The sequence below is a fragment of the Candidatus Collinsella stercoripullorum genome, assembly GCF_027669965.1.
Lineage (GTDB): Bacteria > Actinomycetota > Coriobacteriia > Coriobacteriales > Coriobacteriaceae > Collinsella > Collinsella stercoripullorum.
In genome coordinates this window covers 1-40821 of record NZ_JAQECM010000014.1, presented here as the reverse complement: position 1 = coordinate 40821, position 40821 = coordinate 1, and the positions used below count along the sequence as shown (strand labels likewise).

Here is a 40821-nt window from a genome sequence, read left to right as displayed (position 1 = left end):
CAAAGTGCGCAAGAAATTGTACGTTACCCGGTGACGTCAGGGTCTCCGCGCAGCCGTCCCTGACCACCTTGGCGACTTCCCTGAGCTTAGCCTCCTCGAGATCGGCGGCCACCTCGAGCGCCTTGGCCTCCACCACCTCCCGTGACTCCATGGCGTGGACCGCCTAGGCATCGCGACGACGCGGGGCCTCTTGGACTTGGGCACCTTGGCCAGCACGTTCCTGTAGAAGTGAACCGCGCGGCGCTGGTACGCCGCGTCGGGGAACACCTCGGCGGCCGAGCCCACCATGCCTGCCGCCTTGTCACCCGTGAACATGCGGACCCCGCGCAGCCCGCGCGACTTGAGCCACTAGAGGAACTCCCGCCAGCGCTCCGAAGACTCGGTGAACCCACTCGGCGGCGCCCATGGCCTCGCGGTAGCCGTCGTCGTCGGCGCCTATGACGACCATCGCCGCCACGTTCTCGTAGGAGGCTCCCCACAACCTCCTGAGGTATATCCCGTCCACGTAGACGTAGGGGTAGCCCCTCTTGAGCGGGCAGATCCTCCACTCCACGACGGAGGCGATGGCCATGACGCTGAGGTTCGAGACGGTGACGGCGGACACGCTGAATCCCCAGAGCATCTCGCTCACGTCCTCGATCCGCCTGGTCGAGGCGCCGGCGAGGTACATCTCAATCATCGCCTCCCCGTCGCTCGTCTCGCGCCTGCGGTGGCGCTCGATGATCGCGGTGGCGAACCGTACGCCCTTGAGCTTGGGCATGCGGATCTCACCTCCCCGGAGGTCGTCACGAGCTTGCGTTCGTAATGCCCAGCGTGGTACGCCTCGCGTCCGGCGGCGCGCCCGAAGCGCTCGGAGCCGGCGAGCGCGCCGGCCTCCTCCAGCAGGCCGTTCAGGGTGGCCTCGACGATCCTCCTCACGAGCTCGCGCAGGTCGGTCTTCAGGCTCTCCTTGCTCGATGTTACGATGGGCTCGGGCATGGTCTTCCTCAAGTCTGATTGAATCAAAGGCGACTCGAACCATACCGGGGCGGGACGTACCCTCCTTCCTATCCGGACGCTATTTCGCTGTCAAAGTGCGCAAGAAACTGTACGCTACCAAACGTTGAAGCCGGATACGAGTTTTCATCGGAAGCCTATGCGTGCCTAAGGTAGCGGCCGATCTTTCGACCACGTTGCATCAGTTTTGATTATAGTGAGCGGAAGCCCTGCGACAATGCACCGCTCTTGGTTCCATGAGCTTGATATGGTCGATGAAGCGGCGATAATGCTTTCATTGGGAATAGCAGAACCTTTTAAAACGGTTACATTGCTGCAAATCCAGACACGATCGCCGATTACCACGTCCTCATCCTGGTTGATAAGCCTGTCATCAACATAAAGGGAATGCCAGTCGGTATCCATAATCTGAACGCCCCAAGAGATCATGCAATCACGCCCTATCTGAACCAGTCGAGACGACATGATTCGAGACTCTCCCATTATGATTGTGTTGCGCCCAAGCGATATCCTGCTGTTCTCGTCAATCGTGGTGACGCTGCACCCTCCCCCGATGCGAACGCGCCCCTCCACGCGAAGAACCCCGTTGATTTCTAATCGAGTCGGAAGACAACTCGCAGTGCCAGACCCGTCTAGTCCCACTCGGAACATGCCAGGCCTTACGCGGTCTTCAACAATTTCGACTCGCCCTTTGGTGCCAATGAATCTCGTCTTGTCTGAAACAAGAATTGGGAGCCTGATTGCCTGGCGCACTGGAAGATACTTGAAGTTGGCATATACGGATTTTGGAATTCCGAGCAATAGCCGTTTGACGAAAGCGCGGTTCATGCTTGGTACCTTTATCTGCTCGCGATAACTATGTCGGCAATCCGCTTACTAGCACGTCCATCGCCGTAGGGGTTGGACGCACGGGACATGACCGCGTACTCCGCCGGGTCGTCCAGCAGGCGGGAGAACTCGCGGTATATCGTCTCCTCCCCGGTGCCCACGAGGCGCAGCGTGCCCGCCGCCACGCCCTCGGGGCGCTCTGTGGTGTCGCGCATGACGAGCACGGGCTTGCCGAGGGAGGGCGCCTCCTCCTGGATGCCGCCGGAGTCGGTGAGGATCAGGTGCGAGCGCGCCATGAAGTTGTGGAAGTCCACGACCTCGAGCGGGTCGATGATGCGCAGGCGGTCGAAGCCGTCCAGCTCCTCGTGGGCGGCACGGCGCACCTGCGGGTTCATGTGTATGGGGTAGATCGCCCTGGTGTCGGGGCGCTCCTCCATGACCCGCTTGATGGCGCGGAACATGCGGTGCATGGGCTCTCCCAGGTTCTCGCGGCGGTGCGCGGTGACGAGGATGAGGCGGGAGCCCTCCGCCCAGTCGAGCTCGGGGTGGGAGTAATCGTCCCTCACCGTGTGGCGCAGCGCGTCGATGCCCGTGTTGCCGGTGACGAAGATGCGGCCGTCGGGCTTGGCCTCGTCGAGGAGATTCTGCCGTGAGGTCTCCGTGGGCGCGAAGTACCACTCGGAGATGACGTCCACCGCCTGGCGGTTGAACTCCTCCGGCCATGGGGAATAGAGGTCGCGGGTGCGCAGGCCGGCCTCCACGTGCCCCACCGGAATCTGGAGGTAGTAGGCCGCGAGCGCCGCCGCGAAGGAGGTGGTGGTGTCGCCGTGGACGAGGACGACATCCGGGCGCTCCTCCTCAAGCACTGCCTTGATCTTGAGCAGCACATCGCTCGTGATGTCGAACAGCGTCTGCCCCGGCCTCATGATCGCGAGGTCGTGGTCCGGCACCACGCCGAACACGCCGAGCACCTGGTCGAGCATCTCGCGATGCTGCCCGGTGACGCAGACGACCGTGTCGAAGTCTTCGGGGCGCGACTTCAGCTCAAGCACGAGCGGGCACATCTTTATCGCCTCCGGGCGCGTGCCGAAGACCAGCAGGATCTTCTTAAGCATGGCATGCACCTCCTACAGCCACTCTTCGGCCTTTGCAAGGGCCGACTTCACGGTGTCCTGCATGTCGTAATACCGGTACTCGCCAAGCCGCCCGCCAAAGCGAACTTTCGGGCTCTCTTGGGAGAGCTCCAGATACCTTCTGTATTTTTCGACGTTTCCGGCATCCTCCATCGGGTAGTAGGGGTCGTCGCCCGGCTCCCATGCGCTCGGGTACTCACGGGACACGACGGTTGTGGGCTGCGTTCCGAACTCGAAGTGCTTGTGCTCGATGACGCGCGTGTAGGCCGTCTCCGCGTCGGTGTAGTTCATCACCGCGACACCCTGGTAGTTCGGGCAGTCGAGGCGCTCGTGCTCGAAGCGCAGCCCCCGGTACCCGAGCGGCCCGTAGCGGAACCCGAAGTAGGCGTCGATGGGGCCCGTGTACACAACCAGATCGGCCATGGACTCGTATGCCTCCCTGTCGTTCAGAAAGTCGACACCCGTGCGCACCTCCGCCCCCTCGAGCATCTTCTCAATCACGGGCGTGTAACCGCCCTTGGGAATGCCCTGCAGCGGGTCGTTGAAGTAGTTGTTGTCGTAGGTGAAGCGCAGAGGTATCCGCCTCATGATAGACGGCGGGAGCTCAGTGCAGGGAACCCCCCACTGCTTCTCCGTGTATCCCTTCACGAGTTTCTCGTAGATGTCGCGTCCAGCGATATTAAGGATATGCTCCTCCAGATTGGAGGGATCGTCACAGGGTACCCGAGTCGTCTCGATCGTCGCTCGCGCCTCCTCAGGCGTCACAACTCCCCAGAGCTCATGGAACGTGTTCATGTTGAATGGCAGATTGTACAGCTCGCCCCTGAAGTTCGCCACAGGGGAGTTCACGAAGTGATTGAACTCACAGAACTGTTCCATGTAGCGCCAGATGCGCCTGTCGGATGTCCTGAAGATGTGCGCGCCGTAGATGTGCACGTTGATGCCGTCTATACACTCCGTGTAGCAGTTGCCGCCGATGTGGCTGCGCTTCTCGAGAACTAGAACTTTCTTACCTCGATTGACAGCCTCATGGGCGACAACAGCTCCAAAAAGCCCGCTCCCCACAATCAACAAATCGTATTGCATGACAAATTACCTTTCTTCATTCACGAATTTCGACAATCCAAGAAGTCGAAGGTGACGATCCCTTCTAATTAGAAGATATGCAAAGCCAATGCCGACAAAGGAAATGACGCCAGCACCGATTTCGACGCCGAGCAAGACGACGCCCGTAAGACCAGCAAGCGACACTATTTTGATGACCGCGTATTCCGCAATTCCGAATAAGGCAAAAGGAGAAACCTCTCGGAAATATCGCGCAACGGGAATCTTGTCCCTCGCATACCAAACTTGTATTCCTGCCACCACGTATTCGGCGACAACCGTTGCCAAGGCAGCGCCCGCGGCTTCAAGCGAAGGCACAAGGGCAACGCATAATGCAACATTTGTCACAGCCCCCGCAAACACAGATTTTAGGTAAACGGAATCCCGCTCGATGGGAATTAAATATTGATTCCCAATAACACTGCTAATTGAGCAGGCAGGGATGATCAAAGCCAGCATGGGGAGCAGTCTCTCGCACTCCTCGAAACCACTGCCGAAAAAGAGCGGTACAAAGGATTGGGCTACACCGGCGATCCCGCATAGGAGACCTATCGATGCTACCACCGATATCCAGAACGAATCGGCAAGATACGCTTCTGCCCTCCGCTGATCGCCGGATGCAAGTATGTTGCTCATGCGAGGCAGCAGCACAGTGCCGAGCGACTGGATGAACGTTAAAGGTATGGTGATGACTTTGTCGGCATTATCATAAAACGCCACCTGGCTCATGTTCGAGGAAGACCCGAGCAAGAGCTTGTTAAGCTGTGTATAACACGAGACAGCAATAACCGGAGCGAATAGAGCTAAGCTTGAGCGGATATGCGCAACAACTTCACGTAGGCTCACTCGATGCCATCCTATGCGCGTACGCGCCAAGAGCCACAGAATAATGCTATTGAGGGCAAAGGATGCGGCTTGAAGCGCGCAGTATAGCCATAGGTCTTCCGGCCCACTAACGAAGGCAAATATCCCCGCAACAACGCCAATGCGGATTATCACGTTTCTGATGGTTATAATTCGGAATTCTTCCAGCCCATAGAACAGCCAGCTGATATCGGCAACCTCCGCTAAAACCCAGATTGCCCATATCAGCAAACAAGTCTCGATTATTCCGTCCTGAAAAACGGCAAATGCGACATACACGATGAAAACAGCTAGGCCAATCGAAAGCTGGCCGATGTAGATTGACCAAAATGTCCTTGACAGTCTCCGCCGGTCTTCGCGAGCCTTCGCAATCTCCCTATTGCCATACTGATTCAGTCCAAGTAGTACAAAATACGTAAAGTACATCGCGATTGTGTAGGTATAGGAATAGGTCCCCAAGGACTCACTTCCGAGGACGCGAGTCAGATAGGGCGTGGTAATTAGGGGGACGGCAATGCGTACGACTTGGTATGCAGAATTCCAGACGAAATTCGTCTTTACGGAGCTCAATTGTGCCTCCCCGAAAGTATGCGACACAGCGGCCTATACGCTATAAAGGCACTCCCACGCAGAATGCGCACCTTTTTGCTATTCCTTGCCGTGGCTTCGTATACTGGTTGGTGGCACTTTAGGAGGCCGTCAAACTGCTTCAAGCTTGCCTTACGCTCAGCGCTCGGGCGGATGCGCGTTAGGAAGCTGTATACAAGAGTGCATTGCGTGACTATGTAGCGCTGGAAGTACTCGGAACCCGTGTTTTCCTCTTTTTTCGACTCTTGAAGCAGGCGTTCGCAGACTCGAATGAGGTCTTTATAGTGTCTTTCTATTCCTGAAATGCTCACGCTTTGACCTGTGCGCCCTATTCGATAGCGGTAGAGCGGCAGTTTGCTAACGCGCATTGTTTTCACATGGACAAAGGGTATGCAGGCGAACTCGACGTCGGTATAGAAGCAACGCTCAGTCATCTTGAAGTCGATTTCTCTGAGCATGCTTGTTTTGTACGTAAGAGAACATGCAGCAATAATCGGCATGTTTAGAAAAGCGGACTCTGGATATACGCCCTCACCGAACGCGGCAAGGTCGTCTTTCAGATCGGCATCGCCTCCATCTTCGTAAATCCGCACATATGGCGTATAAACTGCTTCTTCATCACTGTCTTCGAGAAGTTCCAGATACTGTTCAAGTATCTCGGTGTTCATCCAATCATCGCCATCGAGAAACCTGAAATACTTGCCCGTTGCCTCCCGTAGAGCAGCGTTAATTGTCGAGCCATATCCCCCATTGGGCTTATCTACAACCTTGAACGTTTGCGGACGACGGAGCTCATAATCCCGAGCAATCTCGAGTGTTCCGTCAGTGCTGCCATCGTTAACAATGATGACTTCGATCTTTTCGAAAGCGTCTTCGCCGAACGAGTCGAGACAGTCGGCGATATACTTTTCAACGTTATAGGCGGCAATGCTTACAGTTAGTATTTTTCTCGTCATGGGCAGCTCCTAAACGTTCAGTGGCTGACATAATGCATAGGGTTTGCAACGCGAACGCCTTTTATGGATGGGGACAGAAGGCCAACGACCCCAATCGAAAACATCAACAGGGCGACGGGATGGAATGTAGTAATAGTGACCACCCACAAGTACACGAAGAGCAAGCCTGCGTTCTTAAGCTTTCCGGCAGTTCGAAGGTATCCAAGCAAGGAAACAACGAACAAGGCCATAAAGACCACGCCACCTCTGACTAAAACATCAAAGAAAGAATTACTAAAACCCAAGTTTTCCGAGCGAAATCCGCTCATGTAGCGTGTAACCGAATTCGTGTCACTCAGTCCGTATCCTACGAGCGGATGTCGAACCCATGCCTGAAATCCCGCGGAGAGGTCATCCAACCGTATGCTTCCTGATCTTGTTGCGAGCTTATCATCGATTAGCAGCATTGCGAGGTCCGCTACGACAAAGAACGCCAAGACAAGCAGCAGCATGATTACCATGCGCAGTCTTGAACCAGACTGATAGACCGAACTCAGGCATTCGAGCGCGCAGAATGCGATGAGGAATATTATTCCGGTTGTTGAAAAAGTCGTTATTACGCACAGTGACAGTAGGCAGATTACGGTAATTCGTGGTCTTTCGGCCAGATACCATTCAAGAAGTATTCCGACGCAAAGAACAAAGGAATACATTGGGGCTTCTGCGAAAATACCGGTGTTGCGCACCGTTGAGAAGCCCAGAATATCTACGCTCTGAACCACATACAGCAAGTGAAAAAATCCTTCTGACCTCAGTTCAACTCCGAGACCATTCCAAGTATTTCGTATGTCGCAATTCGGAGATAGAATTCCGAGAATAGGGCCTAATACCCAAAGGGCCATCGACAATACCGCAAGTAGCGCCAATACGTTAACGAATGCCCTGGCATAGGTATCTATAAGCTTGTTTCTGACGAGCAGGAGGAGCAGCAACGGACAAATCCCAAAGAACAGGAATGCGCTGCCGCCGTACCGCCCATAGCCGTCTCCAGTTATGAATACAATCAAAGAGTATACGCCCGCCACCAAAACGGCCCACGTTACCCATCTCTGCACCGATCGCTTTGGAAGCGGAGTGTCCTTCCACTGAAGCGCCACCACGGATACTGACAGTAACACGAGAATCGGGTAAAAAATCTCTTTCCTGCCCGGAAGGAGACCAGGGAGCGTATTCGCCAGCAATATCATCACGAGAGATATCGCATATGCCCACACTGAAGAATGTGCGACCGACCCAACCGCCGTTCCGGATGTGGCCTTGTGTATCGATGTCTCGGCGGACAGACTCCAAATCATTTCTTCCCCCCTTTGCCGTCCATTGGCCAACGCGGCAGTTTGTTCGCGCATACCAGGCAAACCATCGCTAATTCAAACCTTCCAGAAAGGCAAGAATTCTACTTGCTGCATTGTCGTAGCTCAGCTCTTCGTCAAAATACTCTGCGTAGCTATTGCACATTTCAATGGGCTTGAGATGCAGTGTTTCGAATTCTCGGTAATCCTCGGCGAAGCTTTCGCGTTCGTACCGCAGTCGAACGATATTATGTGCGGATTCAGAGAACGCCTCTATGGTCGGGCTGTATATGGGAATTACACCATTCGCAATATAGGTAGATATCTTTGTTGGAGTCGATACTCTATTTATCGCGCTGTCGTCGCGTATCACAAAGCCATATTTTGCGTGCGAGAGAATTGCCGGGAGTTCGTCCTTGTCAGCGTGATCAACGGACACATTTGTCAGCGCGTGTCGAGCGACGAGCTCTCTCGCTCTTTCTATATCATTCGTCAGAAACATCAGTGAGGCGTTCGGGGTAACCGTCTGAGCCCTTTTGAATGCCTCAAGGGTCTCGTCTATGCACTGGTATTGGGCAAGACTTCCCGCATAAACGAATACCGGTTTTTCATATTTGCCTTCAGCGTAGAACGACTCCTCGTGGAAAGACTCGTTCGAGCAGGCCATTATCAGGCTCTTTTTCCGTAGCCTCAATTGGTACTTTGTCTCAAAATGGCGAAGCTGCGCGTTGGAAACCACGAAGATGCGCTCCGAAACACTCAATGCCATCTTTTCAACCGCATTGCAAGCAAACAGTCTCAACCGGCTGCCATGCTTCATAAAAGACTCTTCCGGCCAAATTCCCTGGCTCCAGAAGACAATCCGTTTTTTCCCCCTCGCCCTGAGCTTGCAGGCCGATACAGCAAGCAGCACAACATAGATATCGGTATTACTTCCGTTCATCTTGACAACATCATCGACATACTCGACCTCGTGCCCCAGCGTTGCGTAAGCTCCACCGATTGCGCGCATATAATCATCAGTGACGACGCCGTTGAATGTTGAGAGCTCAATCCATACTTTAGGCAGCATCATCAACACCTACCGATTCAGGATGGCAGGTCCGCAGTACAGATAACCCGCTGATCCCCTGCGGCTTATTACCTTTGCTGGAACCCCCCCTAGTGCGACATTCGGCTCAGTAAAGTCATGCGTAACGACAGCGTTCGCCCCAATGGCAATATCGCTCGCTATGGTTATGGGTCCGATTACTTTCGCTCCGGGTCCGATATGCACACGCTCGCCAATCGTTGGGGCAGCGTGCGATTCCCCGGCAGACGTGCCGATGATCACGCCAGGGTGTATGCAGCAATAGTCTCCTACAATTGCTCCACTATTGATTGCCACATATCCCCGATGCGCGAGCCTTAGCCCCTTTCCGCAAACGTTGAGCGGTATATCGTATCCGAGCTTGACGCCGAGCCTGTGTCTGATAAGGCGATTGATTGCAAAGGCGATTCTGTTTCCCCCGCAATTTTTGTAATACTCGCACTTCCTCAGTGCGATCTGGAACTTCCATATCTCGTCAGCGAGAAACCTCGGACGTTTCGACTCGATGCCCAAAGCTCTTTTGTCTTCAACCAAGTAATCGGTAAGATCTTGCTTAGAGCGAATCATCTGGCAACACCTCCCAGCAGGGTTCGACGTCGAACTTCTGCCACAGCTTCAATCCAAATCACTGCACGATCACCGCATCCGACTTCTCCGCAAGCTTCTGGGCGACCTTGCCGGCGATGGCACGGATCCTGTTGGCACGCTTGGCGGCATAGCCCTCGAAGCGCTCCGCCTTGTCGGAGAACCGGTCGTCGCCAGTGAGCTCCGCCACGGCGCGCAGCTGCGCGATGTGCAGGGTGTGGTATGCCGGGGAGGAGATCCTGCGCTCCAGGTCGTACAGCGACCAGTAGCCGCTGTCGTAGTCGTCCAAATGGCTCGCGAGCGTTTGGCAGGACAGCGCGAACGGCTCGCAGAACGAATCGTCCGCGAGCGACGCGTCATAGAGCCCGAACAAGCTGAACACCCAGCCGTTCATCACGCTGCGGCGCGGGTCCTGCGGGTACTCTTCGAGGAAGAGTCCGTCGTTCTCGCGAATCGCGGTTCCGCCGTCAGCGAAGTCGACCAGCATGAAGCGCGCGGCCTCGAGCGCCGCCTCCAGGTACCGGTCGTCCGAGAGCGCCCGGTACGCCCGCAGGAGCATCGAGCAGCCCTCGCCCTGCGCCATCGAGGAGACGGTGTACTTCGAACTACCGATGGGGCCGAACGCGTCCCACGAGCCGTCTGCGCGCTGGGAGGCAAGAGCCCAGTCGGCGCACGCTCTCAGCGCGTCGAGGTGTTCCTCGGCATTGTTCGGTTCAATGAGCGACAGATCGTAGCGCCCAAGTGCGTACTGGAACACCGCTATGGGGAAGTTGACCTTCCTCCCGCCCGCTATGACGCTCAGGGGGACGCCGCAATCGTCGAGCAGGGTGTTCGGGGACACCTTGCCCGTGAGGTCGTTCCAGTAGCCGGCGAGCTCCCCGGAGCGGCAGCAGCGGCCGGGGCCCTGCTCGACTGCGACCTCGGTGCCGCCGGCGAGGATCTTCGCCCAGCGCCTGAGCATGGTCGCTTTCTGCGCAAGCTGGCTCATGCGGCATCGCCCCCCTTCAGCAGGCCCACGAGCTGCCGTACGTTCTCGGCCGCCCTGAAGCGCTCCTCCCAGATGCGGCGGGACGCGCGGCGCATGCGAAGCGCGTCTTCCTTGGGCATGTCCATGAATCTGGCGATCGCGGATGCGATCGCGCCCGTATCCGGGTCCGCAGGGAGCAGCCTCCCGTTGTCGCCGTCGCGGACAATCTCGCCCGTCCCGCCAACGCCTGTGGCGAGCACGGGTGCGCCGACGCCGCACGCCTCCATGATCGAGATAGGAAGCCCCTCGCTCATCGACACGTTGACGAACAGGTCGATGCGGTCCCGGCCGTAGACGCGCAGAAGCTCCGCGTTCGGCACGGAACCCGGGAACTCTGCTGCAACCGACGAGAGTCCCTCGCACCTCTCCTTCACATCGGCGAGCTCCGGGCCGTCGCCGTAGTGTGTCCAGCGCACGCGCCTGCCCTCCGCGTCGAGGGCGGCGAGCGCGTCGGCGATGAGGCCGACGCGCTTGACCGCCACCGCGCGCGAGCAGGAGACGATATGGAACGCCCCGTCGCGAGGTACCTCCGAGAGATCGGGCAGGTCGGCCGTTCCCAGGTAGGAGGTGTGCAGCTTGCCCGAGTGGCCGGGCCAGTTGGCGTCGATGTGGGCCCGCCCGTCCTCGCTGCACGGCAGCACGGTGTCGAGTTCCGCGAGCAAGAGCTCGCGGAACGGCAGATAATCCATACCGGTACGATCTCGGTAGAGATCGTACCGGTGTGCACGCGCTATCGCGCGTGCACACGGGTAGGAGCTGCGCACCCACAGAGCGGCGAGCGCGGTGTCGTAGAGCCAGAAGCTGTAGATGGACGTCGGCTCGAAGCCGCGCCCCCTCAGCTTCAGCATGAGTCTTACGTACTTCTCATGCGCGCGGGCGGCGAAATAGCCTCTGAAAGTGCGCTGCTTCGTTGTGCCCACCGGGTCAGTCGCGATAGCCTCCCGCACCTCGTCGGGCGCAGACGCTGGGTAGAGCGCCCCGCGCAGGGTGAGCCAGGCCTTGTGTGCCTTCGTCGGCGTGCAACCGAGCGCGACCGGCTCGACGTTTTCCGGCAGCGCGCACGTAGGCGCGTCGCCGTCAGACGCCTCGGTGGCGACCGCGAGCACTCGCTCGAAGTTTTCCGAGAGGAAGCTAATCTCCGTCTCTAGATAGGATTCGGCGGCAACCTCGCCGTGGTTGTAGGGGAACCTCCTCGCAAGGAGCAGAAGCCTTTCTCCCAACGTCAGTCCCTCCGGAACAGGTCGCGAGTGTAGACCCTCTCCGATACGTCGGCGAGTTCGTCCGACCAGCGATTGGCTATGATGAGATCGCAGCGAGACTTGAAGGAATCAAGGTCGTGCGTGACCTCGGAGCCGTAGAACTCGGAGGCATCCAGCGTCGGCTCGTACACCACCACCGGCACGCCCTTGGCCTTGACACGCTTCATAATGCCCTGGACGCTGGAGGCGCGGAAGTTGTCCGATCCGCTCTTCATGCTGAGGCGGTAGACGCCCACGACCGGTGCCGCTGTTCCGGAATAGGCGAGCTCGGCGACCCTCTTCAGCACCTCGTCGGCCACGAAGTCCTTCCGGGTACGGTTGGCCTCCACAATCGCTCCGATGAGACTCTGCGGCACGTCTCTGTAGTTGGCGAGCAGCTGTTTGGTGTCCTTGGGAAGGCAATAGCCCCCGTACCCGAAGGAGGGGTTGTTGTAGTGGGTGCCGATGCGGGGCTCCAGGCACACGCCCTCGATGATGCGTCGAGCGTCCAGGCCGCGAGTTGCCGCGTAGGTGTCGAGCTCATTAAAGTAGGCGACCCTCAGCGCAAGATAGGTGTTGGCGAACAGCTTGACCGCCTCGGCCTCGGTGGACTCCATGACGAGCACGGGGATGCCCTGGGAGCCGTCGGCGTTCTCCCTCTCCCGCTCGGTGGGGTCGGCTCCCTCCTCGAGCAGCGACGCGAACCGCTCGGCAGCATCGCGCAGCAGCCCCTGCTCTTGGTGCGTCTTCGGCACGCCCGCCACGATGCGGGAAGGGTGCAGATTGTCGTAGAGGGCATGGCCCTCGCGCAGGAACTCGGGGCTGAACAGGAAGCGGCCCTGCGGGTACCTGGCGCACAGCTCATCGGTGTAGCCGACGGGCACGGTGGACTTAATGACCATGTATGCCTGCGGGTTGGCCTCCAGCACCAGCTCTACGACCTGCTCCACATAGGAGGTGTCGAAGAAGTTACGGTCCGGGTCGTAGTTGGTCGGCGCCGCAATAACCACAAGCTCCGCTTCAGCATAGGCGGAACGGCCATCGAGGGTCGCTTTCAGCGAGAGAGGCAGATCGCCCGACTTCGCCCTCGCGAGGAAGCCCTCAATCTCCTTGTCGCGGATGGGGCTCTCCCAACGAGAGATCATGTCCACCTTCTCGGACACCACATCTACAGCAGTGACGTCGTTATTTTGGGCAAGGAGCACCGCGAGTGAGAGGCCTACGTAACCCATACCGGCTACCGCTATGTTCATCTACTTAACCTTCCTTCCTATCCGTCCGAGGGGAGCGTCACCGCTTGCCTCTAGTGAAGAACTTGAAACCTTCCCGCACGCACGCGGAGGGAGACGCCCGCAGGGCGCGGGCCGCGTACCGCACGGCGTCGGCGCGCCGACCGCCCCGCACGCACGCGAAGGCGAGCGCGGCATTGTGCCGGAACTCCACGTATGAGATTTCCTCCCTGGTGAGCAACGGGTAGTACTCGCGCACCTTCTCGTGCCGAGCTTCCTCTCCATCGATCTTGTTCTGGCCGACGGAGAGCCGTCCGTCTGAGTGCAGGTGCTGCCGCACATGCACCTCGGGCATGTAGCCGATGCTCGCACCTGCTTCGATGCAGCGCAGCATCAGCCACCAGTCTTGACCGGTGGCAACCTCACCAAACCCTTCGGTGCGTTCAAAAAGCGAGCGCTTTAGCATGTAAATTGACGTCGGCGAGATTGGCGTGAGCAGGTGGGCGCGCAGTAGCCCCTCGCGCGAGAAGTCGCGGCAGTGGTCGAGGCGGCGGTGCTCCACGAGCCTGCCGCGCTCGTCGAACCAGGAGACGTCCTGCCAGCTCATGTCCAGGTCCCGTTCCAGCATGAAGGCGAGCTGCGTGGACACCTTGTCGGGCAGGAACTCGTCATCGTCGTCGAGGAATGCGAGGTACTCGCCACGTGCGGCGGCGCAGGCGAGATTGCGCGCGGCGCCGCCACCCGTACCGCCGACGGTATGCACAATGCGAACGCGCGGGTCGGTTGACCCGTAGCGGGCGAGGAGCGCGTCCGTACGCCCGTCCCACTCCGATCCCGGCATGTTGTCGTTGGCGACGACGACCTCGAGGTTACGGTAGTCCTGTGCCAGCACCGAGTCGAGCGCTGCCGGGAGGCGGTCCGCTCGCCTGAAAGTCGGCACGATAACGGAGACGAGGATATCCTCGGGGGCATCGCTCATCGTCCTGACCTCCTCTTGCCGAACATGGCACCGAAGGTGGAGCCGAACACGCTGACGTCCTCGCCGAGGCTCGCGTGCCGCGCGTAGCCGAGCTCAATAGCCTGGCGTTCGCCGTTCTCGAAGGACGCCTCGTTGCGGGGCCCGGCCTGCCAGGCGCCTGTTACGCCCTGAGGGACGGAAAGCAAAAGAGCGACATCGGCACCGTAATGTTCAAGCTCAGCGAAAGTAATCGCACGCGGCCCGATGAGGGACATGTCCCCCTTAAGCACATTCAGGAACTGCGGCAGCTCGTCCAAGCTCGTGCGGCGCAAAACCCTGCCCAACGGGGTGATACGCGGATCGTTCGTGACCTTGCGCTCACGCTTCCACTCCGTCAGCTGCTCGGCATCGAGGTACTTTTCCACGTCATCCGCGTCCGCGACCATGGTGCGGAACTTGAAGATCCGAAAAGGCCGGCCCAGTCTCCCAACACGTTCCTGGGTGTATATCGGACTGCCCTTCGTGTCCGCTGCGATGACAGCAGACAGGACGGCACACGGAACGATACCCACCGCGATGATCACAGCGCTGAACGCGATATCGAACGCGCGCTTCACCGCACGGTAGCCGAGAGATCGGGAATCTAGTTTCCGGCAGAGCGAAGCGAACTCGTCGGTACCGGGAAGCGCAGCGGACGGAGCTTCAGCAGCGGAATCGATTATCAGGCTTCCAGCACGTCCCTCGAGCTCCGCGCTCACCGCGACGCACCGCGCCGGCGGCGCGACCTTTCCCGATTGTCCGTGGAGCGCATCAGTACGCCCCCCCCCGCGAGGTTTTCGCGGGTGCCTGCATACCAGCAGCCATCTCGATTAACTCCCGACCCCGTGATTCCATTGGTTTCCCCTTGCCGCCCCTAGCTCTTGGACGGCACGTCGAGCGGCATCGTCTCCGCGAAGCCCGCTCCCCCGTCGCACACGCGCACGAAGCAGCGCCGCTTATGACGGTCGACCTTGCTCACGCGCGCCTCCTGACCGACGAGCGGACCCATCTGCACGTGCAGGACACCGTCTTGGATCACGCCGACGCTGTTCCTGATCACGTGCTTGCCGTCCATCGCGGCCTCGAGCCAGCCCTGCGCCTCCGGCGCGAGCGGCATCCACGACCGCCCGAACTCCCCAACGAGCTCGGCGGCCGCCGTCGTCCGCGCCAGCGCTTTGGCCAGCCCGAAGACATCGCGCGTCACGGCGAACGCGTAGCCCCGGTACATGCGCACCGTCTCGAGCCCCCACGCGCCCCCGCGCTTGGCCCAGCGCTCCTTCCGGGGCGCGAACGCGTCCTCCAGAAGCTCGCCGGGGATGATTCGTTTGAGCAGGTCGCATACGGACTGCTCGCGCCCCTCCGGAACGCGCAGCAGATACCAGCGCAGGTTCCCCTTGGGAACCCTGCGCCCGCACGGAAGGCCCATCGGCATGACGACATCGGCCATCGTGGCAGCGCTCATGAGCCTCCCTTCCCCGCACCTCATCGCGCTTCAGGGAAGGCCCTCGACCAAAAACCCAACCACTGGCCGAACACCTTGCAGCGCGAAAAGGTACACCTTTTCAACAGGGCGTTTATTACCTGCGTAGACATTTGGATAGGCGCTATGGAGGGTTGGTATGCAGCGCGTTTCGCACAAGGGGGTGTGTATAATGATTGGTCGATATAGGGTTTGAGAAGGTGTACTTTTTTCGGCAAAGCGAAGGGTCGTCACGCGTTTCACAAACGCCCGGAGTCCTCTGCCGGAGCTACCTTGATGCTTCTATAGCGGTGCCCGCGCCACGCGAACCCACGGACTGCCCTATAAGATTCCGAATCAAGAACAAGCGTCGCATATACGACCTGCCCATGCGCACCATGGACGATTGCGTCGCGAATTGACCTGCGAACAGTCGCCCTATGCCATCGACCAGCCGCACGCAGCGGTCCTTCGCCATCGATCGGGCATGCTGAAAAACGCGGAGTTCGATATTGTGTGCATCTTTTCCGACCCGGCGAGTAGAGCACCCGATTCGGTCTTGATTCCGCATCAGTTTCCCAGTTGAGTGCTTTATCTTACTGGAGTGCTTGTCGAGGACTCGGAAAGATGCACACAATATCGAACTTCGCTGATTTGGAGCACCGCAAGGCGGACATCCGCCGCCGATCCGAGGGCCCGGGAGAGGGGCCGTGCTACCGGTTCTCGATGCTCCCGATGTTCTTGAGCTCGATCGAGATCAGCCCGTTCGGCTCGTTCACGAACTGCACGTACTCGGTGTTGCGCAGCATCTCCGCAGGGAAGGTGATCTCGATCCCCGTGTCCGTGCGGATCTTGTGGTTGCGCACCGCCGCGCGCTCCACCTGCGCGCGCTCCACCGGCACGTGCTCGGGCACGCGCTCCTCGCGGGCGCGCGCCTCATAGCGCTCGCGCATGGCCGGCTCGTCCTCGAAGATCTCCTCGGCCAAGTCCCAGGGCGCGAGCTCCTCGTCCTCCTCGACGCGCTCCGCCACGACCTCCTTGGCGCGCGCCAGGGCGACCGCCGTGTTGGCGCCGTGCTCCTCGGCCACCTCCTCGACGATGCGCGTCACCGTCTCGATGACCTCCTTGCCCGACACGCCCGTGGCGCACTGCAGCAGACCCTCCGGCACGATCATGGTGTCCTCGCCCGCGATCTTGCGCTTCTTGTCCTGGTAGAACACCTCCATGGTGCTCGCACGCACGATCGCGTAGCTCGCCACCTTCTGCGAGGGGCTCGGCAGGATGGCGTAATGCCGCGCGATGTCGTTGCGCACCTCACCGCCCTCACGGTCCACCTCGTGCATGAACGCCATGCGGCTCACCATGAGCAGCACCGCGAACCACCGCACGTCATCGTCGTCGTCGAAATCCGCCACCAGGATGTCGGTGGACTCCGCCTTGTCGGCCTTCGCGAGCTCGCCGGCGAAGAACTCGGCGATCTGCTGGGAGAAGTCGATGAACTCCCGGTCGCCGAACAGGAACGCCTTGAGCTCCCCGGCGAAGGCGCTGTCCTCGGAGAACGACGCGCGCTTGTTGTCCGCGCCCGTCCGGGCCCGACGCAGGTGGGAGACCACGAACGACCGCACGGCACGCGAATCCAGGTCGAGCTCCCGCGCGCTCAGGACGTTCACGGAGGACTCGAAGTCCAGGATGTGCAGGATGGCGTGGTTGATCTTCATGCTTGCGGCTCCTTCGCGCGGGGCGCATCGGCGGTTCGGGCCTAGCAAGTATAGGACAAGTCCCCGCCGGCCCGCCGCGCGCCGCGACGCCCCGTGGCAAAACCGCACGAGCACCGGTGCCGACCGCCCCCATGCCGCCGCCGTCGCCGCACGCCGCCGCACCGCGGACGCCCTGCAGTGCCATGCCAGGCCGCACCCCTCGTGCCGGCACCGGGCCGCCCGCACGAGCGCCGGCACCCCGTCCGCAGCGCCCTCCCGCACCACCCGCCCGTTCGGTGACGAAGTCACCGACAACCGGCCCGCCTTGCGCGTATGCTCGGAATCGATACGGAGAAGGACACTGAAAGGATACCCATGAGCCTGCTCGCATCCCTGTTCGGCGGACCGGACATCAACGACGCCGTCGCCGAGGCGCGCGCCACCGACGGCGCCGTCCTCATCGACGTCCGCACCCCCGGCGAGTTCGCCGAGGGCCATATCGAGGGCGCCGTCAACATCCCCCTCGACCGCATCGGACATGCCCTCGTTGCCCCGACGCCCGCCGCCCCGCTGTTCGTCTACTGCGCCTCCGGCGCGCGCAGCGACCGCGCCTGCCGGGAGCTCGCCCGGCGCGGCTACACCGCCGCCCGCAACATCGGGGGCATCGGGCGCTGGCGCGGACCGGTCGTCACCGGGGCGCGCTGAGCACCTGCATCATCCTGATCATCATCCGGAACAGAAAGGAACCGTCATGAAGGTCGTCATCATCGGGGGCGTGGCCGGAGGGGCCACGGCCGCCGCCCGCCTGCGCCGCCTGGACGAGAGCGCGCAGATCGTCGTCCTCGAGCGCACCGGCTACGTGAGCTACGCCAACTGCGGCCTGCCCTACTACGTGGGCGACGTCATCACGGACCGCGCGAAGCTCACCCTCCAGACCCCGGAGAGCTTCCGCGCCCGCTTCGACATCGACGTGCGCGTGCGCCACGAGGCCGTGTCGATCGACCGGGCGGCGCGCACCGTCACCGTGCGCGACATCGGACGCGGCGAGGTCTACACCAAGTCCTACGACAAGCTCATCCTCTCCCCCGGCGCCCGCCCGGTCGTCCCCGACCTGCCGGGCGTCGACGGCAACCGGCTGTTCACCCTGCGCACCGTGGAGGACACCTTCGCCATCCACGACTTCATCGAGCGCACCGGCGCGCGCAGCGCCACCGTGGTGGGCGCGGGATTCATCGGCCTGGAGATGGCCGAGAACCTGCGCGAGCGCGGCATGGACGTCACCTTGATCCAGCGCGGGAGCCATGTGCTGCCCGTCGTCGACGCCGACATGGCCGCCCTGCTCCACAACGCCCTGCGCGACGCGGGTGTGGACCTGCGGCTGAATGCGCACGTCAGCGGCTTCGAGCGGACGCCGGGCGCGATCCGCACGCTCGTGGAGGGCGGCGACGCCGTCGAGTCCGATCTCGTCGTGCTCTCCATCGGCGTCGCCCCCGAGTCCGCCCTCGCCCGCGACGCCGGCCTCGAGCTGGGCGTCCGCGGCTCGATCCTCGTGGACGCGAGCATGCGCACGAGCGACCCGGACATCTACGCCGTGGGGGACGCGGTGCAGGTGGCCCACGGCGTCACCGGCGCGCCGGCCCTCATCGCGCTCGCCGGCCCCGCCAACCGCCAGGGGCGCATCGCCGCGGACGCGATCTGCGGGATCGAGCGGTCCTATCCCGGCTCCCTCGGCTCCTCGGTCCTGAAGCTCTTCGGCACCACGGTGGCGTCGACGGGCCTCACGGAGCGCGCCGCTGCCGCCGCCGGCATCGACGCCGACGCGGTGATCCTGTCCCCCGCCGACCACGCGACCTACTACCCCGGCGCGCGGACCATGGTGCTCAAGGTCGTGTTCGAGCGCGCGGGCGGGCGCATCCTGGGCGCCCAGGCCGTGGGCGCGTCCGGGGTTGACAAGCGCATCGACGTCATCGCCGTCGCCATCCGCGCCGGCATGGACGCGGACGGCCTCGCGGACCTCGACCTCTCCTACGCGCCGCCCTACTCCTCGGCGAAGGACCCGGTCAACATGGCCGGCTTCATGATCCAGAACATCCTGGAGGGCCGCGTGGAGCAGGTCCGCTGGGCGGAGGCGCTCGAGGCCGCGCGGTCGGACGGGGCGGTCCTCGTCGACGTGCGCACCGATGCGGAGTTCGCGCGCGGCCATGTCGAGGGCGCGCTGCACATCCCGGTCGACGAACTCCGCGCGCGCATGGGCGAGCTGCCGCGGGGGCGGCGCCTGCTCGTGAGCTGCCAGAGCGGCCTGCGCAGCTACCTCGCCTGCCGTATCCTCACCCAGCACGGGTACGACTGCGCGAACGTGGCGGGCGGCTTCGGGTTCCTCGAGCAGACCGAGCTCGATCGCCGCGTGGCCACCGAGGGTGTGGGCGGCTGCGGGGTGGCCGTGTAGCGGCCGCGCCGGCCGCGCCCGGGCCGTGGGCGGACCCCGGCAGCGTATAAGGCACGTGACCGCATGCCGGCCGCAGGCGGACCCCGGCAGCGTACGGAGCACGTGACCGCAGGCCCGCCGCAGGCGGGTACCATAGGGGCATACCCGGCGCCCGCAGGGACGCGGCAGACGCGCCGCGCCGCCCGCGCGGGCGCCCGCCCGCCGCGCGAAGGAGCCCCCCGTGACCGCACCCGATACCCGCATCCCCTCAGATGACCAGCTGGCCGACCTGCTCCCGTTCTGGACGGACATCGACCCCGCCGACCGCGACGAGCTCGCCCGCCACGCGCGCGTGCGGCGCTTCGCCGCGGGCGACATGGTCCAGGGATGCGGGTACGGCTGCACCGGCGTGATCTTCCTGCGCTCGGGGTCCCTGCGCGCGTTCATGATGTCCGACCAGGGCAAGGAGATCACGCTGTTCCGCGTGGAGGCAGGAGAGTGCTGCGTGCTCGCCGCCTCCTGCGTGCTGCCGCAGATCACCTTCGACCTCGCCCTCTCCGCCGAGCGGGACAGCGAGCTCATCGCCATCGACCCGGCGTGCTTCGGCCGCCTGGCCGAGCGCGAGGTCCACATCGAGGCGTTCACCTACCGTCAGGCGCTCGAGCGGTTCAGCGACTGCATGTGGGTCATGCAGCAGGTGCTCTTCATGAGCTTCGACCGCAGGCTCGCGGTGTTCCTGCTCGACGAGCTCGCCCGCACCGGCTCGCCGACCCTCGCGATCACCCATGACCAGATAGCCCGCCACCTGGGCAGCGCCCGCGAGGTCGTCACGCGGATGCTGCGCTACTTCGCGTCCGAGGGGCTCATCGCGCTCTCGCGCGGCCGCATCGAGGTCGTGGACCGGGCCGGGCTGCGCGCCCTCGTCTGAGACCCGCGGGACGCCCGCGGCGGCCCCGCCGTCCCGCATGGCGCGGCCGTGCGGAGCCGCGGCGAGCCGCCCCGCCGTTGCGGGAGCCCGCGTCCGCGGCGGCCCCGCCTACTTGAGCACGCGGTCGATGGTCGCCACGCGGGCGAGCGCGCGCAGCACGTCGCCGACGACCGCCCGCTGCTCGTCGGGCAGCTCGTCCACCGCGGCGCGCATGGCGGGCAGGCTCGCGCGCCAGTCCCCGCGGATGTCGGCGAACCGCGACGCGCCCGTCACGCCCAGCACGTCGAACAGGGTGTCCACGAACTGCCCGCGCTCCTCGGGCGTGAACCGGTCCATCCACGCCGCGAGGGTGGAGCCGAAGTAGCGCGAGCTGGCGGACAGGCCGGATGCGCGCACGAACGCGCACCCCTCGACCTCCCACAGGAAGGGGTTGTGCTGCATCACCGAGACGCCCCCGCTCTCCACCACCGTGAACTCGTGCCCCTCGTCCATGATGAGGCCGATGATGGACGATTTGGGGACCGTCTTGTCCACCCGGTCGCGGATGCGCCCGTAGCCCTCGCACGCGAGGAACGACCGGTCGAACCCCGGGCCGTCGTGGGAGAAGACCCGCACGATGCGCCCCTGCACCTCGGGCTCGCACAGCGCCGCGGCGTACACGGCGAGGTTGCCGCCCTTGGAGTGCCCGCCGACATACAGCGGGCCGGGCACCGCCCGCGCGGCGCGGTCCAGGTAGGCGCGCGCCTCGGCCTGGGAGGGGACCGGCAGCTGGGACGCCATGTTGAAGTCCTCGCGCCACCCCACGAGCGTCGAGTCCGTGCCGCGGAAGGCCACGTACGCGCCGCCCCCGGGCAGAAGGAAGGTCATGGCCGCGAACTGCTCGGAGGTCGCGCGGTCGGTCTTGAAGGCGAGGCCCGCCACGCGCACGGCGCGGAAGCGCGGGCTCGCGCAGACGGCGAACAGCAGCTCCCGGCTGCCGTCGGGGTCCCAGCTCGTCCCGAACATGGGGCCGAAGTCCTCGGCGCGCAGCAGCTCGTGCATGGCGGCGCCCTCCCAGCCGCGCGCGGCGCGCAGGTCCCCGCTCAGCCGGAAGTAGGACAGCCAGGAGAAGACGAGGCTGTCGACGGCGCACAGCGGGCGGTCCGAGAACGGGTCGAGGCGGGACTGCGCGTAGGTGAGGAAGGTGCCCGTCCGCCGCGGGGAGGGCGCGGGGGCCGAGCCGGACTCGTGCGGCGCGGCGCCGTCCCCGGGCCCCGCATCCGCCGCGGAGTCACCGGGTGCCTTGAGCCGCGGGCGCGGGATTCGCGCCGCGAGCGTGCCCAGCACCCCGTCGGCCTGATCGCGCCGCACCTCGTCATCAGCCATGGTCCGCCCCCGTCCGTCTCGTCCGACCCACGCGTCCATACTACTCGAACGCGGGCCGCGCCCTCAAACGACATCCGGGACGCGGCGCGGACGGGAGCCTCCCGGCGCAGCGGCCGTGCGGGCCCGCGGAACGCGGCGCGCCCCATCGCAGGGGCCCCGGCCGGGGCGATGGGGCGAAATGCCCCGCCGCCCGGCCGTCTGCGCGGCCGCGCGTCAGCGGAGGACCCAGGCGCAGGCATCCTGCGGCAGCGCCCCGTCGACCGGATCGACGGAGGCCAGGACGACCTCGCCGGCGGGCAGCGGCACCGGGCGGGCGCCGAAGTTCGCGATGCACGCGAGCGCGCGCCCGTCCGCCGCGGCCCCCTCGAAGCCCACCACCTGGTCGGGCTCCGGGCCGAGCTCGGAGGCGGGCATCCAGGAAAGCGAGGTGTCCCCGGTCGCGGTCAGGAGCTCGGCGCGCGCGGCGATGGCGCGGCGGTAGAGCGCGAGCATGGACGAGGGGTCGGCCGCCTCGGCGTCCGCGGCGAACCCGGCGAACCACAGCGGCTGCGGCAGGTGGGGTGCGGCGGCGGCACGCGCGGGCACCCCGTCGGCGGACCCGTCGCCCGCAGGCGCGAGCGGCGCGGAGAACCCGAAGGAGCCCGTGGCCCCGTCGCCGAAGGACGCCGACCACGCGGCGGGCGCGGGCGCGTCGGCGGCCTCCCACGGCAGCGGCACGCGGCAGCCGTCGCGCCCCTTGATGGCGTCGCCGTGGAGGGTGCGGCGCGCCTGCGGGTCCTCGAGCATGTCCCACGGGATGTCGGCCACCTCGAACAGGCCGAGCTCCTCGCCCTGGTAGATGTAGACCGAACCCGGCAGCGCGAGCTCCATGAGCACGGCCGCGCGGGCGCGGCGCGTCCCGAGCGCGCGGTCCTCGTAGTAGGTCGAGCCGTCGCGCAGCAGCCAGTCGTTCGCGATCTGGTGGTAGACGCGCGACCTCACCTGCGGAAGGCCGTAGCGCGTGGCATGGCGCGGCACATCGTGGTTGGACAGCACCCACGTGCTCGTGGAACCGGAGTCCGCGGCGGCCGCGAGGCCGTCGGCGATGGCGCGGCGGAACTCGTCGGCGAACCAGCCCGCCTTGGCGAACTGGAAGTTGAACACCTGGCCGAGCTCGTCGGGCGAGGCGTAGTAGCGCTGGTGCTCCGGCGCCACCCACGCCTCGGCCACCGCGAAGCGCGGCGGCTCGTACTCGTTGAACACCCGGCGCCATGCGCGGTAGATCTCGTGGACCTCGGGCCGGTCCCACAGGGGGTTGTCCGGAGAGCCGGCGCCCTGGGCGGGGTCCTGGTCGAGCTCGTCGAGCGGCCGGCTGTCGAGGTCCTTGGCGAGCGCGTGCGCCACGTCGATGCGGAAGCCGTCGACGCCGCGGTCGGACCAGAAGCGCAGGGTCCGCTCGAAGTCGGCGCGGACGTCGGGGTGCTTCCAGTTGAGGTCGGGCTGCTCGCGCGCGAACAGGTGCAGGTACCAGCTGCCGTCGGCTACGCGCTCCCACGCCGACCCGCCGAAGACCGACTTCCAGCCGTTCGGCGGCAGCTCCCCGTGCTCCCCGCGTCCGGGGCGGAAGATGTAGCGCTCGCGCGCCGGGGAGCCGGGCCCCGCCGCGAGCGCCTCCTGGAACCAGGGATGGTGGTCGGACGTATGGTTGGGGACGATGTCCACGACCACCTTCATGCCGCGCGCGTGCGCCGCGGCCACGAGGTCGTCGAAGTCCGCCAGCGTTCCGAGCCGCGGGTCGACGTCGCGGTAGTCGATGACGTCGTACCCGCCGTCGGCAAGGTTCGAGGGGTAGAACGGCGACAGCCAGAGGGCGTCGACGCCGAGCTCGTCCAGATAGCCGATCTGGGAGACGACGCCGCGGATATCCCCGAGCCCGTCCCCGTCCGTGTCGCGGAAGCTCCGCGGATACACCTGGTAGACGACCGCCTGCTTCCACCAATCGGCATCGTTGCGCGCCATGGCCGCTCCTCTCGCATCGCCGTCCGCCCGTCGGCGGGTTGTGCCCATTGTAAGCCCCCTGCCTTGTACGTACAAGACAGAGGGCACGATGCGCAGGGCCGCCGGGCGATGCGGGCGAGGGGCGCCGCCCGCCTACACCTGCTGCAGGACGCCCTTCAGCCGGTCGGCGGAGCTCCGGAGCTCCTCGAGCTCCGCCTCGTCGAGCGAGATGGGCACGCGGCACTCGATCCCCTGCCTGCCCACGATCGTCGGCATGGAGATGGCCACGTCCGACAGGCCGTACTCGCCCACCATGAGCGCGGACACCGGCAGGACGCTCTTCTCGTCGCGCATGATCGCCTGGCACAGCCGCCTCACCGACATCGCGATGCCGTAGTACGTCGCGCGCTTGCGGCGGATGATCTCGTAGGCGGCGCTCCTGACCTCCTCGGCGATGCGCGCCTCGGCCTCCTCGTGGTCGAAGTGCCCCCGCATCTCGCAGAAGTCCTTGAGCGGCACGCCCGCGACGTCCGCGCTCGACCACACCGCGAGCTCCGAGTCGCCGTGCTCCCCGATGATATAGGCCTCGACGTCGCGCGGGTCGACCCCGAGGTGCGCGCCGAGCGCCTCCTGGAGGCGCGCCGTATCGAGCACCGTGCCCGAGCCGACCACCCGGCTCTCCGGCAGGCCGGAGAGCTTGACGGCGGCGTAGGTGAGCACGTCGACCGGGTTGGAGACGATGAGCAGGATGCCGTCGAAGCCCGTCTCGCGGATGCGCGGGACGATCTCGCGGAAGATGGCGACGTTCTTCTGGGCTAGGTCGAGCCGCGTCTCCCCCGGCTTCTGCGCCGCGCCCGCCGTGATGACGATGATCGCCGCGTCGGCGGCGTCGGCGTAATCGCCGGCGTAGATGCGCATGGGGGCCGCGAACGGCGACCCGTGGCTGATGTCGAGCGCCTCGCCCTCGGCCCGGGCGCGGTCGACGTCGATGAGCACCATCTCCGAGAACAGGCCGCTCTGCATGAGGGCGAACGCGGAGGACGACCCCACGAACCCGCAGCCGACGATGGCGACCTTCCTGTCGTTGACCGCAACCTTGCTGTCGTTGTTCGCGGCCTTTCTGTCGATGACCGCGACATCCTTGTCGTTGACCATGATGAATCCTTCCTCGCGGCGTCGGTCGCCCGACGCGGACGACGCCGGGGCGCGAACGGCACCCGGCCCCTGCGCCCCTTATCTCCCCGATTCCGGATCGCTATCACGGGATCGCTGTATTCCTAGTGTTCTGCTATGTTTTTACACAGGATGCCCCGGCGGCGCGCTAGCGGATGCCGGAGGCCTCGATGGCGGCGACGGCGGCGCGCCAGCGGATGCCAGAGGCCTCGATGGACGCCCCGGCGCGCCGTTCCGTACCCGTCGAGATGAACCTGTGTGTTTGCACCAGACGACCCCAGCGGCGGCGCAGCTTGGTGCCCGTTGAGACGGATATTGATGTAACAGTTATGGTATCACCCGGCCGAAAGACACGGAATTTTCTCCGATTCCGTGTCTTTCGGCCGGGTGATACTGAGACAGTTACAGGCTAGGGCTAGGGCCGCCGCGGCGCCGTAAGCTCAAACGGCGCGCCAACCGCGAGGCAGCCGCGGCGGCTGCGAAACCGGAGCGGAATCACCGCGCCCGGTCCCGGCGCGCGCTGGCGGATGCCGGAGATCCCGATCTCGGCGCCAGGATGCGGCGCGCTAGCGGATGCCGGAGATCCCGATCTCGGCGCCAGGATGCGGCGCGCTAGCGGATGCCGGAGGCCTCGATGGCGGCGACGGCGGCGCGCAGCCCCTCGGGCGGGAGCACGAGCGCCATGCGCACGTAGCCCTCCCCGTGCGGCCCGAAGCTCGCCCCGGGCGTCACGATCACGCCCGCGCGCTCCATGAGCTCCTCACAGAACGCCAGCGAGTCGGTCCGGCCGCCCGGCAGCTTCGCCCACACGAACATCGAGCCGTGGGCGTTCGGGCGCTCCCAGCCTATGCCCTCCAGGCCGTCGCACAGCGCGTCGCGGCGCTCCTGGTACCTGAGCCGCTGCTCCTCCACCCGGTCCAGCGGGCCGGTCAGCGCGGCGATCGCGGCCTTCTGGATCGGGAAGAACATGCCGAAGTCGATCTGCCCGCGCAGCTTGGCGAAGGCCGCCACGACGTCGGCGCGGCCCACCAGAAAGCCGATGCGGGCGCCCGTCACGTTGAAGGACTTCGACAGCGAGAAGAACTCGACGCCCACCTCGAGGGCGCCGGGGTGCGCGAGGAAGCTGCCCCCGCGCGGGCCGTCGTAGACGATGTCCGAATAGGCGTTGTCGTGCACGATCAGCAGGTCGTGCTCGCGCGCGAAGGCGATGATCTCCTCATAGAGCTCCGGCGTCCCCACGCTGCCGACGGGGTTCGCGGGCAGCGAGACGATCATGTACTTGGCCCGGTCCGCCACATCCGGGTCGATGCCCGCGACGTAGGGCAGGAAGCCGTGCTCGGCGTTGAGCGGGTAGTAGGCGAGCTCGCCGTCGGCGATCTTCACGCCCGCCTCGAACACGGGGTAGCACGGGTCGGGCACGAGCACGGTATCGCCCGGGTCGAGCAGCGCGAGGCCCAGGTGCCCCACGCCCTCCTGCGTCCCGTTGCAGCTGGCGACCATGTCGGGGGTGATGCCCGCGACGCCGAAGCGGCGCTCGTAGTAGTCGCACACCGCCTGCTTGAGCTCGGGCAGGTCGCCCAGGCTGTACTTCCACTGCACGGGGTCCGCCGTCGCCTCGCGCAGGGCGGCGACCACATGGTCGTACGGGGCGAAGTCGGGGGTGCCCACGGAGAGGTTGTAGATGGTGCGGCCTTCGGCCTCGAGCTTGAGCCTGCGCTGGTTGAGGGAGGCGAACACCTCGTCGCCGAACCGGTCGAGCCGCTGGGAGAACTGCATGCGGGGACACCCCTTCTGCGCCCCGCGCGGGGTGCGATCGAGAATCATCGGATAGGACACCAGTGTAGCGCTGCGAGCGACCCCCTCGCTCGGGCATCTTCCGCGCGGGGCGCCGGGCACCTGCCGCGGCCCGCCGTCGGAGGAGGCGGCATGCGGCGGGCGGCGCGGCCCGCGACGGGGCCGCACCGGACGGCGAGGGACCGCGGGGCCCGCTCTCAGCGCTCGGGCTCGAGCGCATCCACCTCGTCGAGCCACAGGCGGGCGGAGGCGTCACTCGGCATGCGCCAGTCCCCGCGCGGGGACAGCGTCACCGAGCCGACCTTCGGCCCGTCCGGGAGGCAGCTGCGCTTGAACTGCTGGGCGAAGAACCGCCGGTAGAAGACGCGCAGCCAGCTCCACACCGTATGGGCGTCGTAGGAGCCCGCGAACGACCGGCACGCCATGCGGAAGATCTTGCCCGGCGCGAACCCGAAGCGCAGCAGGTGGTAGAGGAAGAAATCGTGCAGCTCGTAGGGCCCCACGAGGTCCTCGGTGCGCTGGGCGATCTGCCCGTCGCCGGTGGGGGGCAGAAGCTCCGGGGAGACCGGGGTGTCCAGGATGTCGAGCAGCGTCCGCTCGATCGCACCGCCGTAGAGCCCCGCGGCGTAGCGCACCAGATGGCGCACGAGGGTCTTGGGGACGCTCGCGTTGACGGCGTACATGCTCATGTGGTCGCCGTTGTAGGTGGCCCACCCGAGCGCCAGCTCCGACAGGTCGCCGGTGCCGATGACCATGCCACCCGCCTGGTTGGCGAGGTCCATGAGGATCTGGGTGCGCTCGCGCGCCTGGCTGTTCTCGTAGGTGACGTCGGTCACCGCGGGGTCGTGGCCGATATCCTCGAAATGCTGGCGGACCGCCTCGTGGATCGAGACCTCGCGGAAGTCGGCGCCCAGGGCGGAGGCGAGCGTCTCCGCGTTGCCCCGGGTGCGGGCCGTGGTGCCGAACCCGGGCATGGACACCGCGTGGATGCCCGAGCGCGGGAGGCCGAGCGCGTCGAAGGCGCGCACCGTCACGAGCAGGGCGAGTGTGGAGTCCAGGCCGCCCGACAGGCCGATGACGGCATGCCGGCTCCCCGTGTGCGCGAGGCGCGTCTTGAGCCCCGCGGCCTGCAGGCCGAAGATCGTCTCGCAGCGCTCGGCCACCTCGCCCCGGTCGGCGGGGACGAAGGGCGTCCGCGGGAAGACGCGGTCGACCTCGAGCGCGGAGCGCATGAGGGGGGCGCCGGAGCCCTCCCGCTCGCCCGCGCCGCGGCCGTCCTCCCCCGCCGCCGCGCCGTCGCGGGCGGCCCCGGGCCGATACGAGAAGCCCACGCCGGCGGTCCCCCCGCTCGGGAAGGCGGGCCCGGCCCAGGTGGTGGAGCGGCGGCGCTCGGCGAGCAGGCGGTCGAGGTCCACGTCGGCCGTCGCCATCTCGCAGCTGAACAGGGGCGTGCGGGCCAGCAGCGACCCGTTCTCCGCGATCAGGTTCTCGCCGGCGAACACGAGGTCGGTGGTCGACTCGCCCTCGCCCGCGTCCGCGTACGCGTAGGCGCAGTACAGCCGCGCCGATTGCTGGGACACGAGCTGGCGGCGGTACTCGGCCTTGCCGATCACCTCGTCGGAGGCGGAGGGGTTCAGGATGACGGTCGCCCCCTGCTCGAGCGCCATGGCGACCGAGGGCGGCTGGGGGACCCACAGGTCCTCGCAGATCTCGACGCCGACCGCGACGGCGTCCATCCCGGGGTCGGTGCAGCGGAACACCAGGCCTGCGCCGAAGGGGACCGGCCCCTGCCCCGCGAAGGGAACGGCGCCCGACAGGTGCAGGGGCGCCGGGGCGAACCAGCGCCGCTCGTAGAACTCGCCGTAGTTCGGCAGATGGCGCTTCGCGGAGAGGCCGAGCAGCCGGCCCGCGCAGCACACCGCGGCGCAGTTGTAGACGGCCTCGCCGTGCGCCACGGGCAGCCCGACGGTGAACAGGACGGGCAGCTCCGCGGTCTCGGCGAGCAGGCGCGCGAGCGCGTCCTCGCAGGCGCGCAGCAGCGCGCGGTCCAGGAAGAGGTCCGCGCAGGTGTAGCCGGTGAGGCACAGCTCGGGCAGCGCGAGCGCGCCGACGCCCGCGGCGGCGGCGGAGCGCACGCAGGCGAGGATCGACGCCGCGTTGCCCTCGACGTCGGCCACGCGGATCTTCGGCGTGGCCGCCGCGATCCGGAAGAACCCGTCGCCGGCGCCCGCGCCCGCTCCCAAACCGGTGAAGAACAGCTCGTCCATGTGGTGCTCCTTGTCCGCACGTTTGCTCGACGCTATTGTAACGGCTCGCGCCGCGGCGGAGGGCGGCAGAGGGATGGAGCACGGTGCCGCACGACGATGCAGGCGGGGGCGACCGGCGCGGTGCCGGCGCGGTCCGGCCCGACGGCGCGGGGCGCGCGGCGCGCACGGGGCGCGCCTGCCGCCGCCGTCGCGCATGGAGCCCGCGTGCCCCCAGATGCGCGCATGTTCTGTAGAGCGCCCGCCTGGGCCTATAATGGGAGCGCCTGCGGGGGTCCCCGCGGCGTTCTCATGGCATCGAGAGGAAGGCGGCAGGGACCGTGAGCGAGACCCGCACCGCAACGGCGGAACCCGATACCACCACCCGCGGCGCGGCCGGCGGGGGGCGCATCCCCCGGCTCGCCCTCGTCGTCGTCACCTTCAAGCGCCAGGAGCTCCTCTCCACGCTGTTCGACTCCTTCCTGGAGCTCACGCAGGCGCCCTGGCGCATCGTCATCGTCGACAACGAGGGCTCCGAGCGCACGCGCGACATGGTCGCCGAGCTCGGCCGCCGCACGGACGAGCTGTGGGGCGTCGAGAGCGGCGAGCCCGACGCGGAGGGCGGCGTCTCCCGCGTCGTCTACGCGCCGCAGGCCGACAACCTCGGCGGCGCCGGCGGCTTCTCGGCCGGCGTCAAGCGCGCCTGGGAGCTCGGGGCGGAGTGGTTCTGGGTCATGGACGACGACGTCCGCGTGCTGCCCGAGGCCCTCGACCGCCTCGCGCCCTGGACGGCCACGCACCGCGTGATCCAGGGCTCGCGCCTGGACTACGACGGGGGCCCGTTCTACTGGCAGTACCACTTCATCGTGTCGCTCGGTATCCCCAACCCCATCGCCCCGGCGGCCTTCGGCCCCGAGGGCTACCGCGTCATGAACACGCTGTGCTTCGAGGGGGGCCTGTTCCACCGCTCGATCGTCGACGAGGTGGGCCTGCCCGACCCGCGCTTCTTCATCTACTGGGACGACACGGTCTACGGCTACCTCGCCTCCAAGGCCACCGAGGCCATCGTGGTGTCCGACCTCATCCTGCAGCGCACGCGCGATATCGCCAACTGGGACATCGCCGGCATGCGCCAGCTCAACGGGACCTCGGACATGAACCGCTACCACATCATGCGCAACCGCGGGTACATGATGCAGTACTTCCGCGCGCACGGGGACTACCGGCGCCTCGTGTTCGGCCTGGGCACCGCGGCGACCTTCGCCAAGGAGGTCATCCGCCTGGTCATGGTCAACCGGGACTCCTTCAAGACCGGCATCCCCGCGCTGTTCCGCGGCATGCGCGACGCCCGCCGCATCTACCGCGACCGCACCTGGAAGCCCATGCCGCCGATGGGCGGCGCGGACGCCGGCGGACGCGATTAGGGACGCACCCGGCTCGGGCGGCTCGGTCGCCGACGGAGTCCGGCGCGGCAGGAAGCGCCCGGGGGCGCGTGCGCGGCTGGGCCTTCTCCACAAGACCTCCCCGTGTGTCACCTCTTTTTGTTGATGCGCGATGAGGGGTTCGAAACCGCCGTCGAGGGTACACAATCTACGATGCGAACGAACCGATCCGCGACCGGACGCCCTCTCGGGGACGCCCGGTCGCTCATGTATGCGCAACCCCGGCCATGAGTGGGAGGACCGAACATGGCAGCCTATACCGATGACTACACCGACCGCAGACGCACCCGCATCTACCAGCGACCGACCGACCGCACCCAGGCGGGCAAGGACGACCTCATAGGCCAGACCCAGGCCATCGCCGTGAAGCCGCGCCTGTTCGACGGCATCTCCATCGCGCAGGTCGTCGCCGGCGCCGCGGCCGCCGCGACCTCCGTGGCGCTGTCGAGCTACATCGGCGTCGCGGGCTCGATCATCGGCGCCGCCGTGAGCTCGGTGGTCACGGTCATCTCCTCGCAGCTCTACCGGCGCTTCCTGGACGCGAGCGCCCGCAAGATCAAGGACGCGGGCGAGCAGGTCGTCTCCAAGGCCTCCCGCTCCGACGGCGAGGCCGTGGCGGAGGGCTCCCCGCTGCCCGAGGGGGTGCGCGGGGCGCGGATCGCCCCCTCGAAGCTGCGCGCCCGCGCCGCGGCGCAGCGCGCGGCGACCCAGCGCAAGGTGGTGGCCTTCTCCGCCGTCGCAGCCGTCGCGGCCGTCGCCCTCTGCGCGGCGGCGATCTGGCTCGGCACATCCGGCCAGGGCATCGGCGAGCAGACCTCGGTGCTGAGCGTCGCCGCCCCCTCCTCCAACGAGGCGGACGTCGATTCGACCGCAACCGGCGCCACGGGCGCCGACGCCGGGACCGACCAGGGCGCCGGGACCGCGGCGCAGGGCACCGCCGGCGACACGGCGAGCGGGACGGGCGCCGGGAACGCGACCCCGGGCACCGGGACCGGCGCGCAGGACCAGACGGATACCGACGGCGGGACCTCGTCGGGGACGGGGTCGGATGCCGGCGCGGACGCGGGCACCGGCTCCGCATCCGACGGCTCCGGGGACGCGGGCACCGGAGGCTCCGGCACCGGTGACGCCGGCCAGTCCGCCGGCGGCGACACCTCGACCGGAAACGGGACCTCGTCGGGCGAGGACGCCTCGACGTCGTCCACCGGCGCGGGCACGGGGCGCTAGCTCGGCGCCGCCGCGACACTCGACCCGGGCACGCGGGAGCTCCACCCCGCGCCGCGCCCCGTCCCCTGAGGGGGTGGGACGCGGCGCGATGGTAAGATGGCATGAAACGCAGTCAAGAAGGAGCACCATGGATACCCGCGCACAGAAGCCGACCCTCTCCGTCGGCAACCAGATCTACCTCTACCGCCTGCTCTCCGAGTCGATCGGATGCGGCAGGCAGACCATCATGGGCAAGGTCGAGGAGGCGCTCGCCGCCGACCGCATGGGCGCCGAGGACCTCGGGTTCGAGAGCACGCGCGCGCTGCTCGAGGCGCTCGACACCTTCGTCGCGCTCACGGTGTTCAAGGGGGGACGCATCTACGCCACGGTGACCGCGCAGCCCGCCTGGGACGAGGCGCTCGCGGCGCCGGAGAAGCAGGCCGCCCCCGCCGGCAAGTCGTGGAAGCGCAAGAAGGCCGACAAATCGCTCAAGCCCGTCCGGCCGCGCCGCGTCAAGCGCGCCGTCGAGGCGGAACCCGAGGCCGAGGCCGAGGCCCCCGATCGCGACGGGGCCGCCGGGGCCGCCGGGGCCGCAGACGCCGGGGACGCCGCGAAGGACACGCCGGGCGGCGCGGCAGGCGGCTCCCCCACCCCGACGGAAGCCGCCCCGGATAAAGCCGTTCCGGCGGCGGAAGGCCCGTCGCAGCCCCGCGCCGCAGAAGCCGCGGCCTCCCCGTCCGAACCCGCCGAAGAGAGGGGGCCGGCGCATGACGAGGCGACCGGCGGTGCCGAGCCCGCCGCGCAGCAGGCGGACTCCCCCGAGGCGGCCTCGCCCGCCCGAGACGAGAAAACCGCGCAGGCAGACGGAGCCGGATCCGCGGCGGACGGCGAGGCCCTCTCCCCGCAGGACGCCGCCTCCCCCGCCGAGCCCGCCCGCGAGCCCGCCGCCCAGCCGGCGATCAGCCTGACGGTGGTCTACGACCCCGAGAACGCGAACGCCGGCATCACCACGCTGGAGTCCACCCCGGACGCCGGCGGCCGCGCCGCCGCCTCCGAGGCCGCCTTGCCCGATACAGGCACGACCGAAGCCGCTTCGCCCGAGGCCGCCTCGCACGATGCCGATGCGACCGACGTCACCTCGCCCGAAGCCGGCACGCCCGAAGCCGGCTCCCCCGCCCGCACGCAGGCGTCCCCGTCCCCCGCAGGCGCGGACGGTGCGAAGCCGCGCGCGCCGCGACCCTCGCGCGCGCCGCGGAACCGAGCGGATCGCACGGGCGCCCGTACGGGGCGGAGCGCCGCAGACGACGCCGACTCCCGCATCCGCGGGGATCGGGGCACCGCGCCCGCGCCGTCTGAGCCCCGCCCGCTCCCCGAGGGGTACCCCGCGGACCTCACCCGCGACGTCTACTGCCCCGGGCCCGTCCTGCACGAGCTCGCGCTCCTGCTGCCCCTGGGGGCCGACGCCCTGGGCATCCTGGATGCGTACTACCGCATCGCCCAGCTGCTCGGAACCCTGGAGGCCGGCCGCAACCGCGCCTCCTTCCCCCTGGGCTACCTGCGAGACGGCGAGCGCCTGACCGCGACCGTCCGCCTGCGCCGCAAGCGCGGCGACGCGGGTGCGGCCTGGGTCGTCGACGCCGTGGAGGCCCCGACGGGCAGCGCCGCGGACGGACGGTAGCGCGGACCCCGGCACCGAAGCGCCGCCTCGGCCGTCGCCCCGCCCGCCCCCATGTCAACGAGAGCCGGCCCCGGAACCCCGATCGCTCGGGGCGCCGGGGCCGGCTGCCGTATGCGGGAGGCCGCGGGACCGGACCGGCGCGCAAGACGGCGCACCGGTCCGTCGCGGCGCCGTTAGTCGCGCGTGAGCTTGCGGCGGACGCGGTGCGGGCGGGCGGCGTCCTCGCCCAGGCGCGCCACGCGGTTCTCCTGATAGCTCGCGAAGTTGCCCTCGAACCAGTACCAGGTGCCCGGGTTCTCGTCGGTGCCCTCCCACGCCAGGATGTGGGTGGCGACGCGGTCGAGGAACATGCGGTCGTGGCTGATGACCACCGAGCAGCCCGGGAACTCGAGCAGCGCGGCCTCGAGCGAGGAGAGCGTCTCGACGTCCAGGTCGTTGGTGGGCTCGTCGAGCAGCAGCAGGTTGCCGCCCTGCTTCAAGGTGAGGGCGAGGTTCAGGCGGTTGCGCTCGCCGCCGGAGAGCACGCCGGCGCGCTTCTGCTGGTCCTGCCCCTTGAAGCCGAAGCTCGCCACGTAGGCGCGGCTCGGCACCTCGGACTCGCCGACGATCATGATGTCGTTGCCGTCGGAGACGACCTCCCACAGGGTCTTGTCGGGGTCGATGCCCTCGCGGCCCTGGTCGACGTAGGACAGCTTCACGGTCTCGCCCAGCTCGATGCTGCCGCTCGTGGGCTGCTCGATCCCCATGATCATCTTGAACAGGGTGGACTTGCCCACGCCGTTGGGGCCGATCACGCCCACGATGCCGTTGCGCGGCAGGGTGAACGAGAGGTCGTCGATGAGCACGCGGCCGTCGAACTCCTTGTGCAGGTGCTCGACCTCCAGCACCTTCGCGCCCAGGCGCGGGCCCACGGGGATGCGGATGTCGGTGTAGTCGAGCTTCTGGCTGGCGCGCGCCTCGGCCTCCATCTCCTCGTAGCGGGCCAGACGCGCCTTGTTCTTGGCCTGGCGGGCCTTCGGCGAGCTGCGCACCCACTCGAGCTCGGCGGCCATGCGCTTGGCGAGCTTGGCGTCGCGCTGGCCCTGGGCGGCGATGCGCGCGGCCTTGGTCTCGAGGTAGGTGGAGTAGTTGCCCTTGTAGGGGTAGAGGTGGCCGCGGTCGACCTCGCAGATCCACTCGGCCACGTTGTCGAGGAAGTAGCGGTCGTGGGTGACGGCGAGCACGGCGCCCGGGTAGGTGTGCAGGAAGTGCTCGAGCCACAGGACCGACTCGGCGTCGAGGTGGTTGGTGGGCTCGTCGAGCAGCAGCAGGTCGGGGGCCTCCAGCAGCAGGCGGCACAGGGCCACGCGGCGGCGCTCGCCGCCGGAGAGGACCTTCACCGGCGTGTCGGACTCGGGCAGCTGCAGGGCGTCCATGGCCTGGCCGAGCTTGGAGTCGATGTCCCAGCCGTCGGCGGCGTCGATCTCGTCCTGCAGACGGCCCATCTCCGCCATGAGGGCGTCCATGTCGCAGTCGGGGTCGCACATCTCCTCGCCGATCCGGTTGAACCGGTCGACCTTGGCGAGCAGGTCGCCGAAGGCCATGCGCACGTTCTCGATGACGGTCTTGTCGTCGTCGAGCGGAGGCTCCTGCTCGAGGATGCCCACGGTGTAGCCGGGGGTGAGGCGCGCCTCGCCGTTGGAGACCTCCTCGATGCCGGCCATGATCTTGAGCAGGGTCGACTTGCCCATGCCGTTGGGGCCCACGACGCCGATCTTGGCGCCGGGATAGAACGACAGGGTCACGTCGTCGAGGATGACCTTGTCGCCGTGCGCCTTGCGCGCCTGGTACATCTGGTAGATGAATTCCGCCATGATGCTCCTATCATGCAGGTTGATGCTTGCAGTACCGTACACGCCCCATTCTCGCATGGGCGGCGCGCGGATGCGGCGGGTGCGCACCGAATCCACGGGATGCGCCGCGGAAGCGGACGACAGGCCCCGGGAAAAAAGTGCCTGTCCCTCATTTCCCAGGGGGAAATGAGGGACAGGCACTTTTTTCCCACCGATGCGCCATCGTGCCATAATGGGCGGCGACCAACGCGACGGAAGGGAACCCGATGCAGGAGACCGCGACCACCAAGCTCGAGACCATCATGGGCGCAGACGGGCTCTCGCGTCTGAAAGCGGCCACCGTCATGGTGCTCGGCTGCGGAGGCGTGGGGTCGAACTGCATCGAGGCGCTCGCGCGCGGCGCCATCGGGCGCATCGTGATCGTGGACAAGGACGTCGTCGCCCCGAGCAACATCAACCGACAGGCCATCGCCTTCACGAGCACCGTCGGCCGGCGCAAGGTCGACGTCATGGCCGCCATGATCGCCGACATCAACCCGTCCTGCAAGGTCGTCGCGCGCGACGCCTTCGTGCTGCCCGACAATCTCGAGGCCCTCATGCGCGACTGCCTCGATGCCTGCGGCGGCCGCATCGACTGCATCGTCGACGCCATCGACACCGTCTCCACGAAGCTCGCGCTCGCCGAGCTCGCGCCCGCGCTCGGCATCCCCCTCATCAGCAGCATGGGCGCGGCCAACAAGCTGCACCCCGAGTGCCTGCGCATCGCCGACATCCACGACACCGTGCGCGACCCGCTCGCGCGCATCGTCCGCAAGGAGTGCCGGCGGCGCGGCATCCGGCACCTGCGCGTCCTGTACTCCTGCGAGGAGCCTGCGCGCACGCCCGGGCGCGACCCCGAATCCGGGCGCGAGCGCACCGAGCTCGGCACCGCCTCGTTCATGCCGCCCATCATGGGGCAGATGATCGCCGGCGAGGTCATCCGCCGGGTCTCCGGCGTCGGCTGCGAGGAGGTCCGCCCGGACGGGACGGTCGTCCGGTAGCGGACCCGCGCATCCCGCTCGCGAGCCGCCGCGTGCCCCGCCCGCCCCTGCCCCCAGCGCCACCGAGGAGGTCCCGCCCCATGTACCGCTTCGTCGACATGCACTGCCATCTCGACCTCATGGCCAACGGACCGCAGGTCGCCGCCCACGCGCGCGGACGCGGAATCGCGCTGCTCAACGCGAGCGTGACCCCGCAGGGCTACCGTTGCGCGCGCGAGCGCTACACCGACGCGCCCGCGGTCCGCTGCGCCGCCGGCCTGCACCCGTGGTGGGTCTCAGACGGGTCCTGCGGCAATGACGACGTCGCCCGGCTCGCCCTCGACCTCGCCAGCGAGCGCTTCGTGGGAGAGGTGGGCCTCGACCTCGGAACGCGCCATGCGCATGCGCGCGCTCGGCAGGAGGCCGCCTTCGAGCGGATCGTCCGCGCCTGCGCCGAGAACCCCCTCCCCGGGCGCGTCCTGACCATCCACGCGGTCCGCTCCGCCGGAACCGTCCTCGATGCGCTCGAGCGCTACGACCTCACCCGCAGCGCCGCCTGCATCTTCCACTGGTTCTCGGGTACGAGCGAGGAACTCGCCCGGGCGCGGCGCGCAGGGTGCCTGTTCTCCGTGAACGGCATGATGCTCGCCACGCGCAGGGGACGGGAGTACGCGCGGATCATCCCGCAGAAGCAGCTGCTGCTCGAGACCGACGCCCCCGCCGAGCAGGGCGCGCCGGGCGCGGCCGCGGACCTCGAGGCGGCGCTGCAGGCGACGCTCTCCCGGCTGGCGCAGATCCGCGGCGTCGACGAGGCCGGCCTGGGGCGCGCGGTCGCCGAGCGCGGCGCGGAGCTCCTCGGCCTGTAAGGGCGCGGACCGCATAGGCGGCACGGGCCGCTCGGCACGTCGCGCGCACGGCGCCTGGGCGCCGGGAGAGGCGGGCCCTCGGCCGCGAAAACGCGATCCCGCACTGCACCCGCGAACCGCGGGCGGGCAGCGACGGTGACGCGACCGCGGCGTCTCCGTACCGCACACCGCCCTCCCCGACCGTTCGCCGCCCGTCGCATAAGCCCCCGGCCGACGGGTATCCATCAGGTAGGTGCATCGAGCACGACGTACCCGGCACGACGAGGAAAGGAGCCATCATGTTCGATTTCAACGCTGTCGTCGAGCTCGCGGGGATGCTCTCCTCGCTTGCCGTGGTCTTCCTGGTCCTCGAGGCGGGATCCATCGCGCTGCCGGCCGCCGTGCGCCGCGCGCGGACATGGATGAGCAGCCGGGACGATACGGTCTCGTGGTCCACGCGCCGCGAGAAGGACGCCTACGCGGGCACCGCCCCCGCAACCGTCCGCTCCTCCCTGCACACCGCGACGGGACGCAGGCCCATGAACAGCCTGCCGATCCGCCAGGCGGCCTAGCGCAGGCGGGCCGCGCAGCGGCATACCTGCTGCGAATGCCACCGAGCCCTACACGACGGGGGTCCCGAGGGACCCCCGTTTTCATGCCGCGGTACGGACGTGTCCGCTGGGAGGCGCCGGGGCGCGCCGAAGGCACCCGGCAGCGGCCCCTACCGGGCCGCCCGATCGCCCGGGTCCCGGATATCCAGCAGGTCCGGGATCGCGTCGATGACCAGATCCGCCTCGTCCTGCGAGAACCCGAAGCGCTCCTCGCGCTTGGCGACGACCGTGATGCCCGCCGCCTTGCCCGCGGCGATGCCGTACACGGAGTCCTCCACGCAGCAGCATGCGCCGGCGGGAAGGCCCAGCAGGTCGAGGGTGTGCAGGTAGATCTCGGGGTTGGGCTTGCTTTGATGGAACTGCTCGCCCGACACGATGGGCTCGAAACGCCCCGTCAGGCCGCAGGCGTCGAGCACCTTTTCGATGTTCGCCAGCGGAGAGGAGGATGCCAGCGCGACGCGGACCCCCATCCCGTGCAGGGCCTCGACCGTCTCGGCGACACCGGGGTTCAGCAGCCGCGCGTACGGCCGCGGGCGATGCGACGCCCACTCGTTGTAGACCGTCTCCGCCTCGTCGCCGGTCAGCTCGCCGCGGCCGCCGCGGCGCATCCACATCTGCAGGTTGCGCTGGAAGTCCTGGTGCGACATGCCGACCTGGCGCTTGCGCTCCTCCTCGGTGATACCGAGCCCGAGCTCCTCGCTCATCACGGCGAGCTCATCGAAGTAGAACTTCTCGGTGTCGACGATCACGCCGTCCATGTCGAAGATGACCGCTTTGAAGGGGAAGGCCATGGGCTGTCCTTTCGGGCTGGGCAGAGCACGCGCATCCACGCCGCGGTGCCCGGGATTCATTCCGGCACCTCAGTGTAGCGTATCTATGCAGCGGCAACGCTCGTCGCGTTCCTCGTTACCCTGATCCTGGCGGTCAGATGATCGATGTGGGTGATGCTTGCATAAAAGAACAGCCGCCTTGACGGAGACGGCTGTTCGCGTGGGCATCACCCACCAACAACAACTTCGCAGGAGGGCGTTAAACCTTCCGCTCGTACTGAAGAATACCCCAACGGCAGACCTGCATACCGCGGTATACGACAGGGCGACGGGCGCCTCGGAGCGTTCACGTATGCGATCGATCCATCATGGGGCGCCCTGAGCCGGCACCAAAAAGCATCCGTGCAACAGCCCGCATCTCCCGCCCGCTATACCAAAGGCGGGCGGCGCCCCGAAGACGCCGCCCGCCCCAACTGCCCCTATGGCAGCATCCGCCTACTTGCGATGGGCGCGGTAGAACGCGATGAGCTGCTTGGTGCTCTCGTCCTGGGCAGCGAGCGCCTCGTCGTCGTGGAACGCCGGGGTGATCTCCTTGGCGAGCTGCTTGCCCAGCTCGACGCCCCACTGGTCGAACGAGTCGATACCCCACACGGTGCCCTCGACGAAGGTGATGTGCTCGTACAGCGCGATGAGCGCACCGAGCGCATGCGGGGTGAGGTCGATGCCGAAGATGGAGGTCGACGGGCGGTTGCCGGTGAACACGCGCGCGGTCACGATCTCCTCGGGCGTGCCCTCGGCGCGGACCTCGTCGGCGGTCTTGCCGAACGCGAGCGCCTTGGTCTGGGCGAGGAAGTTGCCGAGGAACAGCTCGTGCACGTCCTGGTCGCCGTCGACGTTGGGGTTCGCGGTGTTGACGAAGGCGATGAGGTCCGCCGGGATCAGGCGCGTGCCCTGATGGATGAGCTGGTAGAACGCATGCTGGCCGTTGGTGCCCGGCTCGCCCCAGTAGATCTCGCCGGAGGCCGTGGTGAGCGGCGTGCCGTCCCAGCGCACGCCCTTGCCGTTGGACTCCATGGTGAGCTGCTGCAGGTAGGCGGGGAAGCGGTGCATGTACTGGTTGTAGGGCAGCACGGCGTGGCTCTCGGCGCCGAAGAAGTTCACGTACCACACGTTGATGAGGCCCATGAGGGCGACGACGTTCTCCTCGAGCGGCGTGTCCTGGAAGTACACGTCGACGTCGTGGAAGCCCTTGAGGAAGCACTCGAAGCGCTCGGGACCGAAGGCGATGATGAGCGAGAGGCCCACGGCGGAGTCGACGGAGTAGCGGCCGCCGACCCAGTTCCAGAAGCCGAAGGCGTTCTCCGGGTCGATGCCGAACTCGGCCACGCGGTCGAGCGCGGTGGAGACGGCGACGAAGTGCTTGCGCACGGCCTCGGCGCGGCTGGCCTCGGAGCCGTCGATGGCGCCGGCGGCCTCCAGGGCGTCGAGCAGCCAGGTGCGGACCTCGCGGCCGTTGGTCAGCGTCTCGAGCGTGGTGAAGGTCTTGGACACGACGATGACGAGCGTGGTCTCCGGATCGAGGCCGCGGACCTTCTCAGCCATGTCGTTGGGGTCGATGTTGGAGATGTAGCGGCAGTCGATGCCGGCGTCGGCATAGGGCTTGAGCGCCTCGTAGACCATGACCGGGCCGAGGTCGGACCCGCCGATGCCGATGGACACCACGTGCTCGATCCGCTTGCCGGTGACGCCCTTCCACTCGCCGGAGCGGACCTTCTCGGCGAAGGCGTACATGCGGTCGAGCATGTCGCGCACGTCGGCGACGCAGTCCTGGTCGCCGTCGAACACGGTGCCGCGCTCGGAGTCGGGGCGGCGCAGCGCGGTGTGGAGCACGGCGCGGTCCTCCGAGGTGTTGACGTGCGCGCCGGAGTACATGGCGTCGCGGCGCTCCTCGACGTGGAGCTCGCGGGCGAGCTGGACGAGCAGCTTCATGGTCTCGTCGGTGACGAGGTTCTTGGACAGGTCGATGTGGAACTCGCCCATGTCGAAGCTGAGCTTGGACACGCGGTCGGGGTCGGCGGCGAACCAGCCCTTGAGGTCCACGCCGGCGGAGGTCATCTCGTCGTAGTGCTTCTGGAGCGCCGCCCACGCGGGCGTGCCGGTCGCATCGATGGGTGCGGGAACGGTTGACATGCAGGTCCTCCTTGTCCATGAAGGCGCGGAGACGACGTGCCGCGACGACCCTCGCGCGGCACCCCGCGCCGACATCCGTGATGGCTTTATTCTAGCGCAGCGCGCCTGCCCGGGGGCGCGGGCCGGGCAACTTCGCGACCCCCTCCCTGCGGGCCCGCGCGACGGGGATGGGGGGCGCGGGCGCCGGGCGCCGCCGGGGCGCCG

The 40821-nt window shown here is 66.8% G+C and carries 35 protein-coding genes; 9 read left to right on the top strand and 26 right to left on the bottom strand.

The genetic code is table 11. From position 1 onward, the window contains the following. Positions 1 to 36: 36 nt before the first annotated feature. The 18 genes from PHA29_RS10615 to PHA29_RS04755 all read right to left on the bottom strand — a co-directional run bounded on the left by PHA29_RS10615 (position 37) and on the right by PHA29_RS04755 (position 17140). Positions 37 to 288, bottom strand: a complete 252-nt coding sequence (locus PHA29_RS10615) for a transposase (protein ID WP_408612025.1) — start codon at positions 286 to 288, stop codon at positions 37 to 39. Between the two features lie 13 nt (positions 289 to 301). Continuing rightward, positions 302 to 760, bottom strand: a complete 459-nt coding sequence (locus PHA29_RS04835) for a transposase (protein WP_270848425.1) — start codon at positions 758 to 760, stop codon at positions 302 to 304. Beyond that, positions 676 to 978 carry a transposase gene (locus PHA29_RS04830; protein ID WP_270848424.1) on the bottom strand — a complete coding sequence of 101 codons (303 nt, stop codon included), beginning with the start codon at positions 976 to 978 and terminating at the stop codon, positions 676 to 678. Before PHA29_RS04830 ends, PHA29_RS04835 begins: the two co-directional genes overlap by 85 nt. 165 nt (positions 979 to 1143) lie before the next feature. Continuing rightward, positions 1144 to 1824, bottom strand: a complete 681-nt coding sequence (locus PHA29_RS04825) for an LbetaH domain-containing protein (RefSeq protein WP_270848422.1) — start codon at positions 1822 to 1824, stop codon at positions 1144 to 1146. Between the two features lie 11 nt (positions 1825 to 1835). Beyond that, positions 1836 to 2939, bottom strand: coding sequence for a non-hydrolyzing UDP-N-acetylglucosamine 2-epimerase (gene wecB / locus PHA29_RS04820; protein WP_270848420.1), 1104 nt, complete (start codon positions 2937 to 2939; stop codon positions 1836 to 1838). A gap of 12 nt (positions 2940 to 2951) precedes the next feature. After that, on the bottom strand, positions 2952 to 4043 hold the full coding sequence (glf, locus tag PHA29_RS04815; RefSeq protein ID WP_270848418.1) for a UDP-galactopyranose mutase: 1092 nt from the start codon (positions 4041 to 4043) through the stop codon (positions 2952 to 2954). A 6-nt stretch (positions 4044 to 4049) separates the two neighbouring features. Further along, the gene (locus PHA29_RS04810) at positions 4050 to 5495 is read right to left on the bottom strand and encodes a flippase (protein WP_270848417.1); all 1446 of its coding nucleotides are present in this window, start codon (positions 5493 to 5495) and stop codon (positions 4050 to 4052) included. Then, positions 5492 to 6469: a glycosyltransferase family 2 protein gene (locus tag PHA29_RS04805; RefSeq protein WP_270848416.1), complete on the bottom strand. Its 978-nt coding sequence runs from the start codon at positions 6467 to 6469 to the stop codon at positions 5492 to 5494. Before PHA29_RS04805 ends, PHA29_RS04810 begins: the two co-directional genes overlap by 4 nt. Before the next feature lie 17 nt (positions 6470 to 6486). After that, complete coding sequence (locus tag PHA29_RS04800; protein ID WP_270848414.1) at positions 6487 to 7803, bottom strand: O-antigen ligase family protein; 1317 nt, start codon at positions 7801 to 7803, stop codon at positions 6487 to 6489. A gap of 67 nt (positions 7804 to 7870) precedes the next feature. Further along, entirely contained in the window at positions 7871 to 8872 is a 1002-nt protein-coding gene (locus PHA29_RS04795) for a glycosyltransferase family protein (RefSeq protein ID WP_270848413.1), read from the bottom strand. Between the two features lie 6 nt (positions 8873 to 8878). Continuing rightward, positions 8879 to 9454, bottom strand: a complete 576-nt coding sequence (locus PHA29_RS04790) for a serine O-acetyltransferase (protein ID WP_270848411.1) — start codon at positions 9452 to 9454, stop codon at positions 8879 to 8881. A 58-nt stretch (positions 9455 to 9512) separates the two neighbouring features. Then, positions 9513 to 10460, bottom strand: a complete 948-nt coding sequence (locus tag PHA29_RS04785; protein WP_270848409.1) for a D-glucuronyl C5-epimerase family protein — start codon at positions 10458 to 10460, stop codon at positions 9513 to 9515. After that, a complete protein-coding gene (locus PHA29_RS04780; RefSeq protein ID WP_270848407.1) occupies positions 10457 to 11719 on the bottom strand; it encodes a glycosyltransferase in 1263 nt (420 codons plus the stop codon). Before PHA29_RS04780 ends, PHA29_RS04785 begins: the two co-directional genes overlap by 4 nt. 2 nt (positions 11720 to 11721) lie before the next feature. Next, positions 11722 to 12990 carry a UDP binding domain-containing protein gene (locus PHA29_RS04775; RefSeq protein WP_270848405.1) on the bottom strand — a complete coding sequence of 423 codons (1269 nt, stop codon included), beginning with the start codon at positions 12988 to 12990 and terminating at the stop codon, positions 11722 to 11724. Positions 12991 to 13027: 37 nt separating this feature from the next. After that, on the bottom strand, positions 13028 to 13945 hold the full coding sequence (locus PHA29_RS04770) for a glycosyltransferase family 2 protein (protein WP_270848403.1): 918 nt from the start codon (positions 13943 to 13945) through the stop codon (positions 13028 to 13030). Further along, on the bottom strand, positions 13942 to 14682 hold the full coding sequence (locus PHA29_RS04765; RefSeq protein WP_270848401.1) for a sugar transferase: 741 nt from the start codon (positions 14680 to 14682) through the stop codon (positions 13942 to 13944). The genes PHA29_RS04770 and PHA29_RS04765 overlap by 4 nt, the downstream gene beginning before the upstream one ends. A 155-nt stretch (positions 14683 to 14837) precedes the next feature. Next, positions 14838 to 15425 carry a hypothetical protein gene (locus PHA29_RS04760; protein WP_270848399.1) on the bottom strand — a complete coding sequence of 196 codons (588 nt, stop codon included), beginning with the start codon at positions 15423 to 15425 and terminating at the stop codon, positions 14838 to 14840. Between the two features lie 710 nt (positions 15426 to 16135). Next, positions 16136 to 17140: a nucleoid-associated protein gene (locus PHA29_RS04755; RefSeq protein ID WP_270404859.1), complete on the bottom strand. Its 1005-nt coding sequence runs from the start codon at positions 17138 to 17140 to the stop codon at positions 16136 to 16138. A gap of 354 nt (positions 17141 to 17494) precedes the next feature. Here PHA29_RS04755 and PHA29_RS04750 point away from each other — a divergent pair, with 354 nt between their 5' ends. The 3 genes from PHA29_RS04750 (at position 17495) to PHA29_RS04740 (ending at position 20472) form a co-directional block, all read left to right on the top strand. Then, positions 17495 to 17824, top strand: a complete 330-nt coding sequence (locus PHA29_RS04750) for a rhodanese-like domain-containing protein (protein WP_270848397.1) — start codon at positions 17495 to 17497, stop codon at positions 17822 to 17824. A gap of 46 nt (positions 17825 to 17870) precedes the next feature. Beyond that, complete coding sequence (locus PHA29_RS04745; RefSeq protein WP_270848395.1) at positions 17871 to 19565, top strand: FAD-dependent oxidoreductase; 1695 nt, start codon at positions 17871 to 17873, stop codon at positions 19563 to 19565. A gap of 220 nt (positions 19566 to 19785) precedes the next feature. Beyond that, entirely contained in the window at positions 19786 to 20472 is a 687-nt protein-coding gene (locus tag PHA29_RS04740) for a Crp/Fnr family transcriptional regulator (protein WP_270848393.1), read from the top strand. A gap of 108 nt (positions 20473 to 20580) precedes the next feature. On the opposite strand, the gene PHA29_RS04735 is transcribed toward PHA29_RS04740, so the two are convergent. The 5 genes from PHA29_RS04735 to PHA29_RS04715 all read right to left on the bottom strand — a co-directional run bounded on the left by PHA29_RS04735 (position 20581) and on the right by PHA29_RS04715 (position 29048). Then, positions 20581 to 21837 (bottom strand): Mbeg1-like protein, encoded by a 1257-nt coding sequence (locus tag PHA29_RS04735; RefSeq protein ID WP_270848391.1) that lies wholly within the window; start codon positions 21835 to 21837, stop codon positions 20581 to 20583. Between the two features lie 213 nt (positions 21838 to 22050). After that, entirely contained in the window at positions 22051 to 23835 is a 1785-nt protein-coding gene (locus tag PHA29_RS04730) for a glycoside hydrolase family 13 protein (protein WP_270848389.1), read from the bottom strand. Positions 23836 to 23967: 132 nt separating this feature from the next. Beyond that, entirely contained in the window at positions 23968 to 24969 is a 1002-nt protein-coding gene (locus tag PHA29_RS04725; RefSeq protein ID WP_270848387.1) for an L-lactate dehydrogenase, read from the bottom strand. 630 nt (positions 24970 to 25599) lie between these two features. Continuing rightward, the gene (locus tag PHA29_RS04720) at positions 25600 to 26763 is read right to left on the bottom strand and encodes a pyridoxal phosphate-dependent aminotransferase (RefSeq protein ID WP_270848385.1); all 1164 of its coding nucleotides are present in this window, start codon (positions 26761 to 26763) and stop codon (positions 25600 to 25602) included. 215 nt (positions 26764 to 26978) lie between these two features. After that, the gene (locus PHA29_RS04715) at positions 26979 to 29048 is read right to left on the bottom strand and encodes an NAD(+) synthase (RefSeq protein ID WP_270848383.1); all 2070 of its coding nucleotides are present in this window, start codon (positions 29046 to 29048) and stop codon (positions 26979 to 26981) included. Positions 29049 to 29365: 317 nt separating this feature from the next. Between PHA29_RS04715 and PHA29_RS04710 the strand changes: the two genes are divergently transcribed. The 3 genes from PHA29_RS04710 to PHA29_RS04700 all read left to right on the top strand — a co-directional run bounded on the left by PHA29_RS04710 (position 29366) and on the right by PHA29_RS04700 (position 33350). Continuing rightward, positions 29366 to 30448: a glycosyltransferase gene (locus PHA29_RS04710; RefSeq protein WP_270848381.1), complete on the top strand. Its 1083-nt coding sequence runs from the start codon at positions 29366 to 29368 to the stop codon at positions 30446 to 30448. A 264-nt stretch (positions 30449 to 30712) separates the two neighbouring features. After that, positions 30713 to 31693 carry a hypothetical protein gene (locus PHA29_RS04705; RefSeq protein ID WP_270848379.1) on the top strand — a complete coding sequence of 327 codons (981 nt, stop codon included), beginning with the start codon at positions 30713 to 30715 and terminating at the stop codon, positions 31691 to 31693. Between the two features lie 127 nt (positions 31694 to 31820). After that, positions 31821 to 33350: a hypothetical protein gene (locus PHA29_RS04700; protein ID WP_270848377.1), complete on the top strand. Its 1530-nt coding sequence runs from the start codon at positions 31821 to 31823 to the stop codon at positions 33348 to 33350. 173 nt (positions 33351 to 33523) lie between these two features. On the opposite strand, the gene ettA is transcribed toward PHA29_RS04700, so the two are convergent. Continuing rightward, positions 33524 to 35203, bottom strand: coding sequence for an energy-dependent translational throttle protein EttA (gene ettA / locus PHA29_RS04695; protein ID WP_270405577.1), 1680 nt, complete (start codon positions 35201 to 35203; stop codon positions 33524 to 33526). A gap of 245 nt (positions 35204 to 35448) precedes the next feature. Here ettA and PHA29_RS04690 point away from each other — a divergent pair, with 245 nt between their 5' ends. The 3 genes from PHA29_RS04690 (at position 35449) to PHA29_RS04680 (ending at position 37618) form a co-directional block, all read left to right on the top strand. Next, complete coding sequence (locus PHA29_RS04690; RefSeq protein ID WP_270848375.1) at positions 35449 to 36222, top strand: tRNA threonylcarbamoyladenosine dehydratase; 774 nt, start codon at positions 35449 to 35451, stop codon at positions 36220 to 36222. An 80-nt stretch (positions 36223 to 36302) separates the two neighbouring features. After that, positions 36303 to 37067 (top strand): TatD family hydrolase, encoded by a 765-nt coding sequence (locus PHA29_RS04685; RefSeq protein ID WP_270848372.1) that lies wholly within the window; start codon positions 36303 to 36305, stop codon positions 37065 to 37067. Between the two features lie 278 nt (positions 37068 to 37345). Further along, complete coding sequence (locus PHA29_RS04680; protein WP_270848370.1) at positions 37346 to 37618, top strand: hypothetical protein; 273 nt, start codon at positions 37346 to 37348, stop codon at positions 37616 to 37618. 149 nt (positions 37619 to 37767) lie between these two features. Here the strand turns inward: PHA29_RS04680 and PHA29_RS04675 are convergent, their stop codons facing one another. After that, a complete protein-coding gene (locus PHA29_RS04675; RefSeq protein ID WP_270848368.1) occupies positions 37768 to 38448 on the bottom strand; it encodes an HAD family hydrolase in 681 nt (226 codons plus the stop codon). Between the two features lie 474 nt (positions 38449 to 38922). Next, complete coding sequence (pgi, locus tag PHA29_RS04670; RefSeq protein WP_270848366.1) at positions 38923 to 40617, bottom strand: glucose-6-phosphate isomerase; 1695 nt, start codon at positions 40615 to 40617, stop codon at positions 38923 to 38925. Between the last annotated feature and the right edge of the window lie 204 nt (positions 40618 to 40821).

Coding starts and splice junctions, on each gene's coding strand:
- PHA29_RS10615 (WP_408612025.1), bottom strand. CDS start 288: ATGGTGGGCTCGGCCGCCGAGGTGTTCCCCGACGCGGCGTACCAGCGC.
- PHA29_RS04835 (WP_270848425.1), bottom strand. CDS start 760: ATGCCCAAGCTCAAGGGCGTACGGTTCGCCACCGCGATCATCGAGCGC.
- PHA29_RS04830 (WP_270848424.1), bottom strand. CDS start 978: ATGCCCGAGCCCATCGTAACATCGAGCAAGGAGAGCCTGAAGACCGAC.
- PHA29_RS04825 (WP_270848422.1), bottom strand. CDS start 1,824: ATGAACCGCGCTTTCGTCAAACGGCTATTGCTCGGAATTCCAAAATCC.
- wecB (WP_270848420.1), bottom strand. CDS start 2,939: ATGCTTAAGAAGATCCTGCTGGTCTTCGGCACGCGCCCGGAGGCGATA.
- glf (WP_270848418.1), bottom strand. CDS start 4,043: ATGCAATACGATTTGTTGATTGTGGGGAGCGGGCTTTTTGGAGCTGTT.
- PHA29_RS04805 (WP_270848416.1), bottom strand. CDS start 6,469: ATGACGAGAAAAATACTAACTGTAAGCATTGCCGCCTATAACGTTGAA.
- PHA29_RS04800 (WP_270848414.1), bottom strand. CDS start 7,803: ATGATTTGGAGTCTGTCCGCCGAGACATCGATACACAAGGCCACATCC.
- PHA29_RS04795 (WP_270848413.1), bottom strand. CDS start 8,872: ATGATGCTGCCTAAAGTATGGATTGAGCTCTCAACATTCAACGGCGTC.
- PHA29_RS04790 (WP_270848411.1), bottom strand. CDS start 9,454: ATGATTCGCTCTAAGCAAGATCTTACCGATTACTTGGTTGAAGACAAA.
- PHA29_RS04785 (WP_270848409.1), bottom strand. CDS start 10,460: ATGAGCCAGCTTGCGCAGAAAGCGACCATGCTCAGGCGCTGGGCGAAG.
- PHA29_RS04775 (WP_270848405.1), bottom strand. CDS start 12,990: ATGAACATAGCGGTAGCCGGTATGGGTTACGTAGGCCTCTCACTCGCG.
- PHA29_RS04770 (WP_270848403.1), bottom strand. CDS start 13,945: ATGAGCGATGCCCCCGAGGATATCCTCGTCTCCGTTATCGTGCCGACT.
- PHA29_RS04760 (WP_270848399.1), bottom strand. CDS start 15,425: ATGAGCGCTGCCACGATGGCCGATGTCGTCATGCCGATGGGCCTTCCG.
- PHA29_RS04755 (WP_270404859.1), bottom strand. CDS start 17,140: ATGAAGATCAACCACGCCATCCTGCACATCCTGGACTTCGAGTCCTCC.
- PHA29_RS04750 (WP_270848397.1), top strand. CDS start 17,495: ATGAGCCTGCTCGCATCCCTGTTCGGCGGACCGGACATCAACGACGCC.
- PHA29_RS04745 (WP_270848395.1), top strand. CDS start 17,871: ATGAAGGTCGTCATCATCGGGGGCGTGGCCGGAGGGGCCACGGCCGCC.
- PHA29_RS04735 (WP_270848391.1), bottom strand. CDS start 21,837: ATGGCTGATGACGAGGTGCGGCGCGATCAGGCCGACGGGGTGCTGGGC.
- PHA29_RS04730 (WP_270848389.1), bottom strand. CDS start 23,835: ATGGCGCGCAACGATGCCGATTGGTGGAAGCAGGCGGTCGTCTACCAG.
- PHA29_RS04725 (WP_270848387.1), bottom strand. CDS start 24,969: ATGGTCAACGACAAGGATGTCGCGGTCATCGACAGAAAGGCCGCGAAC.
- PHA29_RS04720 (WP_270848385.1), bottom strand. CDS start 26,763: ATGCAGTTCTCCCAGCGGCTCGACCGGTTCGGCGACGAGGTGTTCGCC.
- PHA29_RS04715 (WP_270848383.1), bottom strand. CDS start 29,048: ATGGACGAGCTGTTCTTCACCGGTTTGGGAGCGGGCGCGGGCGCCGGC.
- PHA29_RS04705 (WP_270848379.1), top strand. CDS start 30,713: ATGGCAGCCTATACCGATGACTACACCGACCGCAGACGCACCCGCATC.
- PHA29_RS04700 (WP_270848377.1), top strand. CDS start 31,821: ATGGATACCCGCGCACAGAAGCCGACCCTCTCCGTCGGCAACCAGATC.
- ettA (WP_270405577.1), bottom strand. CDS start 35,203: ATGGCGGAATTCATCTACCAGATGTACCAGGCGCGCAAGGCGCACGGC.
- PHA29_RS04690 (WP_270848375.1), top strand. CDS start 35,449: ATGCAGGAGACCGCGACCACCAAGCTCGAGACCATCATGGGCGCAGAC.
- PHA29_RS04685 (WP_270848372.1), top strand. CDS start 36,303: ATGTACCGCTTCGTCGACATGCACTGCCATCTCGACCTCATGGCCAAC.
- PHA29_RS04680 (WP_270848370.1), top strand. CDS start 37,346: ATGTTCGATTTCAACGCTGTCGTCGAGCTCGCGGGGATGCTCTCCTCG.
- PHA29_RS04675 (WP_270848368.1), bottom strand. CDS start 38,448: ATGGCCTTCCCCTTCAAAGCGGTCATCTTCGACATGGACGGCGTGATC.
- pgi (WP_270848366.1), bottom strand. CDS start 40,617: ATGTCAACCGTTCCCGCACCCATCGATGCGACCGGCACGCCCGCGTGG.